This is a genomic window from Paenibacillus radicis (ex Gao et al. 2016) (assembly GCF_014641555.1).
Lineage (GTDB): Bacteria > Bacillota > Bacilli > Paenibacillales > Paenibacillaceae > Pristimantibacillus > Pristimantibacillus radicis.
On record NZ_BMHY01000005.1, the window covers coordinates 365,523 to 423,193 of the forward strand.

Annotated in this window: 38 protein-coding genes (1 of these 38 only partly in view); 29 read left to right on the top strand and 9 right to left on the bottom strand. The window is 49.0% G+C overall.

The window, feature by feature from the left end; translation table 11 throughout:
- Positions 1-295 precede the first annotated feature (295 nt).
- Complete coding sequence (locus tag IEX98_RS15705) at positions 296-739, bottom strand: MarR family winged helix-turn-helix transcriptional regulator (RefSeq protein ID WP_188890144.1); 444 nt, start codon at positions 737-739, stop codon at positions 296-298.
- 220 nt (positions 740-959) lie between these two features.
- Between IEX98_RS15705 and IEX98_RS15710 the strand changes: the two genes are divergently transcribed.
- Complete coding sequence (locus IEX98_RS15710) at positions 960-1,439, top strand: glutathione peroxidase (protein ID WP_188890145.1); 480 nt, start codon at positions 960-962, stop codon at positions 1,437-1,439.
- Between the two features lie 103 nt (positions 1,440-1,542).
- On the opposite strand, the gene IEX98_RS15715 is transcribed toward IEX98_RS15710, so the two are convergent.
- The gene (locus tag IEX98_RS15715; protein ID WP_188890146.1) at positions 1,543-2,250 is read right to left on the bottom strand and encodes an NAD(P)-dependent oxidoreductase; all 708 of its coding nucleotides are present in this window, start codon (positions 2,248-2,250) and stop codon (positions 1,543-1,545) included.
- Between the two features lie 164 nt (positions 2,251-2,414).
- Here IEX98_RS15715 and IEX98_RS15720 point away from each other — a divergent pair, with 164 nt between their 5' ends.
- From IEX98_RS15720 to IEX98_RS15765, 10 genes are all read left to right on the top strand, one after another.
- On the top strand, positions 2,415-3,620 hold the full coding sequence (locus IEX98_RS15720) for an ROK family protein (RefSeq protein WP_188890147.1): 1,206 nt from the start codon (positions 2,415-2,417) through the stop codon (positions 3,618-3,620).
- 160 nt (positions 3,621-3,780) lie between these two features.
- Positions 3,781-4,989 (top strand): polysaccharide deacetylase family protein, encoded by a 1,209-nt coding sequence (locus IEX98_RS15725; protein ID WP_188890148.1) that lies wholly within the window; start codon positions 3,781-3,783, stop codon positions 4,987-4,989.
- Between the two features lie 210 nt (positions 4,990-5,199).
- Positions 5,200-6,540, top strand: coding sequence for an extracellular solute-binding protein (locus IEX98_RS15730; RefSeq protein ID WP_188890149.1), 1,341 nt, complete (start codon positions 5,200-5,202; stop codon positions 6,538-6,540).
- A gap of 106 nt (positions 6,541-6,646) precedes the next feature.
- Positions 6,647-7,540 carry a carbohydrate ABC transporter permease gene (locus IEX98_RS15735; protein WP_188890150.1) on the top strand — a complete coding sequence of 298 codons (894 nt, stop codon included), beginning with the start codon at positions 6,647-6,649 and terminating at the stop codon, positions 7,538-7,540.
- Between the two features lie 62 nt (positions 7,541-7,602).
- On the top strand, positions 7,603-8,442 hold the full coding sequence (locus IEX98_RS15740; protein ID WP_374705355.1) for a carbohydrate ABC transporter permease: 840 nt from the start codon (positions 7,603-7,605) through the stop codon (positions 8,440-8,442).
- A 149-nt stretch (positions 8,443-8,591) separates the two neighbouring features.
- Positions 8,592-10,469 carry a cache domain-containing sensor histidine kinase gene (locus IEX98_RS15745; protein WP_188890152.1) on the top strand — a complete coding sequence of 626 codons (1,878 nt, stop codon included), beginning with the start codon at positions 8,592-8,594 and terminating at the stop codon, positions 10,467-10,469.
- A 37-nt stretch (positions 10,470-10,506) separates the two neighbouring features.
- On the top strand, positions 10,507-11,694 hold the full coding sequence (locus tag IEX98_RS15750; RefSeq protein WP_188890153.1) for a response regulator transcription factor: 1,188 nt from the start codon (positions 10,507-10,509) through the stop codon (positions 11,692-11,694).
- Positions 11,695-11,776: 82 nt separating this feature from the next.
- Positions 11,777-13,210 carry an MATE family efflux transporter gene (locus IEX98_RS15755; RefSeq protein WP_374705356.1) on the top strand — a complete coding sequence of 478 codons (1,434 nt, stop codon included), beginning with the start codon at positions 11,777-11,779 and terminating at the stop codon, positions 13,208-13,210.
- Positions 13,211-13,309: 99 nt separating this feature from the next.
- Entirely contained in the window at positions 13,310-14,083 is a 774-nt protein-coding gene (locus tag IEX98_RS15760; protein ID WP_188890283.1) for a threonine/serine exporter family protein, read from the top strand.
- Positions 14,084-14,104: 21 nt separating this feature from the next.
- Positions 14,105-14,539: a threonine/serine exporter family protein gene (locus IEX98_RS15765; protein WP_188890154.1), complete on the top strand. Its 435-nt coding sequence runs from the start codon at positions 14,105-14,107 to the stop codon at positions 14,537-14,539.
- An 87-nt stretch (positions 14,540-14,626) separates the two neighbouring features.
- Here IEX98_RS15765 and IEX98_RS15770 read toward each other — a convergent pair whose 3' ends face one another.
- Complete coding sequence (locus IEX98_RS15770; RefSeq protein ID WP_188890284.1) at positions 14,627-15,448, bottom strand: lipoate--protein ligase family protein; 822 nt, start codon at positions 15,446-15,448, stop codon at positions 14,627-14,629.
- A gap of 283 nt (positions 15,449-15,731) precedes the next feature.
- Here IEX98_RS15770 and IEX98_RS15775 point away from each other — a divergent pair, with 283 nt between their 5' ends.
- From IEX98_RS15775 to IEX98_RS15805, 7 genes are all read left to right on the top strand, one after another.
- Positions 15,732-16,178, top strand: coding sequence for an NUDIX hydrolase (locus IEX98_RS15775; protein WP_188890155.1), 447 nt, complete (start codon positions 15,732-15,734; stop codon positions 16,176-16,178).
- A gap of 13 nt (positions 16,179-16,191) precedes the next feature.
- Positions 16,192-16,740, top strand: coding sequence for a histidine phosphatase family protein (locus IEX98_RS15780; RefSeq protein WP_188890156.1), 549 nt, complete (start codon positions 16,192-16,194; stop codon positions 16,738-16,740).
- Between the two features lie 19 nt (positions 16,741-16,759).
- The gene (locus tag IEX98_RS15785) at positions 16,760-17,326 is read left to right on the top strand and encodes a hypothetical protein (RefSeq protein ID WP_188890157.1); all 567 of its coding nucleotides are present in this window, start codon (positions 16,760-16,762) and stop codon (positions 17,324-17,326) included.
- A 188-nt stretch (positions 17,327-17,514) separates the two neighbouring features.
- Positions 17,515-20,637, top strand: coding sequence for a hybrid sensor histidine kinase/response regulator (locus IEX98_RS15790; protein WP_188890158.1), 3,123 nt, complete (start codon positions 17,515-17,517; stop codon positions 20,635-20,637).
- On the top strand, positions 20,634-21,773 hold the full coding sequence (locus tag IEX98_RS15795; RefSeq protein ID WP_188890159.1) for a response regulator: 1,140 nt from the start codon (positions 20,634-20,636) through the stop codon (positions 21,771-21,773). The genes IEX98_RS15790 and IEX98_RS15795 overlap by 4 nt, the downstream gene beginning before the upstream one ends.
- Before the next feature lie 155 nt (positions 21,774-21,928).
- Positions 21,929-27,658, top strand: a complete 5,730-nt coding sequence (locus IEX98_RS15800; protein ID WP_188890160.1) for an Ig-like domain-containing protein — start codon at positions 21,929-21,931, stop codon at positions 27,656-27,658.
- 295 nt (positions 27,659-27,953) lie between these two features.
- Positions 27,954-31,943 carry an S-layer homology domain-containing protein gene (locus tag IEX98_RS15805; RefSeq protein ID WP_188890161.1) on the top strand — a complete coding sequence of 1,330 codons (3,990 nt, stop codon included), beginning with the start codon at positions 27,954-27,956 and terminating at the stop codon, positions 31,941-31,943.
- A gap of 178 nt (positions 31,944-32,121) precedes the next feature.
- Here IEX98_RS15805 and IEX98_RS15810 read toward each other — a convergent pair whose 3' ends face one another.
- Entirely contained in the window at positions 32,122-33,012 is an 891-nt protein-coding gene (locus IEX98_RS15810; protein WP_188890285.1) for an alpha/beta fold hydrolase, read from the bottom strand.
- A gap of 83 nt (positions 33,013-33,095) precedes the next feature.
- A complete protein-coding gene (locus IEX98_RS15815) occupies positions 33,096-33,698 on the bottom strand; it encodes a DUF2239 family protein (RefSeq protein ID WP_188890162.1) in 603 nt (200 codons plus the stop codon).
- 289 nt (positions 33,699-33,987) lie between these two features.
- Here IEX98_RS15815 and IEX98_RS15820 point away from each other — a divergent pair, with 289 nt between their 5' ends.
- The 3 genes from IEX98_RS15820 (at position 33,988) to IEX98_RS15830 (ending at position 43,620) form a co-directional block, all read left to right on the top strand.
- Positions 33,988-35,952, top strand: a complete 1,965-nt coding sequence (locus IEX98_RS15820) for a heavy metal translocating P-type ATPase (RefSeq protein WP_188890163.1) — start codon at positions 33,988-33,990, stop codon at positions 35,950-35,952.
- A 593-nt stretch (positions 35,953-36,545) separates the two neighbouring features.
- Positions 36,546-42,065: an S-layer homology domain-containing protein gene (locus IEX98_RS15825; protein ID WP_188890164.1), complete on the top strand. Its 5,520-nt coding sequence runs from the start codon at positions 36,546-36,548 to the stop codon at positions 42,063-42,065.
- A gap of 292 nt (positions 42,066-42,357) precedes the next feature.
- Positions 42,358-43,620 (top strand): hypothetical protein, encoded by a 1,263-nt coding sequence (locus IEX98_RS15830; protein ID WP_188890165.1) that lies wholly within the window; start codon positions 42,358-42,360, stop codon positions 43,618-43,620.
- Between the two features lie 199 nt (positions 43,621-43,819).
- On the opposite strand, the gene IEX98_RS15835 is transcribed toward IEX98_RS15830, so the two are convergent.
- Complete coding sequence (locus tag IEX98_RS15835) at positions 43,820-44,155, bottom strand: site-specific integrase (protein ID WP_188890166.1); 336 nt, start codon at positions 44,153-44,155, stop codon at positions 43,820-43,822.
- Positions 44,156-44,626: 471 nt separating this feature from the next.
- Complete coding sequence (locus tag IEX98_RS15840; protein ID WP_188890167.1) at positions 44,627-45,907, bottom strand: hypothetical protein; 1,281 nt, start codon at positions 45,905-45,907, stop codon at positions 44,627-44,629.
- 536 nt (positions 45,908-46,443) lie between these two features.
- Between IEX98_RS15840 and IEX98_RS15845 the strand changes: the two genes are divergently transcribed.
- On the top strand, positions 46,444-47,070 hold the full coding sequence (locus IEX98_RS15845; protein ID WP_188890168.1) for a type 1 glutamine amidotransferase family protein: 627 nt from the start codon (positions 46,444-46,446) through the stop codon (positions 47,068-47,070).
- Positions 47,071-47,223: 153 nt separating this feature from the next.
- Positions 47,224-49,074: a flagellin gene (locus tag IEX98_RS15850; protein ID WP_229692210.1), complete on the top strand. Its 1,851-nt coding sequence runs from the start codon at positions 47,224-47,226 to the stop codon at positions 49,072-49,074.
- Between the two features lie 58 nt (positions 49,075-49,132).
- On the opposite strand, the gene IEX98_RS15855 is transcribed toward IEX98_RS15850, so the two are convergent.
- A complete protein-coding gene (locus IEX98_RS15855) occupies positions 49,133-49,687 on the bottom strand; it encodes a histidine phosphatase family protein (protein WP_188890169.1) in 555 nt (184 codons plus the stop codon).
- Between the two features lie 249 nt (positions 49,688-49,936).
- Between IEX98_RS15855 and IEX98_RS15860 the strand changes: the two genes are divergently transcribed.
- The 3 genes from IEX98_RS15860 (at position 49,937) to IEX98_RS15870 (ending at position 53,310) form a co-directional block, all read left to right on the top strand.
- Positions 49,937-50,629, top strand: coding sequence for a response regulator transcription factor (locus IEX98_RS15860; protein ID WP_374705354.1), 693 nt, complete (start codon positions 49,937-49,939; stop codon positions 50,627-50,629).
- A gap of 363 nt (positions 50,630-50,992) precedes the next feature.
- A complete protein-coding gene (locus IEX98_RS15865; protein ID WP_229692225.1) occupies positions 50,993-52,018 on the top strand; it encodes a HAMP domain-containing sensor histidine kinase in 1,026 nt (341 codons plus the stop codon).
- A gap of 107 nt (positions 52,019-52,125) precedes the next feature.
- Entirely contained in the window at positions 52,126-53,310 is a 1,185-nt protein-coding gene (locus IEX98_RS15870) for a polysaccharide deacetylase family protein (protein ID WP_188890171.1), read from the top strand.
- Positions 53,311-53,408: 98 nt separating this feature from the next.
- Here the strand turns inward: IEX98_RS15870 and IEX98_RS15875 are convergent, their stop codons facing one another.
- A complete protein-coding gene (locus IEX98_RS15875) occupies positions 53,409-54,458 on the bottom strand; it encodes a 2,3-butanediol dehydrogenase (RefSeq protein WP_188890172.1) in 1,050 nt (349 codons plus the stop codon).
- A 193-nt stretch (positions 54,459-54,651) separates the two neighbouring features.
- Here IEX98_RS15875 and IEX98_RS15880 point away from each other — a divergent pair, with 193 nt between their 5' ends.
- The 3 genes from IEX98_RS15880 to IEX98_RS15890 all read left to right on the top strand — a co-directional run.
- On the top strand, positions 54,652-55,722 hold the full coding sequence (locus tag IEX98_RS15880; RefSeq protein ID WP_188890173.1) for a LacI family DNA-binding transcriptional regulator: 1,071 nt from the start codon (positions 54,652-54,654) through the stop codon (positions 55,720-55,722).
- A 101-nt stretch (positions 55,723-55,823) separates the two neighbouring features.
- A complete protein-coding gene (locus tag IEX98_RS15885) occupies positions 55,824-56,390 on the top strand; it encodes a CatB-related O-acetyltransferase (RefSeq protein WP_229692211.1) in 567 nt (188 codons plus the stop codon).
- A 426-nt stretch (positions 56,391-56,816) separates the two neighbouring features.
- On the top strand, positions 56,817-57,671 hold the 5' portion of the coding sequence (locus IEX98_RS15890; RefSeq protein ID WP_188890174.1) for a LacI family DNA-binding transcriptional regulator. It continues 195 nt past the right edge of the window; 855 of the gene's 1,050 nt are visible here — the first part of the coding sequence; the start codon lies at positions 56,817-56,819; its stop codon lies off the right edge, out of view.

Genomic DNA, 57,671 nt, shown 5'->3' on the forward strand with positions numbered 1-57,671 from the left:
GCTCGAAAATGCGATATGGCGACGGAAAAGGAGCTAGGCTAGAGTCGTTAAGACCCTCGGAGGGTCTTAACGCGAGCCGGAAGTTGGTTTTATAGAGGGATAAGACCCTGAGAGGGTCTTTTGTAGCTCGCAAATGCGATATGGCGGCGGAAAAGGAGCTAGGCTGTTGCTGTTAAAACCCTCTGAAGGTCTTATGTAGACCGCAAGTGGAGTACCAAGCAGCTCGCTGCGAGCCCCGGATAATAAAAACCCCACCTGACGAATTGTCAGGCGGGGGTTTCCTCAAGCAAAGGGTTTAAACCGTTGGCTCCAGCTTGCTGAGCAAGTCTTGAATCTGATCGCGAATGGAATTGACCTCTTCAATCGGGATGTTCATCTGCTGTGACAGCTGGGCTGGCACGCACATCGCTTTCTCCTTCAGTTGGGCGCCATGCTCCGTTACGCGGATGACGAGATTGCGCTCGTCTGCTTTATCCCGATCCCGTGTAATAAGCTGCATGGCTTCGAGCTTTTTCAGCAGCGGCGTCAATGTGCCCGAATCCAGCAGCAGGCGTGCGCCCAAGTCTTTGACCGTTACGCCGTCTTTTTCCCAAAGCGCCAACATCGTAATGTACTGCGTATACGTGAGATCGAGCTCGGAGAGGATCGGCCGGTAAAGCTTTGTTATTTCACGCGAACAGGCGTAGAAAGCGAAACAAAGCTGGTTTTCCAGTTTTAAAAGTTCGTCTTTATCGTTCATCTTGTCCCCTCCTTGCGGCGATCATTTTTTTAAATTGTATGCAATTTATTATCATATTGTAGCACCACTAAGCCAAAAGTGTCAAAACCGCAAAGTCCGTTTAAGAAGAAGAGATGCATGGTCAAAAGAAAATTGACATCATTCAATAAATTTTATACAATCTAATTGTAACAAATTTAATTAATCCAATTAAATAATGATATTCAGGAGGCGATTGAATATGTCTATCTATAATATTGAGGTCGATGCTGTCAACGGCGAGAAAAAGACGCTTGAGCCTTATAAAGGCCAAGTGCTGCTAATTGTGAATACCGCAACGAAATGCGGTCTTGCTCCGCAATTTAAAGGGCTGCAAAAGCTGCATGATACGTACCATGATAAAGGCTTTTCCGTTCTCGGTTTCCCAAGCGGCCAATTTTTGAATCAAGAGCTGGAAGGCAATGAGGAAATCGCCGAGGCTTGTGAGCTTAACTTTGGCGTATCGTTTCCGCTCTATGGAAAAGTTGATGTAAACGGCAAGACAGCGCATCCGCTATTCGATCATCTGAGCAGCAATGCACGGGGCGTGCTTGGCTCCAAGGCGATTAAATGGAACTTTACGAAATTTCTCGTTGACCGCGATGGCCGTGTACTGAAACGGTTTGCTCCGAACGATGCACCGGAAAAAATTGAAAGCGAAATTGCCGCGCTGCTCGGTTAATTGCCAGTAGTATGCAGCCGCCCCTCGCGATGCACTGTATGAGGGGGAGCTACGCGCGCGAAAAGGGCTGCCAGCAAAGTAAATGTTCTTGTTTAATTCTTGTTTAATAAGCGATTCCGACGCGAGAGCGGACGAATTCGGCGCTGCCCAATTGCCGGTAGGCGAAATCAGCGGTATCAGCAACGGAGATTTGTTTGCCGTCTATCGGCAAATAATCTTTTTCCGTCCGGTAAATACCGGTGTATTCGCCGTCCGGCAGGTAGGTCGGGCAGACGAGCGTCCAGTCCAGATCGGACTGCTCTATGGCCTGCAGCATTACATGATGCTCCTCTGCTGCCCGAGTCAGCGTCCGGCGCGATTCGCTCGATTGATAGCGCAGTAAACCCGGCTCCGCCCGGCTTTCCAGCACACCTGCCGTGCCGATAGCGATCAGCCGCGAGACGTTATGAGCTTGCATCGCCTCAATCAGCAGCGGCATCGCAACAGATAAAGTGGTTCCTCCGTCGGTCCCGATCGCGCTTACGACAGCATCGGCATCTTTTACGGCCTCGTTCAGTGCCGCCTCATCCAGTACGCTTCCTTGGATAATCGTTACTCTATCCAGACCGTTACCTTTGATGAACGCCGCATGATGCAGTGCATTTTCTTTGTCGAAGGCTCCATGATCTTCTTCAGCTGTTAACCGTTCCAAGGGACTACTCAGCTTTTCTGGCGAGCGTACCAGCAATGTCACCTCATGTCCATCCTTCAAAGCATATTCCATCAAGCGCCCGCCCACGCGGCCGGTAGCTCCTAAAATTGTAATTCTCATCGTATAATCCCCTTTTTGCTTCACATTCCATTCCCATTCAATTCATCCAACTCACTACAATGCCCTTTCCTTAATTATTATACCGTTGATCGATTCATTGTTAGTAGCGTCCCGCTCGGTTATAATAAATGGGAATTTATTTCCGTTATCGGATGAGGAATATTATGACGAATAAAATGACGACCAAAAAACAGGTTTATGACTATATCGCCAGAAACGGCATCGTCTCGAAAGCCGAGCTGATGACGCAATTCAAGCTGAAAATCAACAGCATGACGCGTCTGCTCGAGGAGCTGATTGCTGAGAACTGGCTGCAGGAGAAAGGGCTCGGTTACTCGACGGGAGGCAGGCCTCCCATTTTATATGAGACGAATGCTCATCGCGGCTATTTATTAGGGCTCGAAATTTCACGGATTTACTCTTCCATGGGATTATATGATTTACATATGAACCGGTTGTCGCTCGTCCGTTGGACGATGGATGAGACGATGACGCCGGAGAGGTTCATCGACCGGGTGCAGGAGACGGTTCAATCGTTCTTGAAGCAGCATGAGCTGTCTTCAGAACAGATTATCGGCATCGGAGTCGGTGCTGTTGGCCCGCTTGACCGGGAACGCGGACTGATCGTCGACCCGGTGCTGTTCCCGGCAAGCGGCTGGCGTGATCTGCCGATATGCAGCCTGCTCGAGGAGCGGCTTGGTTTTCCGGCGCTGCTGGACAACGGGGCCAATACCGCCTTAATTGGCGAGCATTGGGCGTTGCGGAGCGAAAGATACGAGCATATGCTGTATGTGCATGCTGGAGCGGGCTTGCGGTCGGCCATGATGTCCGGCGGAGAGCTCGTGTACGGGGCAACGGATACGGAAGGTGCCGTAGGTCAAATGATTATTCAGGCCGGCGGTCCACGGCTCCACGATACCGGCAATTACGGTGCGCTGGAAGCATTTGTATCGCTGCAGGCACTGGAAAGCAAAGTGAGAGCTTTGTCCTCTGTTGCCGGAACAGCGAACCTTTCACTGCAACAAGGCGATACAACGGCGCTCGCCGCCCAAGAGCCCATTACGTTCGAGACGATGATTCGTGCACTGGCGAAAGGTGATGCTGACGTGCTCGACATTTTCAACGAGGCGGCAGCTTATTTAGGCATTGGCCTGGCGAACTTAATAAATGTGCTTCATCCGGAGAAGGTTATTATTGGCGGGGCGCTGCTCAACGCGCATGAAACGATGTTCGATACGGCGATTCGCGTGGCCGAGCAGAATACGTATTATTATCCCAAATATAAACCGTTGTTTTCCAAAGGGATATTGAAAGAGGATGCGGTTGCAGCGGGTGCTGCCGTCATGGTTTTGAAAAAACTGCAATTGTAAAATTAAAGGTGAATTAATTTTTTTTAATAAAAAAAGCAACCTTTAGCTGCTGGCCGCCGTTCATAGGTTAGGGAATCTGTTAGTCGTTTGATGCAGAGCATAACAATTCCTCTTTAGCTTGAATGTTACAATTATCATTTTTTAAGGGGAATTTGTATTGATGAAAAAAAAGCAAAACTTCAGTCTGGCAGCTCCGCAAAGATGGATGACACTCATCCTTGTCATTGGCCTAGTTGCAATCCTATCCGCATGCTCAGAGTCGGCTTTAAGCCCGAACAATAAAGTAACGTTTACGGTGAACGGCGAGAAAGTGAAGCAGCCTCCTGCTCTGACAGTGGATCAAGGCGAGCCGATGGTGCCGGCAGCTTTTCTGGAGAGTACGTTTAATGTGAAGCTGGAATGGGCGCTCAAGCAAGACAACGGCAATAACGGCGTTTTTTACTCTAATCAGGTTGCAGTTCTGATGTATCATGATATTTCCAAGGACCCGCAGAAAGACAAGTCCGCGATTTCGGATACACAATTCGAAGAACAAATGGAGCTGCTCAAAACGAACGGCTTCCATGTTATAAGCATCAAGCAGTACGCTGATTTTATTTTGCGTGAAGGCACGGTGCCGGACAATGCGGTGCTGCTGACGTTTGACGACGGTTATGAATCGTTCTATACCGATGCTTATCCGATCTTGAAGCGTTACGAATATCCAGCCGTTAATTTTGTCATCGTATCCTCTGTTGGCGACAATAAGAACGGGGCTCCTAAGATGACCTGGGATCAAATGCGCGAAATGCAAAAGTCGGGAATGGACTTCTATAATCATACGTATAACCTGCACCGCTATGGAGCGATGCGTGAGGACGGCTTGAAGAAGCCGGTGATGACGCGCAAGCAATATTTTAAAGATGAGAAACGCATGGAGACCGACGCGGAGTACACGGCGAGAATTACGAATGACCTGACGGAAGCGGAGCGGATTCTGAAGCAAGAGCTGAACAATCCGATGAGCGTGGTGGCATTCCCTTACGGCGCTTATAATGATGAAGTGCTTGCTATTATGAAGAAGCTGGGTATTGAGCTTAGCTTTACGGTCAAAGAAGGCATTAACGGCAAAGGCCAGACGAACGGCTTCCGGGTCAACGGCTCCAAATACGGCGAATCGTCCAAACAGCTCATTGAGAAGCTGAAAGGATTGACGGTAGAGGATGGAGAGGTTCAGGTGTTCCTGAACGGGAAAGAGGCGGAATTTACTTCGCTCAAACCGATGAAACGGAAAGAAGGCGTCATGATTCCGTTGCGCGACTTCTGCAAGATGAATAAGATGAAGCTCGACTGGAACAGCAAGAAAAATCGCATAGCAATTGATACCTAAATCCATACTAACAGGCATAGCGGCCAGACCGCTGTGCCTGTTTTTTGTCGTTCTCAGGGACTAGGGACAGCGCGCGGCATACTCCCAAGGTGGGTAAACTTCAGATGCCGATCTAAAGAAAACACACCTTTTATCCTAAGTTCCCGCATTGTAAGGGGTTCCAGTTCAAGGCATAATGAACACATCCACAAATAAGGGGGATATAAAACAATGAAGAAGAACATGAAGGGCATTTTGAAGCTTGTTATGGCGGGTACGCTGGCTCTGAGCCTTGCAGCTTGCGGCAACAACGGCGGCAATGCAGGTACAAACAGCGGCACAGATAAAGCCAACGAAGGCAATACAGGCGGCAAAAAAGAAAATATAACGATTACGTTCCAAAACATCTACCCGGATCCAACTGATCCGAAGAACATCATCATGAAGAAAATCGTTAAAGCTTATGAAGACGAGCATCCAAACGTGAAAATCGAGCTTGACTCGCTGAACACGGACCAACAAAAAGTGAAGCTGAAAACACAAGCGGCATCCCGCGAGGTTCCTGATATTACGGTTGTTAACCCGGCCGCTCAAATGAAACCTTTCGTTGACGCGAAGCTGTTTGCTCCACTGAACGATATGCTGGACCAAAACGGTCTGAAAGACACTTTCCAAGAAGGCATTCTTGACTTCTACTCGTTCGACAACAACATCTACGCTTTGCCAGATGGCAACAACATCGGCCTGGTGTACTACAATAAAGAACTGTTCGAGCAAGCTGGCGTGAAAGTGCCAACGACGTTCGAAGAAATGGTTGACGTTGTTAAAGCGTTGAAAGCAAAAGGCATCCAGCCAATGGCAATCGGCGAGAAAGATTCCTGGACAGGTTCGTTCTTGTTCATGAACGTTCTGCTTCGCACAAACGGTCCTGGCTTCCTGCAAGAAGTGCTTGACGGCAAGAAAACGTTCGAAGATCCTGCTTTCAAAGAAGCAGCAGACGCTTTCCAAAACCTGATTCAAGCAGGCGCTTTCCAAGAAGGCGCAACTTCCTTCGATTACAACGCAGGCGAGAACCTGTTCAAAACAGGTAAAGCGGCTATGTACTACATGGGCAGCTGGGCAACAGGCGGTATTGAAACTTCGTCCATCAACGGCAAAGCCGGCGTGTTCAAGTTCCCTACTGTAAACGGCAAAGGCGACCCTAACGAATTCATGCTTGCTCCAGGCAGCGCGTTCGCGATCTCCGCTGACAGCAAACATCTGCCAGAAACAAAAGATTTCTTGAACTACTTCATGATCAACTTCCCTAAAGAGACTTTCTCCGCTAAAGGCGCTGTAGGTCTTGCACAAAAAGTAGAAGGCGACTTCAAAGCTGCCGGCTACTCCGACATGGCAATGGAAGTTCTGGATATGTTCAAAGACGTTAAAGGCGGCGACATTGCGTTCGATAACACAATGAACCCTGCTACAGCACAAGCTCACTTGACTTCGATCCAAAACCTGTTCGTTAAGAAAAACGATGCAGCTAACGTTGCGAAAGAGCACCAAACAGCGTACGAAAGCAACAAATAAGAACCATTACAAAGAGAAATGAAGCGCGGCGCGAAGGGTGCCTTGCGAAAGCAAGAAATCCCTTCGCTCCTTACGCTTACATGAGTCATTCAAGGAGGAGCGCGAGATGAACGTACTAAGAGTATCGAAGTGGACGATAGCGCTGTTCGTATTGCCGTGTCTACTGCTCTATGTCTGTTTCGTATTCGTCCCTATTCTCGTATCCCTGTACAGCGGCTTGCTGGATTGGAACGGAATCGGCGAGTCGAAATTTATCGGGTTAGAAAATTTCAAGCAAATGCTGTTCCATGACGCGGTGTTCTGGCCGGCTGTCAAACGGACTTTAATGTTCGCGGTTGTATCGATGTGTATTCAAATTCCTTTGGCTTTGTTTCTGGCCATCCTGCTTAACCGTTTCGTTAAAAAACCGAACTTTCTCGTATCGAGTTATTTCTTGCCGGCAATTCTGTCGGTTGTCGTAATCGGCCAACTGTGGAAAACAATCTACAACCCGGCATCGATGGGCGGCATGCTTAATCAGGTTCTGGAGTCGATTGGACTGCAATCCTGGACACATTCTTGGCTGACTGATCCAAGCGTGGCCATGTACAGCTTGTACTTTGTAGCCGTGTGGCAGTTCCTGGGCTACCATACATTGATTCAGTTTACAGGCATTCAAAACATACCTTCAGACATTTATGAAGCTGCAAAAATTGACGGGGCTGAAGGGCTTAAAGCCGATTGGCACATTACCCTACCGGTGAATATTCCGATCATTAAAATTTCGATCGTTCTTGCATTTATAGGTTCGCTACAATCATTTGATCTCATTATGGTTATGACAGGCGGCGGTCCGGCTCATGCGACCGACGTAATCTCGACGGTCATGTACAACATGTCGTTCCTGTCGATGAAATATGGCTATGGCAGCTCGATTGCAGCCTTCCTGGTTGTACTCTGTCTCGTTGCTACATTCTTCATCAACTTGCTCTTTAACCGCTTAGAACGGAAATATACGTAATGGAGGAGGGAACTGCCATGAATCAGGCTGCGCAAGCGGGTGCGATCAAACCATCTGCAAAGATGAAGCCACGGAGCAAATTCAGCATCGGCAAAGCACTAGTCTTTATCTTGTTCGGCGTGCTGCTCGTTACTCAGCTGTATCCGCTCCTCTGGCTGTTAATTTATTCGACGAAAACGAATGAAGAAATATTGTCCGGCAGCTTTTTCTCCTTGCCGAAGTCACCGCAATGGGCGAACTTCCAGACGGCAGTGGAGTCCGGTAATTACTTCAAGTATTTGGGCAATAGTGTATTCGTAACACTTGTCACGATGGTCTGCGTATTGCTGCTGGCCTCGCTAGTCTCATTCGCAATCAGCCGTTTCAGATGGAAATACGGCCAAGTCGTACTGCTGCTGTTCCTGATCGGGATGATGATCCCGATGCAAGCGACGCTGCTGCCGCTCATGCTTATTTTCAAAAACATGCACATTCTCAATACGCACGCTTCAATTATTTTGCCGTATATCGCCTTCCAGACGCCAGTTGCGGTATTTATACTCAGCAGCTTTATGAAGTCGATTCCGAATGAAATTGAAGAATCTGCAATTGTGGATGGAGCCGGCGTGTTCCGGATCTTCTGGAATATCATTCTTCCGGTATCCGTACCGCCGATGATGACGGTTATGATTCTTACCTTCATCAACATCTGGAACGAGTACATTTTGGCTGCGACCTTCATTTCGTCGGAAAAACTCAAGACGCTTCCTTTCGGGGTCAACAGTTTTGTCAGTCAATATTCGGTCAACTATGGAGCGATCGGGGCATTCCTCGTACTTGGCGCATTGCCGGTCGTGATCATTTACTTCCTGCTTGCCGATAAGATTACTAAAGGCATGGTAGCGGGTGCGGTGAAGGGTTAATCCCCTTCGCCTTTTTTCCGTTTGAGTCCTGACTTGTTATTCGAGCTTTGCCGTTTCCGCGGCAAAGCCGTTTATGTTTTCAATCGTAAATGGAAGTCGCAGTATGTTACAATCAGGGCAAATAGACATGGAGGGGCGAGCATCGATTTATGGCAAGAATTTTCAAGCGGCACTCAATTCACGGCAGGCTTTTTATTCTCTTTCTGACCTCCATGTTGGCCTTGCTCATTCTGGTCAGCGTACTGTATTACCAGAAAACAACGGAAATCATCCATTCCAAGATCAGCGATCTGGCTGTGAAGAACATCTCGCAGACGGTTGGATTATTTGACCTGATGCTTGAAGGCTATGACAGCGTTACCAAATCGCTCAACAGCAACTACGAACTTCTAAGGCTGCTGCAAGAACGCGATAAGGAAGAGGATGCAGCCATTAGTGTAATTAACGAGCGAACGATAACGAATATATTGGGCGCCGTCTATTATTCTCGGGACGATATTATTGGCATTCATGTTATTTCTAACAAAGGCAAAGTCTATAATTACGAACGGCGCTTCGCAGGAATCGTCGATATCAACTACAGCTCGACAAGCTGGTACAAGAAGCTGGTGGAGTCGAATGGTAAAATGCAATGGTTTGGCTTATCGGAAGGTTCACTGATCAACAGCATGCTCCAACAGGACCCGGTATTTGTCTTTGGACGCCAGCTCTACGATTTAACCAACTATAAGCCGATTGGTGTTGTACTCATCGAGACCAACCCAAAACCAATTCTGGCGGCGCTGTCGAACGTGACAATCAGCCCCAATAGCCGGGTATACATCGTCGATCGCGACAACCGAATTATTGCATCGACCGAGCCTGCGGTAGAATCGCCGGAGGATCGCAAGGATCCGCCTTCCTTCGCCGGACTTCCGCGTCCGAAACGAAATGACATCGTCGTCGACAATCAGACCGACCAGCTGATCGTTGCCGCCAACGCAGCAATGGCGGAATGGACCGTGTACAGCCTGACGCCGAAAGAAGATATTAGCGCGGAGCTGGCGCAGACGAGACTCTATTTGCTGTTTGTTATTCTAGCCGTTATTATTATCGCGACGTTCTTGGCTTCGCTGATTTCCCGCAATATTGCATCACCTCTTAAATTGCTTATCCGTGAGATGAAGCAAGTAGAGCTTGGTAATTTCCGCGGTGCGGTCAACGTCAAATCATTCGAGGAAATTAACAGCCTCGTCTCTTCCTTCAATAGAATGGTGCTGCGGATGGACGAGCTTATTGAACGGATTACGCTATCTTCGATTAGTGAGAAGAACGCGGAGCTGCAGGCGCTGCAATCACAGGTGAATCCGCATTTTCTATACAATACGCTTGATATGATTTACTGGATGCTGGATGAACGGGAGAATGACAGGCTGGGGCGCGTTATTTTATCCTTGTCGCATATGTTCCGTTACAGCAGTGATTGGGAAGAAGCGTCCAAGACGACGCTTGGCCAGGAGCTGGATCAGATGCGCCATTACATGACGATTATCGAGAACCGGCTGGAAGGGCGCATCGCGACGGAGATTAACATCGATACTAGCTGGCTGGATGCACCGATGCCGAAGATGACGCTGCAGCCGATCATCGAGAATGCCGTTAAAAGCGGATTAGAACCGCTCGATCGTCTTGGCGTGCTGCGCGTCTACGCCGAATCTGATGAGAAAACGCAGGAATTCCGGATCGTGATTGAAGACAACGGGGTTGGCATGAGTGAAGAGACGTTGACGGCAATTCGCAAATCGATGTATGAGCCGGTATTCATCAAGAATGGTGCAGTTGCGGCGCCGCGTTTGGCTCAGGCTCAGAAGAGCGAAGCCAGAACGCGCCGCGGCATCGGCCTTCCTAATGTGCATCACCGCCTGGCACTTATGTTCGGGGACAACTATGGGCTGCGTATCGACAGTGAGCAGGATGTAGGCACGACGGTTGTCATCGTCATGCCGATGCCGCTTCCAAGTCAGCATTCTGATTCGCCGCAGCATTAATGACAACTGTCAGCATCTGAAGAAAGGAGCTTAATCCATGAATATTCTAATCGTCGACGATGAGAAAGTGATCCGGGAAGGCATTAAGCGTACGCTCAGCAATCGCTTCCCTCAATATAATGTACTGCTGGCTGCAAGCCCCGAGGAGGCTGTAATCCAGCTTCGGAAGGAGAGGGTCGACATCGTCTTGACGGACATTCTAATGCCGGGAATGTCCGGGCTCGAAATGATGAATTTGACGGCGGCCAGCTACCCTAACATGAAATGGGTCGTTATTTCCGCTCATTCTGAATTTTCGTATGCGCAGGAAGCAGTAAGGCTGGGCGCCAAGGATTACTTGCTGAAGCCAATCGGCAAGGATGTGCTGGTGGAGATGATCGAGAAGCTGGTTGCGGAGATCGGCAAGGAGCAAGAATTGACGGAGGAAGCGGAGCTGCTGCGGGTCAATCGCAAATATTTGCGCGAGGCCGTATTTCAGCGCTGGGCGTCGGGGCTCGATATCGGCCGGATCGACGTGAAGCCGTTTATGGACAGTCATCCGCAATTTCATCTTATCATGGTGAAAATGGAAAGTGAGAAAGTCGTTCATCTTGAGCATTTTATCATCGAGAACGTGCTCGGCGAACTGATCGGCAAGCATGGCAGCGGCTTCGTGACCATTCAAGATAGTAAAAGCCTGCTAGGGCTCATTACGTTAGGGGGCGACTCCAGCCTGACTTCGTTGCTGGATGAGCTTCGCACCCACTTGATCAAATATTTGCGCATTCCGTTCCAGATCATGCACTCGGAGTTGATTCAAGACATTCATGCCGTACCGGCCGAAGTGCAGCGGATGCGTCAGGCTTCTTCGACGCAGGTCTACGAGCATTACGCCAGCGGCGGCGACCAAGCGGTCGAGGTGGCGCTGCAATACATTCGCACCCATTACCATGCCGATCTTTCGCTGGAGAAAGTTGCCGCTATCGTCTATTTGAATCCGGTTTACTTCAGCCAGCTGTTCAAGCAGAAGACAGGCTGCGGTTTCAAGGAATATGTGATTGGCCTCCGGATGGAACAAGCCAAGAAACTGCTGATGAATCCCAAGCTCAAACTGGCGGATGTGGCCGAGCGGATTGGCTATCAGGACATCCGGCATTTCTCGCAGCTGTTTCGTAAAAAGTATGGAGAAACGCCATCCGAATTCCGGCAAAAAGAAGAGCATTCCGTACCTCAAGAGCCGGTGTGAATCGCCTTAATAAGAAGTTAATGTTAACTTTCATATTGTTAATGCAATTGCCGCAGAACTATGCTAAGATACGGTTTGTTTTATAAGAGATAGAGAGACCGATATTAGTGGAGAAGGTGGCATCTTGGCAAGCGCAACACTGGAGGAAAAGGAAGCCAAGTCCTTTAACTTGTTCTATTTGACTTGGCCGATTTTTTTGGAAATCTTTTTATTTATGATGATGGGGATCGCCGATACGCTTATGTTGAGTGCGATTTCGGACAACGCCGTCTCAGGCGTTGGCGCAGCAAATCAGTACTTGCATATCGCGATTCTAATTTTGGAGGTCATCGGCAACGGGGCATCCATTGTTGTAGCGCAGTACATCGGATCACGCAAGCTGCTGGAAGCAGCCCGCATCTCAGCGTTAGCGATTACGATGAATCTGATCGTCGGCTTGCTGATTAGCGGCGCGTTTCTATTGTTCTGCAATCAGATTTTGCAGATTCTTAATTTGCAGGGCGAAATTTTAGAGCATGCGAAGAGCTATCTTTCCTTCGTAGGCGGATTTATTTTTCTGCAGGCGCTTGTGAATTCCCTTGCCGCGATTGTTCGGGTGCACGGGTTTACGAAAGAAGCGATGCTCGTTTCATTAGGCATGAACGTCGTTCATATTATCGGCAACTACGCATTGATCTTCGGCAACTTCGGTTTTTCGGAGATGGGTGTACACGGGGCTGCGATCTCGACCGTCATTAGCCGGCTGATAGCGGTGCTTGTGTTCCTATGGCTGTTGTACCGGATTATGGAGATCAAAATTCAGTTCCGTTATTATTTTTCATTATCCAAGGCGTTTGTTGGCAAAATATTAAAGATCGGTATTCCTTCGGCAACCGAGCAGGTGATGTACCAAAGCTGCCAGATGGTGTTCCTCTTCTATGCGACCTTTCTGGGTGAAGAGTCGATGGCAGCCCGTCAATATGCATCTAACATCTCGATGTTCATCTACTTATTCGCTTTTGCAGTCGGTGTAGGCACCTCGATCATCGTCGGCCGATATGTCGGCGGCAACCGGAAGGACGAGGCTTATGGCCGCGTATGGCAAAGCGTACGTTCAGCTAGTATCGCTACAGCTGTGATGGTTGCGCTCGTCATGATCTTCCGCCAGCCTTTGATGACCATATTTACCGATGATCTCAACATTATTGAACTTGGGGCGCATGTGCTGCTCTTCAGTATCGTCCTGGAGACGGGACGTACAATCAATATCGTGTTGATCAACTCGCTGCGAGCTGCGGGCGATGCCCGTTTCCCGTTGTGGATCGGCATGGTAACGATGGTTGGTATTAGCGTTCCGTTAGGTTATCTATTTGTCTTTAAGCTGGACATGAGTCTTCCCGGCATATGGCTGGCGATTGCCACCGATGAGTGGCTCCGGGCTATTCTAATGTCGCTGCGCTGGCGCAGCCGCAAATGGGAGAAGCATGCGCTGGTAAAGCATGAGCATGGCGACCAGGCAGTAGTGTCGGCGCACTAAGAGCAACGGGCAAAGGAGCGACCAGTGATGGAGCGTATGGTCAGCGAGGAAGGCAATGCCGCCATTGTTAGGGCAGGAGGGCATAAAGATGCAGTCGATATGGCTTCTTCAGGCGCTAGAGCCGCTGCCTACTCGGATCATGACATATTGCGGATTTGCTTGCTTGCGGGCAAAATTATGCTGCAAAACGGCGGCGAGACCTCCCGTGTAGAGGATACGATGATGCGGATTGCAGCCGCCTATGGCTTTGACAATTCGCATAGCTACGTAACGCCGACCGGTATTTTGTTCGCGATCGACGGGGCCGCTCCTGCTACCCGTCTTATTCGCATATCAGAGCGCTCCACCAATTTGCAGAAGGTAACGATCGTCAACGATATATCCCGGCGCATCTGCGGAGACGGAATGACGGCGGCTGAAGCTTTGCGCCAGCTGCAAGACACGGATAAGCAGCCGTTTGCATACCCCGAGTGGCTGCGTATCGCTACGGCGGCGGTGGCGAGCGGCTGCTTCGTCATTATGTTCCAAGGGGGCTGGAGCGATTTCATGCCAGCGGTTCTGGCAGGCGGCATTGGCTTCCTGCTGGTTGTACTGCTTCATCGCTTTGTACCGGTTAAGTTTTTCGCCGAGTTTCTAGCTGCAGCCGCAATTGGCGGCACAGCCGTCTTGCTCACACAAAACGGCCTAGGCGACGACCTGAACATCATCATAATCGGTTCCGTCATGCCCCTTGTACCGGGATTGCATATTACGAATGCCGTTCGGGACTTGATGGCCGGGCATCTCGTGTCAGGTTTGTCCAAAGGGGCAGAGGCGTTCTTAACGGCATTCGCAATCGGTTCTGGCATTGCGGTTGTGCTTTCCCTGTTGTAGGGGCAGAGAGGAGGTTGGACGATGATGTGGGTGGAACAGCTGATCACGAGCTTTATCGCTTCGGCAGCATTTGGCCTCATCTTCAACGTACCGAAGCGGATGCTATTGCAATGCGGCAGCGTTGGCATGGCCGGCTGGTTCATGTATATGTGCTGCGTGCAGTTAGGTGTCGATGTCGTGCCTTCGACGCTGATCGCCGTCGTCGTCGTGACCGTCATCAGTCAGCTGTTCGCAAGAATGTACAAGACGCCCATCATCGTCTTCAACGTGTCGGGCATCATTCCGCTCGTTCCCGGCGGCATCGCTTACGATGCGATGCGCAACGTCGTAGAGAATAACTACAACGCCGCGTTGGAGCTGGGTTTTCGGGCCTTTATGCTCTCAGGCACCATTGCAATCGGCCTTGTTCTCTCAGAGGTCGTCAATCAACTGCTGCGCAAGTCGGCGCGGCGGTGATGAACGGATCAGATAAAAGAAATCCCCCTTCGCTTGAAGCGAGGGGGGATTTCTTTATACAGAAGGAAGTTTTTCCGAGTTGTTATATCAGTTGCCGCCCGGCCCAATTGCATAACGGCCGCGCAGCGTGCCGATCATGTCGCGGATGCGCTCTTCCGTCGGCATGTTGAGAGAGGCCGCCGCTTCTTGCATGCCCGTAACGGTCTGGCCGCTCCGAATGACGCGCTTCAGCGCTTCGGCGAACACCTCCGCGGCATTCGGGCCAAGACCGGCCAGCTCTTCGAGGCTGGCCGTACTTTCTTCCGTAACGCGGGGATAATCCGCGTTACGGTCTCCTCCGGCCGCCCGCTCATAGAAGGAGCGGACGAGCGAGGCCCGTTCGCGGCCTGATCCGGCCGCAACGACGAAGGCCTGCACGATGTAGGCATGCGCCTGCCTGCGCTGCGCAATGCCGCAGAACTTCAGGCCGCCGATGCTGAGATCATAATCGCCGGGGCAGTAGGCGCCGGCGATCTCTCCTTTGTCCACTTGGCGGCCTGTGGACCTCAGCGCATGCCGGATCAAGCCGTACATGCGCTCGAAGTCGCCATGGAAGCGGAAGTCTAAGGTATCCGACTTCGGCAAAATCAGCGACACATTGACGACGCCATAGTCGAGCGGCACTGCAGCTCCGCCTGAATGGCGCACCGCGGTCGACCAGCCCTGCGCCTCCAGCCATTGCTGCGCTTCATAGGCCGCAGGCAGTCTGCTGTCGCGCAGCCCCATAATGAAGGCGCGCGGATGACGCCATATATGGCAGATGGCCGGGCCGCCCTGTCCGGCGCTGCGGCAAAGCAGCTCGTCCAAGGCGAATGGATACAACGGATCATTGTCCGCAGACCCCTCATCCATCCGATCTAATAGCAGCATTTGGTCCAATCCCAATGCTTGTGCGTCATTTGCTTCATCTCCTAACACCGTACAACCTTCCCCTCCGTACAAAATATCTTTCTTTATGATAGCATGTTGCAGGCTAGACTAGCGACAGTCCCTTAAGGTACATGATTAGAAAGGCTTAGAAGAACCTATCCAATCTATAATTCAGATACCTCTTGTTATAGAGAGAGTTGCAACTTGATCCTATTTTTATTACCAATAATAGGTATTATATGCTACTATATTCTTTTTGAAAATTATGGGGAGGCGAGCATTGATGAGCAATCTTTTACAGGTTAGAGTGACCGGGGTGCTAATTGAAGATGGAGAAATTTTATTAGTTAAACAGAGGGTAACATCTGACCGCAAATGGTCCCTACCGGGCGGAAGAGTTGAACAAGGCGAGACACTAGAGGATGCAGTTGTAAGAGAAATTGAAGAAGAAACAGGACTTACTACTAACGTGTCCAAGTTATTATATCTATGTGATATACCCGATGTATCGCCCTCTCTAATCCATATAACTTTTCTGCTTCAAAAAATAGGAGGGGAAATACGGCTGCCATCGAATGAATTTGATAGTAACCCTATAAATGATGTGGTGATGGTTCCCATTCACGATCTCACAGCTTATGGATTCTCCGAAAAATTCATGACCATTGTCCAAAATGGCTTTCCTGAGTCCGGAAGCTACAAAGGATTAAAAAGCAATATCGGCTTGTAAGGAGGAGCGACGGATGAAAAACATTTACGTGGTGAGACATTGCAAGGCGGAAGGGCAAGCACCTGATGCTCGTCTGACCGACGATGGCGCACAGCAAGCGGAACAGCTTGCTCAATTTTTCTCAGATAAAAATATCGATTCTATCATTTCTAGTCCATTTGAGAGGGCTTGCCGTACTATAACGCCGCTAGCCGAGAAATTGGGTCTGGAGATTAGTACGGATGAAAGATTAGCCGAGAGAGTATTATCGGGGAAAAACCATGCGGATTGGCGTGACATGCTTCGTAAGACATACGATGACTTAGATTTATGTTATGAGGGTGGGGAATCCAGTAATACGGCTATGAGCCGTGCAAGCAATGTCGTCTTGGAAGCTCTGGATCGTGCGAGCCAAAATATTGTACTCGTATCACACGGAAACCTGATCTCACTCCTGCTAAAATATTATGACGACCGTTATGGTTACAAAGAGTGGGAGTCCTTATCCAATCCAGATGTCTTTCATCTTTCTTTCTTAGAAGATAAACCCAACATTCGTCGAGTATGGGGAATTTGTGAGTAGGTCCGGAGGTGAGTTGCTGTTGGAGGCAAGGTTTGAGATAAAGTACGAAATTTTCGAAGACGATGTAGCCGAAATAGAGACCATAGACGTAAACACCTTTGATATCGATTTTCAAGAGATTTATGGCATATTTACATTAGTAATAGATGGACAGGACTTAATTCCTTATCCACCTTTGGACGTGCCATTATCGGCAAAAAGAAGTTTCTCAGAGCTAATACTTACCCACTTTGGATTGCTAATCGACGTGTACCATTGTTTGAAATCACACGATTATGCAGCATTGAAATACATTGAGGACTCATCGACTTGGTTAGAAATTAAAGTGGAAGGCGAACAATACCGTTTGAGTGAATTGAACTATGATCTATCTCCGAGAGGTTCTTTTATTCATACGAACCAGGAACAATTTAAGGAAGCGAAGAAGGAATCCATAATAGATGTCTGTATATCTAAGTACGAATTCGAAAATGAGTTGAAAAGAAAGTTAAAGAGGTTTATTCGTGATATAGAGAAAATAAATATGTCCCTCTTAGAATCGCGTTGCTTTTCAAAGGTGTTAAAGTTTTATCAGGATCATAATTAAGTATTTAGCCCCCAAAACCGTGAAGTAAATTTGATGCTGCGCGGTTTTTCGTGTTTTTTTGATAAAATTTTATATTATTCTTCTATCGCCTCCCGTTATAATCAGTTTATATTCTTCCTTTTTTATACTTATATACAACCAACGATAAATGATCGGGCGAGGATACGAACATGGAGCAGGGACCGGGTATGATGAAAAAACAATGGACGGTACTGATAGGCATGATTGCTGTCTTCACCGTCGTTACTTCACTATTCATCTATGAATGGCTTAATCCTACCTTTCAGTACCCGGAAGCGCGCGGGGGAGTGCTGGACGCCAGGCAATGGGACTTTGCACAGCAAGGGATTGTACCGCTGCGGGGAGAGTGGGAATTTTATGAGAACAAGCTGCTGACTCCGCAAGACTTTAACACCAACGGTGAGGCGCTTGAAGCGGAGCGCCGAATGATATATGTTCCTGGAGGCTGGAAGAGTATCGCTTCCTCCGGCAGCGGATATGGTGCAGGGACGTACCGTCTGCGTATAGAGGTTAGTGAGCCGGATTTCTATAGTCTTAGAGGCAAAAAAATGCGTTTGTCCAGCCACATTTACATCAACGGATTGGACCTTGGCAGTACGGGGAAACCGGCATTGTCGGCCGATGGGTTTATACCAAGCAATATCCCTACCTTCGATACAATCAAAGCGGAAACCGGTACGATTGACATCATCATCCAAATCGCCAGCTACCGCTATCTGGAAGGCGGTTTGGTGCAGGCACCGGAATTCGGCTTAACAGCAGATGTATTGGCCCGGCGCGACAATGCCCGTCTGGCGGATATGATTGTCATCACCACGATGCTAGTATTCGGGATTTATTTCGCAGGCATGTTAAAGCAATGGAGGAAAGAGCCCTATCTCGCCTTTTTCAGCTTGTTCTGTTTGTCATTAGGGCTGTTTTTCAGCATTGATAACGAAATTATTATGGCAACTCTTTTCCCGTCGATATCCTTCCTATTTTTGCAGAAAATGCTCTTTGTGCTGCCTTATGTGTCTATTATATCGTTTGCCCTCTATGTCTATCTGTATCTGGATCATAAAAAAAATCGGGAATATAAATGGGTGAGCCGGATCTCTTATGTGTCTCTGGCTTTGTTGGCAGCGACCCCGAATGAATATTTGGTAGATATTCTTTGGCTGGGGATCGTTCTGCATCTCTTCGTTTTTGCTTTCATTACCCGATGGATTTTCCGCTCCCGGAATGGCGGAGTTCAAGTTTACTATATTTTGTTAGGTCTGTTTTTCCTCATCATTAGTTGGGTTTATGCTCAGGCACGCTATCAGCTAGCGCTGGACAACCCGTATTATATGATCGTAACGCCGCTGCTTCTTGTTCTGTCTCAATCCTTCCTTATGTCCGATCGGGTTCGTGAGGCGTACTTGCGGAACGAGCGATTGGCTGAGCAATTGATTGCATACGATCGCCAAAAAGATGAATTTCTCATTCATACGTCCCATGAGTTCAAGACGCCGCTGCACGGCATTATCAATCTGGCTCAGGTGGTCATCGACCAGAACGGGAGTGAGATGGCTCAGCGGCATCGTGATAATCTGGACTTCATCATTGCGCAGGCAACCCGCCTGTCGACACTGGTCAACGATATTATCGACTTTCAGAGCCTACAGCAAGGAAGTTTGAAGTTCCATAATAGGCTCTTTGATGTAAGCGGCACGATACAGGGGACACTCGAAGCGCTGAAGTTCTTGCGCAGGAACGATCAAGTGCAGTTGATCAATCAAGTACCTTCGGGAACCTTCTATTTATTCACCGATGAAAACCGGCTGAAGCAAATTCTCGTGAATTTAGTCGGTAATGCATTGAAATATACGGAGCGGGGAAGCGTGGGAGTAGCCGCGGAATCGCGAGATGGCTGGTTTCGCCTGAGCTTTGTGGATACCGGCGCGGGGATGAGCGCGGAGCGTCAACAGGTGCTTTTTCAGGCCGATCTGTATAGAGGGGAAGAAGGGCTGGAGGTTTCGGCCTTTCAATCTTCCGGTCTGGGGCTGAAAATATCGAAGGCGCTTGCGGTGCAAATGGGCGGCGATCTGGAGTTAGTATGGTCGGAGCCGGGAAGGGGCTCCGAATTCGAGCTGCGGCTGCCAGAGGCGACGGCAACACAGAGGGAAATAGGAGCTACCCGTACCCAAGCCGCTGCTGGTCTGGCCCCCCAACTGCTGCCGGGGGCAAGTTCTCCGACGATGGAGGAGGCGCCGGTTCAATTAACGGAGCAATCCGGCAAGGTGAAAATTTTGCTGGTGGATGACGATGCTTCCAACATCAAGGTGCTGCAGGAGTTGTTTGCACCCAGCCGCTATCACATTCTTGTAGCGTACAATGGAACGGATGCGCTTAAGCTTGTTCAGCAGCACCGTGATGATCTGTCGCTTGTGCTGCTCGATGTGATGATGCCCGAGATCTCAGGCTATGAAGTTTGCAGACGCATCAGGGAAGAAAATCCGCTCTACAAGCTGCCTGTGTTGCTGCTAACGGTACGCAACTCGCCGGCTGATATAGCCATGGGCTTTGAAGCGGGGGCCAATGATTTTCTAGTGAAACCGTTCAGCGGCAAGGAACTGCTAGCCCGGGTGCAGACACTGCTGCAGGCGAAAGAAGCAGTCGAGCAGGCCATTCGCATGGAGACGCTGTTCTTGCAATCACAGATCAAGCCGCATTTTGTCTATAACGTCTTAAGCGGCATTATCTCGCTATGCTATAGTGACGGTGCGCGTGCAGGCAAGCTGCTGGGTGAATTCAGCAATTATTTACGGCTCAGCTTTGATCTTGACCCTCGTCATGCTAAGGTCAGTCTAAAACGTGAGTTGTCTCTCACCAAATCCTATATTGAGCTGGAGAAGGCTCGTTTTGGCTCACGTCTAAATGTGGAATGGGATGTGGATGTTCAGGCGGAACCGTTGATTCCGGCTTTGATCCTACAGCCACTGGTCGAAAATGCGATTCGTCACGGCGTGATGAAGAGACTTTCAGGAGGTACGGTAATCATTCGGGCAAAGCTGGGGCCGAAAGGGTTGCAGATTGCCGTTCAGGATGACGGGGTTGGCATGACCGCCGAGCAGCAGGAACGGATTTTTAAATCGGACCGGTTGGATGGAAGTATTGGCATGATTAACGTGCATAAGCGGCTGATGAATGAGTTTGGGCAAGGCTTGCAGGTCGAGAGCGTTCAGGAGAAAGGCACAACCGTCGCATTCGTGATTCCTTCCCGCGAAGGAGCGGCTGGACCCCATGGAGAGGCGGGAGATGCAGGATGATGAGAGCCGTTGTTGTAGACGATGAATGGCTGGTTGTGGAGCAAATCGATAGAATGCTGGTCAATGCCGGTGTGAAGGTACTGGGCTGCTCGGTGAATCCTCATGAGGCGCTGGGAATGGCGAAGGCGCTGCAGCCCGATGTACTGTTTCTGGATATCGAAATGCCGGAGCTAAGCGGACTGGAGATTGCAAAACGGGTGTATGCAGACAAACTCGACATGGAGGTTGTATTCATTACGGCCTACAATCAATATGCGATTGATGCATTCCGGGTCAATGCGCTCGACTATTTGCTGAAGCCGGTAATGGAAGAGGATTTGATGCGCTCGCTGGAACGTGTCACACAAAGACGCCAGCATCGCAAAGCCGCTGTCGGCAATAGCGGCAGCGGGCAACGGGCGGTTACTGCAGAGCTATTCGGCAAGTTCGCACTACGGTTGAATGAGGTTCTGGAGCCCGTTCGCTGGGTAACTTCAAAGTGCGCGGAACTGTTTGCTTACATGCTGCTGCAGCCTTTGGAGAAGGAGGTCAGCAAGTGGGAGCTGGTCGAAGCGCTTTGGCCGGCGCAGAATACGGAGAAGGCAGGCATCAACCTTAGAAGCACGGTTAGCAGAATCAACAAGACGTTCCGGGATTGCCGCTTGGAGATGACGCTAACTTCCGTTAAGAATGGCTATAGACTGGTGTTGTCGGATGATGCACCGGCTGTGGACGCGATGGAATTGGAGAGCTTCGTGCTGAGTGCCGTTGAGCCTGACGGTGCAAATCTGGCCCGTGTCGAGCAGCTCGTACAGCGCTGCAGCCAGCCGTTCCTGCCAGAGTTCGACAGCGCCTGGTGCGAGCCTTACCGCAAGCAGTACCGTCAGTATTTTCTGCATTTGGGAAAAAAGCTGCTCCTGTATTACGAGAATTCCGAGGCGGAGCCGTTTAAGATGCTGCGTCTCGCCGATCTGCTGGCTGAACATGATCCTTACGATGAATTGCTGAGGGAATCGGCGATGAAGCTGAACTATCGAATAGGCGGTTCCCAACGTGTGACTGCCTACTACGAAGCATATGCGGAGTTGATCCGTACCGAGCTGGGAGCTTCCCCTAGTGATACACTCGCTGCGTTGCTTCACAGCTTAACGGATTAATCTTTATTGCAAGAAGGAACCTGCCATCCGAAGCGGGTTCCTTTTTGTTTTGCAACAATTTTGCAACATCACTGCAGTTATAATCTCACAGTAGTGTACATCAGCATGAAAGTGAGTGAGAACCGATCATGATCAAACGGTGGATATCAATAGTTATGGTTTTACTTTTATTTGCAACCCTTATTCCTCAGTATGCTTCTGCAGCTCCTCTTGATGAGTGGAATATCCGCAATCCGGTACCTGCAGGTGACTATTTACATGATGTTGCCTACGGAAAAGCAACGTATGTGACAGTGGGGGGAAATGGAGCGGTAGCAACCTCTAGTAACGGGTTGGACTGGACCGGCCGAGCGAGTGGCGCTGTCATGGATCTTACTGGTGTCGCTTTCGGAAATAATACGTTTGTGGCAGTAGGGGGCAGCGGGACGATTATTTCCTCCAGCGACGGTGTGAGCTGGACGAGCCGAGCGAGTACCTCTTCAGCGGCTCTAAGCAGTATTACCTTTGGGAATAACTTGTTCGTGGCGGTAGGTACAGGTGGAACGGTCCTGACCTCCAGCGACGGGGTGAGCTGGACGAAGCAAACTAGTAATACTACGGAAAGTTTAAATAATGTTACTTATGGAGGCAGCAACACGTATGTGGTGACAGGGAATGCAGGGTTTATTATGACCGCCACCAATGTAACAACCTGGACGAAAAGAACGAGTGGTACCACGGATAATCTAAATAGCATCACTTTTGGTAACGGCATGTTTGTAGTGGCGGGCGGATCTGGGACGATTGTGACATCTACTCCTAATGGAACCACCTGGACGAAAAGAACGAGTGGTGTTACGAACGGCTTATATGATATTGCCTATGGAAACAGTACATTCGTGGCAACAGATATTTTTAGCGGAAAAGTCTTAACCTCTAACAATGGAACGACCTGGGCCTCTCAAAATAGCGGTCTTAGCAGCATAAATGGTATTCGCTTCGTCAATAACACGTTTTTGGCGTTAAGTGAAAGCGGGAAAATTTTTACCACTTCAAATGGAACGGCCTGGACGATTGTGGCGAATCCGATGACGAATACGCTAAATGGCGTCACTTACGGAAACAGATTGTATGTGGCGGTAGGTGACATGGGAACGATTATGACCTCCGGCAGCGGAACGGGATGGACTAGCCGAATAAGCGGTGTTACGAATTCGCTAAAAGGAGCCGTCTACGGAAGCGGCAAGTACGTAGTAGTGGGGGCTAATGGAGTTATCTTAACCTCCAGTGATGGAACGAACTGGACGGGCCAAACAAGCGGCACAACAACTACGCTAAATAGTGTTACTTACGGAAACGGTTTGTATGTGGCAGTTGGCGACACGGGAGTGATTCTGACCTCCAATGACGCAGCGAACTGGGCGCGCCAAACAAGCGGCATTACGAGTAATCTGCTTTTTGTTACCTACGGAAACGGCATGTATATGGCTGTAGGGGACTTTGGAGTGATTCTGACCTCTGTAGACGGAGTGGACTGGATCAAGCAAACGAGCGGCATTACGAACACGTTATACAGTGTTATCTACGGAAACGGCAAGTATATTGCAGTGGGAACCAGTGGAAGGATATTGGTCTCCACTGATGCAGTGAGCTGGACGAGCCGAACGAGCGGCAATTCGAATAGTCTAAGAGGCGTCGTTTACGGAAATGGTGTATATGCGGCGTCGGGTAACCTTGGGCTTATGTTCACCTCCACTGATGGATTAAACTGGGTGAGCCGTACGACCGGAACAGGGAAAGGTCTATTTAGCATCACCTACGGAAGAGGCGCATTTATGGCGGCAGGTGGTGCAGGAACGATACTGCAGACCACACCAGAGCCATTTACGACTTACACCGTGACCTATAATGCTAACGGATCAACATCGGGCAGTGTACCGGTCGACAATGTGGCATATGAGCAGGGAGATCCGGTGGCCTTGCTTAACAATACGGGAAATCTGGTTAAAACAAACTTTACGTTCGAGGGCTGGAATACGAAGGCAGACGGAACCGGAACGCGATACGCCCCAGGCTCTTACATGGAGATGGGAACCACGAATGTGACGCTGTATGCGGAGTGGGCGGCTGTAGCACCTGCAATCAACAGCGTGGATGTTAACCCAAGCAGTGCAAGCGTGGTACAGGGCGGAAGCAAGCAACTCACGGCGGCGGTAGATGCAGTTGGCGGGGCAGCGACAACAGTAACATGGACGAGCAGTGATGCTAAAGTGTCGGTGGACAATACCGGTAATGTAACGGTTGAGGCAGATGCCGAACTAGGCGATTATACGATCACGGCTACATCAACAGTGGACGGCAGTAAAAAAGGAACGGCCACAATAACGGTAACGGCAGCACCTGCCGTTAGCAGTGTGGACGTCAGTCCTGGCAGCGCAAGTGTGGTTCAAGGAGGAAGCAAGCAGCTCACTGCAACGGTAGTTGCGGTTGGCGGAGCAGCGACGACGGTGACGTGGACGAGCAGCGACGCTAAAGTGTCCGTGGACAGCATCGGTAATGTGACAGTAGCAGCAGATGCCGAACTAGGGGATTATACAATTACGGCAACATCTACCGTGAACAGCAGTAAAAAAGGAACGGCGACAATCACGGTTACTGCAGCTCCTGCAATCACTAGCGTGAGTGTCAGTCCTGACAGCGTGATCGTGGTTCAAGGAGGAAGCAAGCAGCTCACAGCAACAGTAGTTGCGGTTGGCGGCGCAGCGACGACAGTAACGTGGACAAGCAGTGACAGCGCCAATGTGGTGGTGGACAATACCGGGAATGTAACGGTAGTGGCTGGCGCTGAACTGGGCGACTACACGATTACGGCAACATCAACAGTGAACGGCAGCAAAAAAGGAACAGCAACGATCACGGTGACGGCAGCTCCTGCAATCACCAGCGTGGACGTGAGCCCGAACAGTGCAAACGTAATGCAAGGAGAAAGCAAGCAGTTGACGGCAACAGTAGTTGCGGTCGGCGGAGCAGCGACAACGGTTACTTGGACGAGCAGCGACGCTAAAGTATCGGTAGATACTACCGGCAACGTGACGGTAGCAGCGGATGCCGAGCCAGGTGATTATACAATTACGGCAACATCTACTGTAAACAGCAGTAAAAAAGGAACGGCGACGATCACGGTGACAGCAGCACCTGCAATCACCAGTGTGGCTGTCAGTCCAAACAGTGCGAGCGTGATGCAAGGAGAAAGCAAGCAGCTCACGGCAACGGTAGTTGCGGTTGGCGGAGCAGCGACAACGGTTACGTGGACGAGCAGCGATGCTAAAGTAGCGGTAGACAATACCGGCAACGTGACGGTAGCGGCTGATGCTGAGCCAGGTGATTACACAATTACGGCAACGTCAACGGTGAACAGCAGCAAAAAAGGAACGGCAACGATCACAGTAACGGCAGCACCTGCCATTCACAGCGTGAGCGTGAGCCCAAGCAGCTCAAGTGTAGTGCAAGGAGGGAGCAGGCAGCTGACGGCAACGGTAGTTGCAGTTGGCGGAGCTGCGACGACGGTGACGTGGACCAGCAGCGACAACGCCAATGTGGCGGTGGACAGCACAGGCAACGTGCAGGCAGCAGCGGATGCTGAGCCAGGTAATTATACGATCACGGCAACATCGACCGTGAACAGCAGCAAAAAAGGAACGGCAACAATCACGGTAACGGCAGCGCCGACTTACACGATTGCTGCTCTCACGAATCAAACGTTAACAGCACTTATTGAGGAATACGCACCGGGTACTCAAGAAGTCAGAACCATTCCCGTCATGAATACGGGCTCCGGCAGTTTGACCAATTTGTCGGTATCGGTGAGCGGCGCAAATGCTAATGATTTTGTGATCACACAGCCGGATTCTGCCTTAGAAAGTGGTGAATCAACAAGCTTTACGGTTGGGGCGAAGGACGGCTTGCCTGTAGGCACATACACCGTAACGGTCACGGTATCGGCGGATCGCATGACTCCTGTAACATTTACGGTCACGCAAGCTGTAAGTTTGCCAGATACGCCTGTTAATCCGCAGAGTTTGACAGCTGCCGGAGGCGATCGTCAGGCTACTCTCAATTGGAGTACGGTAGAGGGAGCGGCGTATTATAACATTTATATGTCGACGGCCTCAGGCCAATTTACTGAAGAAGAAATTGCGACAGTTACTTCTTCCACTTACAACGTTCATAACCTCATAAACGGTACAACCTATTATTTTGTAGTGAAGGCCGGTAATGCAGGCGGCTTGGGAGCAATGTCCAATGAGGCAAGCGCAACACCAGCAACCGTCTCGACAGCACCGACGAATGTGACGGCAGTTGCGGGCGATGGACAAGTCACCATTACGTTTACAGCTCCAACAGACAACGGCGGCAGTCCGATTACGAGATATGAGGTGACGGTGTCTCCAGGAAATATAGTTGTGTCTGGAACATCAAGTCCGATTGTCATTACGGGTTTAAACAATGGTACCAGCTACACCTTTACGTTAAAAGCGATTAATGCAGCCGGATCAAGTACATCATCTGCACAATCCAATGCTGTTGTACCGGTATCAAGCGGGGGTAGCGGTACGCCTTCGCCGGGTATACCTACGACACCAGATAAGCCTAACAATGGTGTAGAAGTAATTATTAACGGTAAAGCAGAAAATGCGGGAACGGCTGCTGCCAGCACGCGAAACGGCCAGAACGTTCTGACGATATCCGTCGATCAGAAGAAACTGGAGGATAAACTCGCAGCAGAAGGTAAAGGTGCTGTAGTTGTAATTCCAGTTAGTACGAAGTCGGATGTCGTAATTGGCGAGCTCAACGGTCAGATGGTTAAAAGCATGGAGAACAAGCAAGCTGTTGTAGTGATTAAGACGGACAATGCGACATACACGATTCCTGCTGAGCAAATCCAAATCGGTGCAATAGCGGATAAGCTGGGCCAATCAATTGCCCTTCAAGACATTAAAGTGCAAATTGAAATCGCCGCACCGACGGCGGATACGTTGAAGGTTGTTGAGAATGCGGCAGCGAATGGTACATTCACGCTTGTGGTTCCGCCGGTCGAATTTACGATCAGAGCTACGTACGGAGATACAAGTGTTGAAGTATCGAAGTTCAACGCCTATATGGAAAGAACCATTGCCATCCCGGGCGGAGTTGACCCGAAGAAAATTACGACAGGTGTCGTAGTGGAGCCGGATGGAACGGTACGCCATGTGCCGACTAAGATCGTTTCAATTGATGGCAAGTATTATGCTCAGATTAACAGCTTAACCAACAGCACGTACTCTGTGGTATGGCATCCAATCGAATTCGCCGATGTCGCGAAGCATTGGTCGAAAGCTGCGGTAAATGACATGGGATCGCGAATGGTTATTGGTGGTACAGGCAACGGTCTGTTCAGCCCTGACCGCGATATCACCCGAGCCGAGTTTGCAGCTATTCTTGTGCGCGGATTGGGATTGAAGCTGGATGGACACGCAACGGCGTTCTCTGACGTGAAAACGTCGGACTGGTTCAGCAGCGCAGTCAACACAGCTTATGAGTATCAATTGATTAAAGGGTTCGAGGACGGAACGTTCCGTCCTAACGATAAGATTACTCGAGAAGAAGCGATGACGATTCTCTCCAGAGCAATGACGATTACGGGACTAAACGGCAAGCTGTCTGAACAATCGGCAGATGCTACACTTCGTCCGTTTGGAGATGCATCCAAAGTATCCGGCTGGGCATACAACAGCGTGGCAGACAACGTACAGGCTGGCCTTGTATCTGGACGAAGCGCTAACGAGCTTGCGCCGAAGGCATTCATTACCCGAGCTGAGGTAGCGACCATTATTCAAAGACTTTTGCAATCATCAGATCTGATCTAAGCAGAAATATCCCGAGCAATAGCAGTATAGTATATCATCCCTTCCTGACAACATCTTTCGTTGCCCGGAAGGGATTTTTATTTTTAAAGCTAGAATCAGTGTTTGACTTTCTCAGAATCGAAGTTGAACGATATGGATACAAGAGGATAATCCATAAAGAAATATATTACTCTTCAAAAACCGCAAAGCCTTACTGCTGCGCGTTTTTTCATGTTTTTCGCTAAATTCTTTTATTATTCTTTTATCGTGTCCCGCTATAATTTAATTGATAAGCGAGTAAACGGGAGGCTGTACTATGATTACGAAAAGGTGGAACAAAGCGACAGCGATGCTCATTGTATTCAGCATGATCGCTGGCATTATTTTTGGGACCGGCATACCTTCAACGGTACATGCGGAAGAAGATACGGAGAACTTCTCAGGCGGAGAAGGCACATTGGAGAATCCTTATAAAATATCAAGTGCCAGAGAACTGCGCAATGTGACGATACCGGGTCCAGGCGCTTATTTCCAGCAGACAGGAAATATTGACTTGTCGGGAAGCTGGACACCGCTGGCGAGTTTCAGCGGCAGCTATGACGGAAACGGGTTTAATATTTACAACATGACAATCAACTCGGGGGATCAATTCCTTGGTTTGTTTTCGACTTTAGCTGGCGGAGCTGAACTGAAAAACATCAGCCTGATCGATTTCAATACGACTTCAACAGGCATGAATGCATATGTTGGCGGTCTAGCCGGGATTGTGAATGCAAATGCAAAGGTGACGGATAGCTACAGCAAAGGTTCAGTTCAGGCGGCATCGACTAACTATGCTGGCGGATTGGTTGGCCTGAACGAAGGGATCATCGAAGGCAGTTCGAGTCAAGCGGCGATCACTGGGGGCGGTAATGATGTGATTGCTGGCGGTTTAGCAGGGACGAATGCTGGATCTATAAAGAATAGCCATACGAGCGGCTCATTGGTAACTAATTATTTTCGCTCTTATGCTGGTGGTCTCACCGGAACGAATACAGGAACGATATCGGGCAGCAGGAGCAGCAGTACGGTAACGGGCGGGGATGCTTTTTCCGGTGGTGGTATGAGTGCCTCCAATCTAGCCAGCGGCGTTATCAATGACAGCTATAGCACGGGGAAGGTGGTTGGGACCACTAACGGCGTTGTAGGAGGTTTGACGGGCAGGAATTTTGGCGATATCAGCAGAAGCTTCAGTACAAGCGATGTGGAAATCGGTCCAGGAGGAATTGCTGGCGGTCTAGTCGGCTACAAATTTGGCGGGTTGATTAGCGACAGTTATAGCACAGGCAATGTGCTGGGTAACGGAGCTGTCTTCACTGGCGGCCTGGTCGGCATCAGTCAGGGCGGGGATGTCACGAACAGCTATAGCACGGCGAGCGCAAGCGGCGGGACAGATGCCAACGGCGGTCTAATCGGGTATAAGCCTGTAGGCAGTGTCTCAAACAGCTATTTTTATAGTACGGGGGGAGTTGTGTCACAAGGGGGCACTCCTAAAGATGCTGCTGCTTTGATGCAGCAATCGACCTTCGCCACGTGGGATTTCAACAGTGTATGGAGAATTGCCGAAGGATATGCGTATCCTTCACTTCAATGGCAGCCTTATACAGCGAACGAAGCAACTCATTATGATTACGAGAGCTTAACTTGGGACTCTATCAAAGGTTCGAATAGTGCGGCAAACCAAGTCACGGAGAACCTTGTTTTGCCAACAACCGGGGCGGCAGCAGGCTCAGCCATTACATGGAGCGTGTCGCAGAGCGGTTTGATTAATCCCGCTACGGGTAAGGTGACAAGGGCGGCGGATGACGATCATCAGGTCACACTGACTGCAACGATAAGTTTTTCTGGTGGTCAGACTCGGATTAAAAATTTTGTAGTAACCGTAATTGAAGCGCCAAACAACAAGCCAAACCGCAAAGCGTCGGTTGATGCAACGGCAAGTGCTAAAGTTACAATCCGTACCGCTTATTCGCTGGATTTGGCGACAATCTTTGAAGATGTCGATGGAGATCCATTAAGCTACAGTGTATCGGTTAACGGTGCCGCAGCTGTAGCTGCAAATAGAGCATATACCTATACGCCAACGACTGCAGGTGTGGTTACACTAGTCTTTACTGCAGATGATGGGGAAGATGAGTCTGACGATACGTATACCGTTCAACTTACAGTCAACCTAGCACCCGCTCGGGGATCAAACACAGAGGCAGCGACGGAAGCGGTTGTGATGGTGAATACACCCTATACACTTGATCTTTCTGCGATTTTTGAAGATGAGGATGGCGATGGATTAACCTATGAGGTATCCATTAATGGTGCGGCAGCGATAGCTGCAGCCGTAAATTATACGTATACGCCAACAACAGCTGGAATCGTGACGTTAGTTTTTGCGGCTAATGATGGAATGAGCGTTTCTTCCGATACTTACACAGTAGAACTGAAGGCCAATACGGCTCCGCTACGGCGGACAGGCGTAGATGCAACAGCAGCGGCCGTTGTAAGAGTGAACACACCGTATACGGTGGATTTGGCTGCTATTTTCGAGGATGCAGACAGCGATGAATTGACTTACAAGGTATCTATCAATGGTGCAACGGCGGTACCCGCAAATGAGAATTATACGTATACGCCAATAGCGGCTGGGAGTGAGACCCTAGTTTTTAGCACCAATGACGGATTCGTTGATTCAGCGGATACGTATACGGTCACTGTGACTGTGAATGCGAATTCCGCACCGGTCCGCCGGGCAGATGCGGGCGCAGCAGCAGAAGCAGCTTTGAACGTAAATGCTACGTATTCGCTTAATCTGCGGGATATCTTTGAGGATGCGGATCATGATGCACTCACTTATAAAGTAGCGGTAAACGGAGGTTCAGCGATAGCGGCAGCAGAAAGCTACTCCTACTCGCCAACTGCAGCTGGAATCGTAACGCTGGTCTTCACCGCTAATGACGGATTTGCGGATTCCACAGATCGTTATACGGTTACGTTAACCGTGTCTCAGCCAAACAACGGCAACGGCAACGGTAATGGCAATGGCAATGGTAATGGCGGGAATGGCGGAAGCGGAACGGGAGCGGGAACCGGCAGCCCAACCATCGACTACAAGGTTACGGTGTCAGGTGACGCAGGAACGACGCTGCCGATAAAGGTCGATCAAGCGGCAGGTCATGCAACAGTAGCGATTGGAGCGCTGGCGGATAGTATTTTCACAGGTAAAAAGAAGACCGTATTGACGGTGCCGAATATTCCCGGCGTAAGTATCTATACCATTGAAGTAGCCGCGCAATCTGTTTCCAGTAAGCAGCTGGAGGGTGAGCTGAGCTTTGCCACTCATGCAGGCAGTATCGCCATTCCATCCAACATGCTGCAAGGCATCGCGGGAACCGAGGGAAAGGTTGCAGCCATTTCGGTACGTATGGGTGATAAAAGCGGATTATCCGCTTCAGCGGCGGCGGCCATAGGCGACCGGCCATTGCTGGAGCTGACGCTGACGCTCGATGGAACAACGATAAACTGGAACAACCAGGCTGCACCGGTGAAAGTCTCGATCCCATACAAGCCGACTGCCGAGGAGTTGAATAACCCGGAGCATATTGTCGTTTGGTATATCGACGGCCTAGGCAACGTTATTTCCATCCCTAGCGGCCGATACGACGCGCAGAGCGGAACGGTCACCTTTGTGACAACACACTTTAGCTCCTATGCTGTGGCTTATGTGCAAAAGTTTTTCGGGGATTTGGACAGCGTCAAATGGGCTAAGCATTCAATAGAGGTCATGGCCTCCAAAGGGATCATTAACGGCACATCGGCAGCAGCCTTCTCACCGGAAGCTCGTATCACAAGAGCAGATTTCCTTGTCCTGCTTGTGAAAACTTTGGGACTGACGTCAACGTTTGACGGCAACTTCTCCGATGTTGACTCGAATGCCTATTACTATGAAGCGTTGGGAATTGCGAAGCAGCTGGGGCTGGCGACGGGAAGCGGCAAAAATGAATTCCATCCGAAGGAGAACATTTCACGGCAGGATATGATGGTATTAACGGCTCGTGCCTTGGAGAAGTTCAAGGGACTGCAGCCTGTTCAATCTTCCGCCGGACTGGAGGTCTACAACGACCGGAACAACATCGCTCCATATGCGGAGCTGAGTCTGGCAGGCTTGGCGGAGGCGGGTCTGGTCAATGGCTCGGGAGATAAGCTTAATCCAAGAGGACTGACTACACGGGCAGAAGCTGCCGTGTTCTTGTACCGGATTTATAATCAATACTGAGCGGCTATCAAATAAATAGAAGGCAGACCTGTCCGATGCTTGGGCAGGTCTGCTTTGATTTAATATGAAGCTTCTGTGTGGAAAAATTCTTATAAAAAAGCGCCGGCTCATGATGTTATCATGAGACCGGCGCTTTTTCGATCGTTCTAGACCTGCTCGTCCCATTTGACACTGCGTGTCAATTGCGGCGAGCCGTCCGCTCTATGCCATCAGCGGTTATTTCGTACAGTTGGTGCGGCAGGTCATGTCCCATGCCTTCAATCAACATGAACTCGGCACCCGGGATAGCAGAAGCTGTGTCCTCGCCGCACGCCGGAACGAACAGGGGATCATCGGACCCATGAATGACAAGTGCTGGCACTTTAATGGTCGCCAGCCGCGGACGGCGGTCACCGGAGACAGCGATCGCAGCAATTTGTCGTCCGACACTGCCAGGATCGTAGGCTCGCTGAACTTCTTCTAGAATAAGTGCGCGATAAGCATCCTCTTCAAAAGGATAGCCGGTACCGGCGATGCGTTTGGCAAAAGAGATGCTGTGCGCCAAAAATCCAGCCTCATCCTCGAAGGGATTCGGTGCCGGTGTAGTCATCAGCGCCATGACTTCCTGGGAAGCTTGAGGAAGAGCTGGATTACCCGAGCTGGACATAATGGAGGTGAGGGACAACACCCGTTCAGGGTACCCGCTGGCTGCAACCTGGGCAATCATTCCGCCCATCGACCTGCCAACGAAATGTGCCCGGTCAATTGAAAGGGCGTCAAGCAGTCCGATAGCGTCTTTTGCCATGTCATCAAGAGTGTAAGGAATGTCCGGACGCTTTCCTGACATGAGAGCAGCTGCCAGTGCTTCAAAATCCAGCGCCGGATAATGGCTGAAATGCGTCGAGCAGCCTACGTCTCGATTGTCAAAGCGAATGACGCGAAAGCCGCGCGCTGCTAACAGCTCACAAAACGGAACTGTCCAGCGAATCATCTGGGTGCCAAGACCGGCTATCAGAATAATAGCCTCATCATTTTCGTTGCCAAAGCTGTCATAGGCCAATTCAACACCGTTAACTTTTAGAATGCTCATCATTATGTTCTCCTCTAAATTCATCAATTTGATTTACCTATCGCAATTCCTTGTTAATTCTTTATGCCCGCATATGCTTTCATTCATAAGTTCTCTTCAGGAAATGCATGGGCAGCTAATTTTTTGACATGGTTTCTGATATCAGGTGCCCAGTCATCGATAAAGTGATAAAAACGATCCAAATCACCAGCATACAGTGCCCGCAGAGCTTCTTCGTATTGATGGAAGTCCCCGGCGACAGCTGTCATAAAGGTATAGGCTGCTTCTTGAGACGCCCGAATTGTGCTTTGTTGTTCTCCAGCATGACGAGCCTCATCAATGAGTTTTCTTAAGGTGACCGATGCCCCTCCAGGCTGACTCTTGAGCCATTCCCAGTGCCGAGGCAATAACGTTACCTCACCGGACACAACGCCCAGCTTGGGTCGGCCGACCCGTCGCGCAGGCTGGTGATTCTCTTCCGTACCGGCGGAGTCGCCAAGCTGATCCTCTAGCCGTTGGAGCACATCATCTGTATTCCCGCGGAGATCAACATCGATTGGCTTCCCTGTGGAATCATCAAATATAAGTAGTTGTGTGAGGTCTCTATCATTCAGAGCATCCTTCACTGTGATCACAACGTGCTGTAAAGAACCATTAGCGACGACTTTTACACCCGAAAATGCCGTGCAGTATAGGGTATTCCCCAAATGCTGACCACCTCTCTGATTACTTCGCTAATTATACCCGGATAAAATTAAATAATCAATATTACCCGGGTAAAATATAATTTTACCATTCATTATTAAAATTTAGGCTTTATTTTTACTAATACTCAGATTATAATTATTATCGTAAAGTTGTCTAAAGGAAAAATAATTGAATGAAGGAAAAACGAGAATCATTCTCGTTTCACATGCTGCTCCTTAACAGGAGCAGCATGTGCTGTTTTAAGGGATCTAATAATGGTATTCATTTTCATGAGGAGGATTGGAAATTATGAACCCAGCTTTTCATACAGCAGAAGGCTGCACCACACAACAGGATATTAAACGTTCCACAACAAAAGACAAAGAAAGAAGACAATGGTTAGACCGCTACGGAGAAGGTCTAGCCGCTTTAGCAAGCGGAGTGTTTATTGCGGTTGCTTGGCAGCTAGGGACTGTATCTCATCAATGGTCGGTCATTTTCTACTTGATCGCTTTCGCTGTGGGCGGATTCGTAAAGGCTAAAGAAGGTCTGCACACTTTGATCGCGGAGCGTGATCTGGATGTTAATTTGCTGATGCTTGTAGCAGCTATTGGTGCAGCCAGCATCGGCTATTGGACAGAAGGCGCGCTGCTTATTTTTATTTTCTCGCTTAGCGGAGCTTTAGAGACCTATACGATGGATCGGAGCAGCCGTGATATATCTTCATTGATGGATTTGAAGCCGGAGACCGGCGTTCTGTTCAAAGACGGCGCAGAGACGATTGTACCCATTGAAGCTTTGACGGTTGGCGATATCGTATTGGTCAAACCCGGGGAACGGATACCAGCTGATGGCGTTGTACGTGAAGGATCATCCTCCGTTAACCAGTCTTCCATTACAGGCGAATCCATTCCGGTAGACAAAGGTGCAGGCGATGAAGTGTTTGCTGGAACACTAAATGATCAAGGCGCGTTGTTCATCGAAGTAACGCAATTAAGTGAATCCACACTGTTTTCCAAAATTATTCGTCTTGTGCAGGAAGCGCAAAGCGAGAAGCCTGGATCGCAGCTGTTTATGGAGCGATTTGAGCGCATCTATGCAAGATCCATCATTTTGATCTCCGCTCTGTTGATCGTTGTGCCGCCTCTATTCTTCCATTCGTCATGGGAGCAAACCTTTTATAAAGCGATGGTGTTCCTGGTTGTCGCATCTCCATGTGCGCTGGTCGCCTCTATTATGCCTGCCATGCTGTCGGCCATATCCAACAGTGCAAGAAAGGGGCTTCTTTTTAAAGGGGGAGCGCATCTTGAAAATCTCGCATCGGTCAAAGCGATCGCATTTGATAAGACGGGTACGCTGACCATAGGAAAGCCTATTGTCACGGATATCCTTTCATTTCAAGGGTATGATGAATCGGAAGTGCTGCAAATTGCCGCATCTCTGGAAAGCCTGTCCGGGCATCCGTTAGCGAAAGCTATCGTACTGGAAGCCCAGGCAAAAGGGGCAGCGATTGAGCGCCCGTCTGATTTTCGTACCCTTACGGGATGGGGGATACAAGCGCAGTGGAAGGGAGAGCTGTGGAAAATAGGCAAGCCTGCTTTTCTGGATGAGCAGTTTCGAACGGAGCCGTTATCAGAAGCAATTGACAGATTGGAACGTAAGGGGAAGACCGTAACCGTGCTGCATAATTCGCAGGGGGCTGCCGGTGTAATCGCCTTAGGCGATGCTATCCGTCCCGAGGCCAGGTATGCGGTCGCCATGCTTAAAAAGTCAGGCGTTCAAGTTGCGATGTTAACCGGCGATCAGACACAGACCGCACATGCCATTGCGAAAGAATTGGGGATTGAATTGGTGTATGCCAATTTATTGCCCGAAGAGAAGGTTAGCCGGATCAAGGAACTGAAGCAAAGCTTTGGTACAATTGCTATGGTTGGTGATGGCGTTAATGATGCTCCTGCTCTCGCAACCGCTACGGTAGGGATTGCCATGGGGGTGGCGGGAAGCGATGCCGCGCTTGAAACAGCCGATCTCGTGTTAATGAATGATGATATAGGAAGAATTGCTCAAGCCATTGAGCTTGGAAAACGAACAAAAGCGATCATCAAGCAAAATATTATTTTTGCTATGATCGTTATTATCCTTTTAATAGGGGCCAATTTTATTCAGGGCATAGCTCTTCCATTAGGGGTGGTTGGACACGAAGGCAGTACCATTCTGGTTATCCTTAACGGATTGAGATTATTGCATCAGCGTGACAGTGTGACAGCAGTTTAATGGAGTATCCATAGTTCTATTTGTTAAGCAAGCATCCAACAGCCCTATCCAGATATCAAGGCAGGGCGATTGGATGCTTTTTTTTGTGTTCAGATATTGATTATTCGCAGAAATCAGTTACAATGATGACAATGATTATCGTTGTTAAAACTGATTGACGGAGAGGTTTTTGAAGATGAATGTTTTGTTTCCACTAACGACATTAATTCTGATTGGTCTTGGAGCATTCTGTCTGTTTATCTCCATGGACAATAATAGAAGAAGCATTCTAAAAAGAACAAATCACATTGACAATCATAAGTGAGTTCTTGTGGTTACCAGATACTCGGCATAAACGACAGACCTGTCCCATACTTGGGCAGGTCTTTTTATTTTTCTATCTTTTAAAGATACGGCTATTATACTTTTTGTATTTTTTTGTAGAAATAAAGCTGCGGTTTACGGCTATTTTACCGCTATTTAACCGCAGGGATTTAAAATTTTAATCAAATGATTTTCAGTAACGGCGGTTTGAACCCAATGATACGATCCTTCTTGGCAAAGATACGTATCCGGCAGGCAAGTCTGAAAAATCTTGAATAGAAGGAAGTGCTATGTTGAAAAAATCCGTAAAGCGGTTCATCGTTGTTGTATTAGCGGGCTTATGTTTATTCCAGTCATCGGGACTGGCTCTTGCGAAGGTTCCTTCGGACATCGCAAATAGCTGGGCGAAGGAGACGATCCTTTCATGGATTGAGAGAGGACTGGTCAACGGGTATGAGGATGGCAGCTTTAAGCCGAATAAGACGATCACCCGGGCAGAGATCGTCGCTCTCATTAATCGCGCCTTCGAAATTAAAGGCGGTTTGGCGTCAAAGTTCACGGATGTCCGAACGAATGACTGGTTTTATCAAGACGTCGCAGCAGCGGCGGCAGCAGGTTATCTGTCGGGATACCAAGACGGAACCTTTAAGCCGAAAGCGGCAGTTAGCCGCCAAGAGCTGGCGGTCATTACGGCGAAGTTGTTAAAGCTTAAGGCTTCGGACTCTTATCTTAACTTCAAGGATACGAAGAACAGCCCGGAATGGAGCAAAGGTGCAATCGGTGCGGTTATCGACGCGAAGGTGATGGGCGGTTTTCCAGACGGGACGTTCCAGCCGCTGAAGTCCGCAACCCGCGCGGAAGTGATCGTTATTTTGGACAAAGCGCTCAAGCTGAAAGAGAAAGACGTTCCTGTTTCGGCTTATGATAAGCCGGGGACCTATGGTCCGGCAGAGGGGATACAAGTGATCGACGGGAATGTGGTCATTGGGGTCGCGGGAGTTACGCTGCGCAATCTCACAATCAAGGGGGATTTGCTGCTGGGAGCCGGGATCGGCGAAGGGGACGTTTTCCTTCAAGGCGTGACCGTAGCCGGCACGACGAACATAGAGGGCGGGGGCGCGAACAGCGTCCATTTTGAGAATTCGGTATTGGCGAACGTAATCGTAGATAAGAAGAACGGAGGCATTCGCATCGTTGTAGAGGATGGTGCGACGACGATCCGGGAGATCGAGCTGCGATCCGCCGCGAAGGTGGAATATAAGGGTGCCAAGGGCAGCGGTATTAAGACGGTTACACTCTCGAAACTGCTGCCTGCTGGCAGTGAAGTTGTTCTGACAGGAGCATTCGAGACAATCGATATTTTATCGCAAAGCATTCGCATTTCGATTCCGGAAGGTTCGGTCAAACAATTGAATGTTGCGCCAACGGCTGCCAATACGAATTTAACGCTTGGCAAGGACGCAAGCATCGTTGATTTGGTGCTGGACGCGCTCACGAAAGTCGTGGGGCAAGGCAAAATCGCCAATGCAGCAATTAATGCGGATGGAACATCATTGGAAAATAAGCCAGCAGCTTTGAAAATCAAAGACGGGATCGTGGCGACCGTAGGAGGAGAACTGATTGGCTCCGCCCCGACGTCAGGCCCGGCCGGTCCTGCTGGGCCTACTGGTCCAACTGGACCGGTCACGACGCCGCCAACTGCGGAAGAAGTCGCGGCAACGACTGCCGTCGTGTCGGCGGAGGCCTCTGCTAATGGACTGGCTGGCGACGGAACCGACACGCAAGCAGCCATCGATGCAGCTCAATCGAAGCAAGCTGCGGCATCGGTGTTGGTGACAGCTTTGCCTGGTGGCTCGGTGAAGACAGCATTGGCAGCCAGACTGGCGTCCGTACAGGCTAAAATCGACGATGCGCAATCCGATCTGGATGCTGTTATCACGGCTGCGGCTTCAGTGACGGCAGCCGAGACGGCAGCTGGCGGACTTGCAGGCGACGGCACTGACGAGCAAGAGGCTATCGATGCGGCGCAAGCGAAGCAGAGTGCGGCATCGGTGCTGGTGACGGCGTTGCCAAGCAGCACGGCGAAGACGGAGTTGGTGGCGAGATTGACCGCCGTACAAGCTGTCATCAACGATGCGCAGTCCGATCTGACTGCCGTTACTGCGGCAACGGCTTCGGCAGCAGCTGCTGAGACGGCGGCTAACGGTTTGCTGGGAGACGGAAGCGATACACAAGGTGCTGTCGATGCGGCGCAAGTGAAGCAGAGTGCGGCATCAGGCTTGGTGGCGGCTTTGCCTGGCAGCACAGCGAAGATGGCGTTGGAAGCGAGACTGGCTGCGGTACAAGATGTCATCGATGATGCACAGGAAGCCGTGGATGCGGTACATACGGCAGCTGAATCAGTTGCCGCCGCTGAGACTGCGGCAGACGAACTGATTGGAGACGGAACGGATACGCAAACCGCGATTGATGAGGTGCAGACGAAACAGGATACGGCAACGGGATTGGTCTCCGCCTTGCCGGACAGCACGGTGAAGACGGCACTGGAAACGAGACTGGCAGCGGTGCAATCGGCCATTGATAGTGCCCAGAATGCCGGGGATGCTGTTATCGCGGCTTCGGCTTCGGTGACGGCTGCCGAGACGACAGCAGGCGGACTTGCAGATGACGGCACCGACGAGCAAGAGGCCATCGATGCGGCTCAATCCGAGCAAGCTGCGGCATCAGGCTTAGTGACAGCTTTGCCAAGCAGCGCGGTGAAGACGGCATTAGCCGCTAGAATAGCCGCGGTGCAGGCGACGATTAACGATGCGCAGTCCAAGCTGGATGCCGTCGCTGCGGCAACAGCTTCGGTAGCGGCTGCTGAGACGGCGGCTAACAGTTTGCTGGGAGACGGAAGCGATACACAAGGCACTGTCGATGCAGCGCAAACGAAGCAGAGTACGGCTGCAGGTTTGGTGACGGCACTGCCAAGCAGCACGGCGCAGACGGCATTAGCCGTTAGAATAGCTGCGGTACAAGACATCATCGACGATGCGCAGGATGTCGTGAATATGGTAGCTGCGGCAACGGCATCGGTGGCCGCCGCGGAGACGGCGGCAGGCGGATTGGCGGGCAACGGATCGGATACGCAAAGCGGGATTGACGCGGTGCAGACGAAGCAGAGTGCGGCATCAACCTTGGTAACAGCACTGCTGGATAGTACGGCGAAAACGGCATTAGCCATTAGAATAGCCGCGGTACAAGCGACGATTAACGATGCGCAGTCTAATTTGAATGCTGTCGCTGCGGCAGCAACGTCAGTAACAGCAGCAGAGGCGGCTGCTGGCGGATTAGCAGGTGACGGAACCGACGTGGAGAGCGTGATCGATACGGCGCAAACGAAGCAGAGTGCGGCATCGGACTTGGTAGATGAATTGCCTGACAGTACGGCGAAGGCGGCACTGGCTGCTAGATTAGCGGCCGTGCAGGCTGCAATCCATGATGCGCAGTCGAACTTGGAGGATGTAATCGAAGCGACGGCATCGGCAGCAGCCGCTGAGACAGCGGCTAATGGACTTGCCGGTGATGGAACTGACGGGCAAGACGCGATCGATACGGTGCAGACGAAGCAGAGTACGGCATCGGACTTGGTGACGGCATTGCCAAGCAGCACAGCAAAGACGGCATTGCAAGCTAGGCTGGCGACTGTTCAAACGAAGATCAATAGTGCGAAGACCGGCCTGAATGCCGTTATCGCAGCGGCGGCATCGGTTGTCATTGCCGAAGGGGAATCTGCGAATCTGATCGGCAATGGCACGGACGCACAGGACACCGTTGATACGGTGCAGGCGAAAAACGATGCGGCAGCTCTTTTGGTAACAGCGTTGCCGAGCAGCACGGCAAAGACGGCATTGGCCGCGAGATTGTCAGCGGTGCAAGCAAAGATCAATGATGCGCAGAGTAGTCTGGATGCGGTCATTGCTGCGACGGCATCGGTGGTCGCGGCCGAGACGGCAGCAAGCGGCTTGCTGGGCGACGGCAGTGATACACAAGGCGCCGTCGATGCGGCGCAAGCGAAGCATAACACCGCATCGGGCTTGACGACGGCATTGCCGAACAGTACGGCGAAGACGGCGTTGCAAGCTAGATTGACCGCGATCCAAACGAAGATCGACGATGCTCAGGCTGCAGTGGATCTCGTAACTGCGGCGACCGCATCGGTCGTGACTGCCGAGACGGCAGCGAACGGACTTGCTGGCAATGGAACTGACACGCAAAGCGCGATTGATGCGGCGCAGACGAAGAAGGGCAGTGCATCGGGCTTAGCGGCTAATCTGCCGGGCAGTACAGCGAAGACGGCATTGGTTGCCAGATTAGCAGCCGTACAAGTAACGATTGACAGCGCGCAGGCGAAGCTGAACGAAGTTATCGCGGCGACAGCATCGGTCGTGGCTGCCGAGACGACGGCCAACGGACTCGCCGGCGATGGAACGGATACACAAGGCGCGATTGATGCGGCGCAGACGAAGCGGAGTGCGGCATCGGCCCTGGTGGAAGCCTTGCCGAGCAGCACCGCGAAGACAGCGTTGGCTGACAGAATCGCCGCTGTGCAAGTGAAGATAACTGGCGCGCAGAGTAATCTGGATGCGGTCATTGCAGCAACGGCATCAATTGTTACAGCTGAGACGGCAGCGAACGGCCTGCTGGGCGACGGCAGTGATACGCAGGATGCAGTCGATGCGGTCCAAATAAAGAAGAGTGCAGCATCGGTCTTGGTGACGGCCCTGCCGGGCAGCACGGCGAAGACGGCGTTGCAAGCTAGGCTGGCGACCGTTCAAACGACGATCGATAATGCCCAAGATGCGGTGAATCTCGTAGCCGCAGCGACAGCATCGGTCGTGACCGCGGAGACGACAGCGAACGGACTCGCAAACGATGGAACAGATACGCAAGGGGCCATCGATACGGCGCAAGCGAAGAAGAGTTCGGCATCGGGCTTGGTGACGGCATTGCCGAGCAGTACAGCGAAGACGGCATTGGCCGCAAGATTAGCCGTTGTGCAAGCCGCGATCGACGGTGCACAGACCAACCTGAACGCCGTCATTGCGGCGACGGCATCAGTCGTCACGGTCGAGGCGGCAGCGGCGGCAATGATAGGGGACGGCACGGACGCACAAGGAACCATCGACTCAGTGATATCGGATCAGGAGACGGCAACGAGCTTGGTGACGGCGCTGCTGGGCAGCACGGCAAAAACAGCGCTAGTCAATAGATTGGCAGCATCGCAAGTACTAATCGACAATGCGCAAGGCGCGCTGGATATCGTCGTTGCGCTGCAGGAAGCGCTGGATACAGCGAGCCCGCTGGTGGAAGTCAGATACACGGCTTCCAGTTGGAGTGCGTTGCAAACGGCACTGGCTTTGCCGCAAACGACGCTGGGCGAGAAGGCGACGAAAGTCGTTGCCCTTAACGACGCACTGAATCATTTGGTAGTCAGAATCGTAACGAGCATCGACGTCAACATTGTCTCAGGAAGCAGCCTATATATACTTCCGGGATACACGGGACCGGGGTCGCATATCACGATGCAGGCAGTTGTAAAAGACCAATTCGGTGTAGAAATGAAGACAGAAGGAATTACTTGGAGCCATGACAGCATCGGCGCCAATGATAGGCTGACGGATGCCAACTTCGGCAATAGATATAACTTTTACGACTTTAATGTCTACAATGACCTGACCCCTCGGGTTGTTACGATTACGGTGACTTCCGTATCGACACCAAACGTGAAAGGAACTTGTGTCATTACGATGATCCGCGGCAGATAGAACGTAGCAGATTTTACATGAACGCAACGAACCCCCTCAACAATTGAGGGGGTTCGTTGCGATTTAGGCATCGGCCGCTTCGATTGGTAACCGTGTGAAGCCCCGGCGCAAGATCCGTTTTCAATTCACATATAAACTTTTAAAATGCCACATTCCGTCTAATTGCAACATCCATATATACTTAAATTATTGCCTTTCGATCAGCAGCTTTTAGGCGGGGGTTCACCCCTTTCACGTTTCCCTGCACAACACTATTTGTTTATAAATCTATGAAGAAATGGAGATGTATCCGATGGATTTCTTTTTTGACGGATTTATATCGAGAGAGGTTTTGAACAACTTTCTGTCACGTGCCGTGACGCATTGCGGCATTGGCGAGGATAACAGTCTAGCTTCTTCAACCTTTGAGGACGATATTCGGATGTTAAAGAATGAAGGCGCGAAGTTTATCGGACGGGCTTCCTATGTGTGGGACAGCACGGATGATGAGCGGCATTTCCGGATTGCGAAGGAACGTGCAGAGCGCGCGCATGAGGTGGATCCGGACTTTATTTTACAGGCCTGTGTATTCGAATGCATTCAGAAAAGCTTCGTAAACTCAGTCCAAATACCAGCATGGGTGTTTGAAGCTTTTGGACTTGATGTGGAAGACCGCTATTTCTCCTATGAGAATATGGTTTTTGAAAATGGCAGGTATATCAACCAGTGGGGGAAGGACTCTTCGGTAGAGGATATCAACCGTTTGGAATCCCGGTTATGGATTTACTACCGGGCATGTTCTTATATCCGTGCAGGGTTTGAAGGCATTCATTTCGGACAGGTGCATTTGATCGGTGCGGAGGATGAAGGCTTCCATTACTTCAAAGAGGTAATCGGTATGATCCGGGATTATGCCAAGCAGCATGCCCGCCGCCATTACGTCTTATGTGATGCGCATACGCACGGAATCAGCGTGGACGGTGTCAGCCTATTTGACTATAACTGCTTTCCAATCCGTTTAAAGGAAGTCATCGATAAGCCAATGGAATGTATCTGTGAAGAGGGATATTTGGACAGCCTGTTCGCACGCAGTGCAGCAGGAGTATCCCCAAGCGGCTGGGCGGCGGATTCGATGCCGTTTATCGTAGAGTTTGACAATTTCGGCCGGGACCGTGCTCGCGGAGTGCCGAATCATGAAAGCCATTTTGCCTGGGGCTATGATGAAATTACATGGTTTGCCCTTCTCAGGGATGATGCTCGTGCCGAATTTCTGCGCTATATCGATCAATGGGTGAATGAGCGCTATCCGGAGGGATGGGTTCAGATGCCATCACGCCGCATCATGACAGAAAGCCTCAAGAGAACTTATGCATCCCAAACACTGACTGCAGACAGAGTAGCAGAGCTTGCTCCGGTAGAATATATAACGGCCTATGCAAAATACGAGGATTCCTACGATATCTACCGTTGGTATTACAGTGCGAACCGTCCTTCTGATGGCTGTCCTTATGGATTTGGCGATGAGGATGTCATTAAGGAATTGTTTGCCTCAAGGGGCTGTACAGAGAAAACATAAGCAGCGTCGAGTACACCATATTGATGGGGTGGCGAGCATAGCTCGTGAGGGTTCAAATCCCTCCGACCGCATCCTGATTCAAATGCGATAACCTTTGATACGTCAGGTTTTTGTGTGCTTTAGGAGATATTCAATTTTAATCGACTCCATCATGTTTCGGTTTCTGGTCACGGATTGGTCACAGAACTTTAATGCTCATTTACCATGCGATGACTAGGTATTCGCATCGTTGTTCATTAACTGTAGATGCATGGAACAATGTTTTTGCTAATGAGTTAGAGGCAACGTCTTGCATATTCGGAAGAAGATGCGAGTATGTGTCCAATGTCATTGTAATGGATGAATGACCTAGACGCTCTGAGACGATTTTAGGATGCACGTTTTGCTGAAGAAGTAGCGAGGCATGAGTATGGCGTAAGTCGTGAAAAGTAATATGTGGTACTTCAGCTTCTTTCTTATATTTTGCGTATGCAGGCTTTCCTTTCTCCTTGCATACAACAAGTCCGTTATCTTCATAAATATCTCGATATTGCATTTTTTCTTCCTGCCTTCTCTATTAAGATATAATTATAGAGCTGGCGATAAAAACGTCACCTTTGATTTTGGCATATCCGCAACAGATATAAGATGCAATGTAAAGGCTGGGAAACGCCAGCTTAAATACAACATCGAACAGATTAAGACAGGAGCTCGGACGGACATTCGTCGACGATTCGATTTCGGTGGTCTTTATGAACGTGTCTTCTTTTATAAGGGAGTGACCGAGAAAGATGAATACGTCAGGTTGGTCCGAAAGTTCAACATTAATGTAGTAGGTTATTTCGGAAACACCGCAGGTTATGATGGCTTCAAAGGGCAGGATATTGCTGTTATGGGTACTCCACACGTAACGAATATGAATACTTGCTAACATTAGCGTGCTTGGGGTATATAGCGGGGCTTATGGATCAGACATTTGTTCTAATTATGTATATAATTAGAACAAATGTCCCTTTACGAATTTTAATTAGAGCATAATATTACAGCCATATAAGAAACGCATTAGTTCTATATCATGAAAGTTCTGCCATTCGGGCGGAATATCTGCTATCCCTTCTCTATGTACAATATATAAGTAAACTTTAGCCTCATCTGAAAGATCATAAAATGCTGTTTTATTAAAGTATATATTTATTGAATTAATCAGTAGTTCCTTTATGAAATTCCATAAATACCATAGTTGTAACTTTTCGTTTTCACATGAATCATACATCTTTTTTAATTTATCAATACTAATAATTCTTTTGCTTTCTTTATAATAAGAAACAATAATATATGGCTTTTTACTATTTATTACATTGACAAAACATAGTATATCTTCATACTCAATAACTTCTGAAAGAGAAAGGTTAATCCTCTCAATAGGCAATTCAAAGATAATGGTTTCTAACTTAGATTCTGCTTCCTGTGTTTTTAATCGTTTAAGTTCATTTAACATTTTCAACATTAAGGGATAGAGCCTAAATAATGTTTCAACTGAATGATGATAGTTTCTAAAATATTCAGATTGGGAGCCATCAGGACTACATATAGCGTACTTGTTGTTACGAATAAGTTCCGCCATATAGAAAATGTTCATAATTTTATAATAAATGTCAAATGTAATAGCCTTTAATGAATACTCGATATTTTGAATACTTGTTCCCGAATAATCAGTATTTCCATCCTTTTCAATATCAGCAAATAGTTCTTCATCATGCTTTTTGCAAAAAGAGACTGTAACACTCGCATTTTCAATAGGGATTTCTGAGTAAAACATTGAAATATCTTTATTTAGTGCGTCCTCGTTAGGTACTTTATGATCATTAAATCCAATTACTTTGTCACCAAAACTTAAGTTTCTCAGAACGTTATTCTCAGTCAAAGTATGAGAATGTCGCATGTGGTTACCATGATCACAATCACCAAACACTTCATGAGCAGAACAATAAGCAATATTTTTTTTATTTACAGATGCTTTTTCTACTTTACTGCTTATCAATTTACTGTCTTTTTGCAAATAGAATTGATCAAGCTCTTCCTCTATTACTCCAGGGTTCTCTTTTCTAAATTTAATAGCTTCTTTATGTTTTGTTTTACAACAGTCTTTGTACTGTTTCCCCATTAAGCAAACACACACTTCCTCATCTATAGGTAAGTATGATTTTGCTGAAAACTTAGGATAATTATCTCTATTAAAAAAATCTTCATATGTGTTAAAAATATGCTTATATTTCCTAAAAATACCTTCATCTTTTTGAAAGTCCAACTTAATTGCCCCCAAACATCTTATTATGTAAAATTATAAAATCGTAATATTAGTTTGAAAATAGTATCATTTCGAGGATCAAGCAATTTCAACGTCAGGACTTCCTATCTTATACATAAATTATATCATGATTCCAAGCTTCATATTAGGTAACGAATACATATATTCATTGCGAAAGATTTCACTCTGAAATGGTCACAACCGTGGTCACAAACTGGTCACGTACTGGAAGGAATCTTATGAAATAAAAGTCCATAGAAAATGAAAGTAACCGAAAACCTTGATACATAAGGGTTTCCGGCTATTCAAGGAATTAAGCGGTCGTGGTGGAACGGCAGACACACCAACTTGATGGAATGGAGAGGCGAGTCTAATTAGGCTTCGCTCCTTTTTCTATCAACGCAAGCAATTGAATATTACCCGGTGTAACAACTTCACTGACAGCAGCTGTCAGTGAAGTTGTTTTATTATGAACTTAACCGCTCATTACGATGAATGGTTGCTGTTATTAATGAACTTTATGAGGAGCGTTCGAGATGAATAATACGGTATATCTTTACGTGTTTGATACGATGTCTGATTGGGAAGCAGGTTACTTAACTGCTGAATTGAATTCGGGAAGATACTTCAGGCAGGGGCTGGCGCCCGCAAAAATAGTCACGGTAGGAATAGAAAAGATTCCAGTTACGACAATGGGCGGATTGAAAATAATTCCAGATGTTAAGGTGGAGGAGTGCAGCATTAAAGATATCGATGCATTGATTTTGCCTGGTGGAAATACATGGACAGAAGCTATTCATGAGCCTATATTAAAAATTGCCGGGATGTGCATAGAGCAAGGAATAGTAGTTGGAGCCATTTGTGGTGCTACCTTGGGGCTTGCTGGAGCAGGATTGTTAGATTCACGTCCGCATACAAGCAATGATTTGGCCTATCTTAAACTGATTTGCCATTCTTATAAGGGTGAAGAGTATTACAAAGCGGAATGTTCTGTAACGGACGGGAAATTGATCACTGCATCAGGAGTAGCGCCATTAGAATTTTCTGTTCATGTGTTAAAAGCGTTAGATGTATTTACTCCAGAATCATTAGACGCTTGGTATGGGCTAAATAAAACGCATGAGTCGAAGTATTTCTATGAGTTAATGAACTCCATCCAATGAGCTATAACCGGATAGTGACCTAAAAGAACATAAAGATGACGCCAGGATATCCTGAGCGTCTATTTTATTCCATAATAAGCATCAAAAAAATCATAAATGTCATATATTATTGTCGGTTTTTAGGAGAATATGTTATGGTAGTAGTGGGTAATCATGACAATCATTAATTTCTTTTACAAGGAGCCGATTATGAGAATCACCCATAACATATCCGCATTAAATGCTGACAATATATTGAAGAAAAATAATGAAAAATTGTCCAAATCATCGGAAAAGCTGGCTTCGGGCTTGCGTATCAATAGAGCTGCTGACGATGCAGCGGGTCTATCGATTTCGGAGTCAATGAGAGGGCAGATTCGAGGGCTGCAACAGGCAGAACGTAACGTACAGGATGGCATATCGGTCGTTCAGACCGCCGATGGCGGTATGCAGGAAATTTCGAACATTATTGCCCGGCAGAAGGAGCTGCTCGTTCAGGGGATGAACGGCACTTATTCCGATCAGGACAAGCAGATGATCGAACTAGAAATACGCCAGCTTAATGAGGCAATTGATAGTATTGCAGAGTCGAACACGTTTAACACAATCAATCTTCTCGCCCGCAGCGATTATCAGATCTATGCGGACCGTTCGAGTACCGATACGACAATGAACATCAGCGATCCGCCGACCGATATTTACATTTCGAAAAGCCCAATTTACGCACCCGCAGGGACGCCAGGGACACCGCGTCAAAAAACTAGGGACGTAGATACGACCACGACGACCCAGACCTACTCCAGCACAAGTCAAACGACGCCTAAAGTATTTCCGGATGGAAGAGAAGGCTATAACGATTATAAGGTCGATACTCAAACGACTACCAAAACGGATACGAATACGAAGGTTTATGAAACGACGGCCCCTACAACGAACCCCGTTTATACGGACCCGGCTTATTGGTATACCGTAGGAAGAAATGATACCTATTTTGGCTCAGCGCATCATTCGCAATTGTATGGGAATATGGTTGAGAATATTGAAGTTGACGGAGTTTCAAGAGCGTTGGAATATGGGAGCAGAACAAATCCCGGAACGGTTCCGGCAGTTGATCATTTTGTTTTTCCCAATACAGACATATCCGTAACCAGATACCGGACGATAAATGCAGACAATTCGATCGAAATTAGATATGAAATGAAAAATAACGGGACAACGGATTCAACCGTTAATATGAGCAACAGCTTGAATCCGCCTAAAAACGCAGTGATGTTTGACGATACAGGAAATCCTCTCCCGCCAGGCAATCATGTCATCTCACCGGTGTCCGGTAACGTCTTCCATATGGAAGGTGAAGAAGCGAATGCGAGTGTTGAATTTGATGATGGACTCGGACTTGCAGCGCCAACAGGGCTCACCATTAATAATACGGTGCCAGGGGAGCCGCAAATTAATTTCAATTGGGAGTACAATTTGGCACAAGGCCAGAGTATGACCATTGGATTTAAGTACGGTCCACTATCGCTATCGCCCAATATTGATGTCCTGGAGCATACAACGGAAACGGAGGTAACCAAGCATATTGAATCCGAGGTTGTGACAGACATTACCGATATAGACTATGCCCCTCCGCAACTTGTCATTCAGGCGGGAACGAAAGCGCACGAAACCATCGAAATCCCTTTATTCAATGTCAAAGCTAGCGGTCTAGGGATATCGAATATCGGATTACTGCCGCCATCAATCCCTGCGCAATCACTTGCTCAGACAGAAGGTGCTCTAGCTAAAATAAGCAATGTCCGGGCGATCCATGGCTCCTTGCATAATCGAATGGAGCATACGATGAACAATGCAGCAAATTATTATGAAAATTTAGCAGCTGCAGAGTCGAGAATTCGGGATACGGATATAGCTAAAGAAATGGTTAATAACACGTTGTCCAACATTGTATCTCAATCCGCGCAAGCCATGCTGGCTCAAGCGAACAACAATCCGCAAGCAATTCTGCAATTGATGAAAAGCTAAGACTGACCTGAACCTGCCTGAATGGGCAGGTTTTTTAGTATGGACGCATGGCGGTTGATTATCCCCAAATACACTCCACTTCAATAAGCTTTAGCCGGTCGAAGCTTAACTTATAAATATCTGGCATGTCCAGCTGTCTCCAGAATTCGAAATCGAATCTGTTGTCCAAGGCATTCATAATTAAAACCATAATATTGCCATGCGTCCCGATTGCTATATTCTCACCTTCGTATCGTTCCAGTACTTTATGGAGCGCTCGAACTCCTCTCTTCTGGGCAATAAGGTTGGATTCTCCTCCTTCCCAGGAAAAAGAAGGATCTGCCCACACCTTTTCTATGGCATGGTTAAAGTCATCGACAGGTTTAGCAGATAATAATCGTTCTTTAAATTCCTCTTCTATGACGATATTAAGACCATGTATTGCAGCTAACCCTTGAACCGTTTGAATGGCTCTTTTATAGGGGCTTGAAAGAACGACAGCAATCTTTTCGTTTTTCAGTATGTCCGTAACTTTAAGGGCATCCTCTATTCCTCGCTCAGATAAGGATCTATTCAATTCGTCAATAGAATAAGCAGAATGAGCATGCCGAACAAAATAAAGAGTAGTAACCAACGAAGTCACCGACCAATCGATATAGGATGTAACCATATTTTAATTTATTTATAAAAGTATTGTATCGCTAGTCGAAAATAAACATTTTTATCACAAGTAGAGTTTTGTATAATAAATCATAGAGGGACTGGTAACATGCCCCCTGTTGCTGCGCAAATACATAACAAGCCATTGCGACCAGCTGGCTTGTTTTTTTATGCATACGGTGTTCGAAATTGTCTACGCAAATAGAAAGAGGTGCGGTTGCAGATGGAAACGATCCTGTTGGTAGATGATGAGCAGGAAATTATAAAGCTGATGGAGCTCTATTTAACGAATGAAGGCTATCGGCTGCTTAAAGCGTCTGATGGCTTGGAAGCGTTGGAGCAGCTGCGTCATAATCATATCGATCTGATTATTCTGGACGTCATGATGCCGCGGATGGATGGCCTGGAGGCTTGCATGAAAATTCGCGAGGAGCATCATATTCCGATTATTATGTTGTCGGCCAAAAGCCAGGATATCGATAAAATCGCCGGGCTTAGCATTGGGGCAGACGATTATGTGGCCAAGCCGTTCAGCCCGTTGGTGCTGGTGGCGAGGGTGAAATCGCAGCTGCGACGCTATAAAAGATTCAAGGGAGCCGAGGCTAAAAATGCCGATGAAATCATCATCGACGATCTCGTCATTAATACGGCTATGCATACGGTATTCGTCGACCAGCAGGAGGTTAAGCTGACACCGCGTGAATTCGCGATTTTGCATCTGTTGGCTATTAACCGAGGCATCGTACTTAGTATGGATAGAATTTACGAAGCCGTATGGAATGAGCCGTTCATGGAGTCGAAAAATACGGTTATGGTCCATATTCGCAAGCTGCGGGAGAAGATTGAGAAAAACGCACAAACCCCGAAATTCATCAAGACGGTATGGGGCATCGGTTACAAAATGGAATCGCTATAGAACGAAAGGGCGGCGATTAACGTGGACGTACAGCGGAAAAGAATTCTGCTGCTTATTGGGGCTGTTGCGGCCTTTATAATCGTGCTGGTGGGGCGGGCCGTCTTATCCGTACTTATTCAGATCGAGCCCTATGATTACCCGCTCATTTGGATGGTGGAGCATATCGGTTCAGGGCCGATTATGCTTGTAACTGGTTTGCTGCTCTTTGCCATCTTTTATTTCGGGATGCGTGACCGGATGCGTAACAGCAAGCAGAGAACCTCCAAGGCTGAACGGGAGCTGGAACAGCTAGAGGCAAGAGGGAGCGGGACAGGACTATTTCGGACGCTGCGGTGGAGGTTTTTGCTCATTTTCATCGTCAGCATGGTTATAACCGGATGCCTGCTCGTCATCGGGCATGCTTTTATTTCTTATCTGATTTTTAAAGATCCGCATAACCCGGGTTTAAAATGGATCATTAACAACGTCGGCTCGCCCATATTAATGACGATTAGCGGAATTCTGCTGTTTTTTATCGTGTTTTATTTGACGACAAGCTCGATGATCGGTTACTTGAAGCAGATTACGACAGGCTTGCAGGAGATTGCCAAAGGACAGTTGGATCATTCCATTCCGGTGAAAACGACGGATGAGCTTGGACTGCTGGCCCATAATATCAACCGGATGAGCCGGCAGCTCAGCCTCTCAATCGAAGAGGAGCGTAACGCCGAGAAGGCGAAAAACGATCTGATTACCGGCGTATCCCACGACTTGCGCACCCCGCTCACTTCTATACTGGGTTTCCTGGAAGCCATCGAAGACGACCGCTATAAGGATGAGGTCGAGCTGCGTTACTACGTCAATATTGCCCATGAAAAATCACGCGGACTGAAGCGTCTGATCGATGATCTGTTTGAATATACCAAATACAATAATCAAGATGAGCTGGATATTAGGGAGCTGGACCTGATTGGCTTCCTTCGCCAGTTGGCTGAGGAATTTGTGCCCAGTCTGACCAAAGCGGACATGGTTTGCCGAATTGATGCGCCGGACGGAGCGATGTTAATTGCTGCGGATGGAGAAAGTCTCGTACGTGCTTTCGAGAATCTTATAGCCAACGCTATTAATTACGGCTCGCAGGGCAAATATCTCGATATCCGCGTTTCAATGGAAGACCAGCAGGCGATCGTCGCTTTCGCCAATTACGGGGAACCGATTCCGAAACAGGAATTGCCGCGCCTATTTGAGCGCTTTTACCGGGTGGAGCAGTCACGCTCCAAGCATACGGGCGGAAGCGGTCTTGGACTGGCGATCGTGAAAAGCATCGTCGAACGGCATCAAGGCTCTATTTCGGTTCGAAGCAGCAAGAAGGAGACGGTGTTCGAAATTCGGCTGCCGCTCCAACCTTAAACCCGTTTAAGCGAACGTTAAGGATTTGATAAGCTTTTCCGCCGGAAGGCGTTAAGAAGCGCCCTCTATACTTATCCCTATCGATAAGAAATAGAGGGGGCTTTATTTTGTTTAAAATTCGTCATGTCTTATTACTGCTAGTGCTGTTAGTTGGTCTTCTGAGCGCATGCCAGCAGACATCCAATCCGTCAACGGAGGTAGGCTTTGTCGTCAATGGCGTGAAGCTGGCGGAGCCGCCGGCTGTAACGATGAAAGACGGACAAATGCTGGTGTCTTCAGCGTTTATTGAACAGCATTTTCAGAAAAAGATTGAAGCAGTGGCCGCCTCTGCAGAAACGGGCAGCAGTTCGGTCTACTATTCCAACAAAGTTGCCGTATTGATGTACCATGATATCGGAACAAAGCCGGCATCCGGGACGAAGCAGCTTTCGAGCGAACGGTTTGAAAGCCAAATGTCGCTGCTGAAGGAGAATGGCTTCCATGTGATCGACATCGGGCAATATACGGAGTTCATAAGAAACGGAGGATCGGTTCCGGATAATGCTGTGCTGCTGACGTTTGACGACGGCTATGAAAGCTTCTACAACGTGGCCTATCCGGTGCTAAAGAAATACGAATATCCGGCTGTGAATTTCGTAATCGTATCGGCTATTGATAAGCGAACGGGTTTGGCTAAGCTGACCTGGGATCAGATGAGGGAGATGCAGAAGTCGGGCATGTCGTTTTACAGTCATACGTATGATTTGCATCATTACGGGGAAGCCGATGCGGACGGAGGGACGAAACCGCTAATGACCGTTCGTCTTTATAATAAGGAAACGGGGAAGACGGAGACTGATGCCGTTTATGTAAAGCGAATTGTCAATGATCTGGCTTTAGCGGAGAAGCGTTTGAAGGAGGAGCTGGGAAATGAACGGGGCATTTTAGCATTTCCATATGGTGCATTCAACGAAGAAGTGCTGAGAGAGCTGGAACCGCTCGGGGTTGAGCTTTCATTCACGGTGAAGGAAGGGTTGAATGCTGCCGGGCAGGTCAATGGCTTCCGTATGAATGGAGCGAAGGATGGCGAGACGGCAGAGCAGTTGATCGATAAACTGAAGCGCGGGGGGAAGTCTGCCATCGAAGGGGACGCGGTTGGCATCCGCATAGATGGTGAAGAAGCCGTGTTTACAGGCATGCTGTCAGTGAAAGAGGAAGAGGGACTGATGATTCCGCTGCGGGAATTTTGCAATAGCTATCAGATTGAAGTCCATTGGGACAATAAGAAAAAGCAGGTATCGCTGAGATCGTAGTATGGTGCAAAAGCAGCGTCACGGCTCCAGTCTAATACGAAAAAAAGGCGGGCGCCCCTGAGGGAAGCTCGCCTTCTGTTTTTACCTTATAGCAGCGCTTATTCCGCTTTTACAAGTATCTTCACATGATTTTTCTCTTTCAGCAGAGCTTCAAAGCCCTCTCCCACCACATCGTCCAGCTTGATCCGTTTGGTGACCAATTTTTCAGCCGAGAAGTAGCCCTGCGCCATCAAGCTGATAACGGCTGGAAATACGTTTCGGTAGCCGATGATCCCTTTGATCGTCCGTTCCATCATGACTACGTTGTTAGGCTTAATAGATGCTTCCTTCTCGAAAATGCTGACGATCATCAGCTCGCCGCCGATTTTCGTCGAATTAAGCGCTTGTGTGAGGACAGGCGGTACGCCTGTGACCTCGTAGGCGACGTCGGCTCCGCCGTTCGTCCGTTTATGAATTTCATCCACCACATCATATTGTTGCGGGTCAATGACGATGGCGCCAAGCTCAGCCGCCTTTTGCTTACGTTCAGGGGACAGCTCGACGGCATAGATTTCGGCTGCGCCGGAAGCTTTCAAAGCTTCAATAACGAGCAGGCCGATTGGGCCAGCGCCGAATACGACTGCTTTATCGCCGACTTTAAGCTTGCTTTGACGAACAGCGTGGAGCGCAACAGCGGAAGGCTCGACAAGAGCGCCTTGCTCATAAGAAATGCTGTCCGGAATTTTGTGGACCATGTATTCTTCAGCAGCTACATATTCGGAGAAACCGCCGCCGCCTCCAGCAAGACCGAGGAAGCCCATTGTGGAACAAAGGTTGTAGTACCCGGCTTTGCAGGCATCGCATTTGCCGCAAGCATAAATAGGCTCTACAACGACGCGATCGCCAACACTTACTTTCGTTACGCCCTCGCCAATTTCGACGACTTGTCCGGAAAATTCATGCCCCATTACGATAGGGGCTTTTTCACCAGTGATGGGATGAGGGGCGTTCTCTGGAATGAAAATTGGGCCAGCTGTATATTCATGCAAGTCGCTGCCGCAAATGCCGCACCATTCGACTTTAATCTTTACTTTGCCAGGTTGAGCGGCGGGTTCTTCAATGTGATCAAGACGCAAATCCTTCTGGCCATGCCATCTTAATGCTTTCATCTCGTTCATCTCCCTGCAATATAGGAATGCAAATACGACACTTGTATTTTCGGAAATATACAAGTCATTTAGGAAACGTTTCCGTAAAATACTATGTCACTAAATCGACAATTTGTCAACGGCGATGAGACATCGATAAAGCCATATTCAACATCAAAACCAGCTATGGTATACTGAAAAACAGTTCATGTAAATGATCGTGGAAACGATTTCGATCAGTTGGGAAGTGCTGGATTTGGACAAAATTAAAGTGACAATCGAAGATGTAGCTGCGCGAGCCGGTGTAGGGATTGCAACGGTATCTAGAGCGATTAACAATATGGGCGGCATTAGCGCCAAGACGAAGGCAAAGGTGCTGGAAGCTGTCGAGGAGCTGGGATTTATTCCGAACTCCAACGCGCAAAATTTAAAGCTTCGTCAGACGAAGCAGATCGCGCTCGCTGTACCAGATGTTCGCAATGCCTTTATCCCGGAAATTGCTTATTCCGTCGAACAGGTTGCGAAGCATTACGGTTATCGCGTCATTCAGATTAATACATTGGGAAATGTAAGATCGGAACTGGAGCTGCTGCGCGATGTGAAGAAGCTTCATGCAGACGGACTTATTATTTTACCGCTCGCTTATCCAGAGACACTCAAAGACTTGATCAATAAAGCGAGGCTTCCGATCTCCATCATTAATTACGGAAAGAAGCTAAAAACCGAGATTAAAGCCGATATTGTCAGTCTTTCCACGCAAGAGGGACAGCTCGTTATGGAGCACTTGCAGCGTATAGGCAGAACGAGAATCGGTTACGCGGGCGCGCCAAAGGAAATTATTGAGGAGCGGTACTTTGCCTATGAAGATGCGCTGGATCACGTCGACCGGTCTTTGGTCTATTTCGGTGACGACTTTTCAATCCAGACAGGGGCCAGAGCGGCGGATTATTTCGTAGGTTTGACCCATATGCCCGACGCCATCTATGCCGGTAATGATATGGTTGCCGTGGGGCTGCTCAATCGCTTGAAGGAGTTAGGTATTCGCGTTCCAGAGGATATCGCCATCGTTGGCATCGACAATAATCTATTGTGTACCATCACGACGCCACAGATCAGTTCGGTCTCTATTATGGGCGCAGAAGTAGCCAAAGTGGCAACGGAGCTTCTGCTGCAGCGAATTCAAGAGCAGAAAACCGGCTTTTACGAGCGGGTTCAGTTTGAGCCTAGACTGATTGTTCGTGAATCCAGCCTGGCGCGTACCCGCAGCACCCAGCAAATCGAGTAAAGGGTAAGGGAAGCGGCCTAGTCCCATTCGATCCTTCTCTGAATATTCTACAAAGAAGAAGTAGAGTGTAAGAGAAGGAATACCGATAGGGAAGTGATGCAATGGGAATGGAGTCGCTGCTGGCGATTCATCCGCCAAGGTTTTTGAATGGGAATACGTATATTGGCCCTTACACATACGGTACGCCGGTCGTATTGGCCTATAGCTCAACCAATACAGTCGTCATCGGCAAGTTTTGCTCAATCGGCGGAACGACAATTATGCTGGGAGGAAACCATCGTTATGATTGGGGGACGACCTATCCGTTCAGTGCATTTATGCCTGAGCACGGTCATACTCCCGGCGTTACCTGGTCCAAAGGCAATGTCTTGATCGGTCACGATGTATGGATCGGCATCTGCTCTACCATCATGTCCGGCGTAACGGTGGGACATGGCGCGTGCATCGGCACAGGCTCGGTCGTCACCAAGGACATTCCTCCTTATGCTATTGCAGCTGGCAATCCGGCCCGCGTCGTCAAGTATCGTTTCCCGCAAAATATTATCGATGGCCTCCTTCGCATCCAATGGTGGGACTGGGAGCCGCATCAGATCGAACCGGCCATTCCGCTGCTGATGTCGAATGATTTTTTCGGATTGTTCCGCTATGCGAAATCGATAGGAAAATAAGCTGTCCAGCCGCCGGTATTCCTTACAGGCGGCTCTTTGTTATGCAGGAGAGGCTCCATATTGTTGCTAAAAACCGTTTCGGAAACGTTTGCAAAAAAGACATTTACAATATTTTCTTGTTGTTGTAGTATTTGAGTAGATATTTTCGCAAACGTTTCCGAAAAGGGGAGGAAGCAATCATGGCGCGCTGGCAGCGTTAGGCCCGCTGTTGCAGATGCCAGGCGATGTAGGCCGCCAGATCCCGTTCGAGCAGCAGGAGTCCGCAGACGCAGTAGTAAAGCCGAATCGGAGCAGGCAAAGATTGCAGATAATGCAAGCGCTTACATAAATACTAATGCAATCTTTCTCTCGCCTATTGCAGGCAGCATGCTGCTCCTACTGGCCGGCCGCCGCCGGATTTCTTCCCGTTGAACAAGGAGGGCTGCTATGAGACCAACAATCAAGAACATCGCGTTAGAGCTGCAACTGGCAGTCAGCACCGTATCCCGGGCGCTGAACGGCAGCTACGGTGTACACCCGAAGACCATTGAACGTGTTCAGCAGAAAGCCCGGGAGCTCGGCTATGTGCCGGATCTCGGCGCCCAGCAGCTTGCTGGCAAACGAAGCAATTTCATCGGCGTATTCTCGCCGGAGTTCGATTTCGAGGCGACGCCGGAATTTGCGGAGCTGTTCCCTCCTATGCACAAGGCGCTCCGGTTGCTTGGCAAGGATGTGCTTGTCTTTTCAGTACCGTTCTTTGACTACGAGCCCGGCAAGCTGGAGCAATGGGTTGCCTTGCGCAATCTCTCCGGCATCATTGTGCTGCCCGGCTTTGGCAGGGATCATCCAATGCTGCTAGAGGCGCTTGTGCTGGAAATGCCTTGTGTTAATTTTAGCGGCGCATGCGGTCCCCGCTGCTCGACATTTACAGGCGGCGATCATCTCGGCGGAAAGCAGGCAGGCGCTTATTTGGGAGAACTGGGGCATTTGCGAGTTGGCATTCTAAGCGGTCCGGAATCGCTTCGTATATGCAGGGACCGGTACTTGGGTTTTCGAGAGGGCTATGAGCAGAGCACCGGCTATTCGCCGCCAGATATGCCAATGGCTTTCGGTGATTTCAGCGGAGCAAGCGGGGGGAGCGGTGCGCTGGAGCTGTGGCGTGAGAATCCCGACATTACGGCGATTTTCTGCATGAATGACTTGATGGCGATGGGCGCTGTTGCGGCGCTGAGCGAAGCGGGAGTCCGCATCCCCGAGGAACTATCCGTCATCGGCTATGACGGTGCTTTCTTTACCGCCTAT

Coding starts and splice junctions, on each gene's coding strand:
- IEX98_RS15705 (WP_188890144.1), bottom strand. CDS start 739: ATGAACGATAAAGACGAACTTTTAAAACTGGAAAACCAGCTTTGTTTC.
- IEX98_RS15710 (WP_188890145.1), top strand. CDS start 960: ATGTCTATCTATAATATTGAGGTCGATGCTGTCAACGGCGAGAAAAAG.
- IEX98_RS15715 (WP_188890146.1), bottom strand. CDS start 2,250: ATGAGAATTACAATTTTAGGAGCTACCGGCCGCGTGGGCGGGCGCTTG.
- IEX98_RS15720 (WP_188890147.1), top strand. CDS start 2,415: ATGACGAATAAAATGACGACCAAAAAACAGGTTTATGACTATATCGCC.
- IEX98_RS15725 (WP_188890148.1), top strand. CDS start 3,781: ATGAAAAAAAAGCAAAACTTCAGTCTGGCAGCTCCGCAAAGATGGATG.
- IEX98_RS15730 (WP_188890149.1), top strand. CDS start 5,200: ATGAAGAAGAACATGAAGGGCATTTTGAAGCTTGTTATGGCGGGTACG.
- IEX98_RS15735 (WP_188890150.1), top strand. CDS start 6,647: ATGAACGTACTAAGAGTATCGAAGTGGACGATAGCGCTGTTCGTATTG.
- IEX98_RS15740 (WP_374705355.1), top strand. CDS start 7,603: ATGAAGCCACGGAGCAAATTCAGCATCGGCAAAGCACTAGTCTTTATC.
- IEX98_RS15745 (WP_188890152.1), top strand. CDS start 8,592: ATGGCAAGAATTTTCAAGCGGCACTCAATTCACGGCAGGCTTTTTATT.
- IEX98_RS15750 (WP_188890153.1), top strand. CDS start 10,507: ATGAATATTCTAATCGTCGACGATGAGAAAGTGATCCGGGAAGGCATT.
- IEX98_RS15760 (WP_188890283.1), top strand. CDS start 13,310: ATGGCTTCTTCAGGCGCTAGAGCCGCTGCCTACTCGGATCATGACATA.
- IEX98_RS15765 (WP_188890154.1), top strand. CDS start 14,105: ATGATGTGGGTGGAACAGCTGATCACGAGCTTTATCGCTTCGGCAGCA.
- IEX98_RS15770 (WP_188890284.1), bottom strand. CDS start 15,448: ATGCTGCTATTAGATCGGATGGATGAGGGGTCTGCGGACAATGATCCG.
- IEX98_RS15775 (WP_188890155.1), top strand. CDS start 15,732: ATGAGCAATCTTTTACAGGTTAGAGTGACCGGGGTGCTAATTGAAGAT.
- IEX98_RS15780 (WP_188890156.1), top strand. CDS start 16,192: ATGAAAAACATTTACGTGGTGAGACATTGCAAGGCGGAAGGGCAAGCA.
- IEX98_RS15790 (WP_188890158.1), top strand. CDS start 17,515: ATGATGAAAAAACAATGGACGGTACTGATAGGCATGATTGCTGTCTTC.
- IEX98_RS15795 (WP_188890159.1), top strand. CDS start 20,634: ATGATGAGAGCCGTTGTTGTAGACGATGAATGGCTGGTTGTGGAGCAA.
- IEX98_RS15800 (WP_188890160.1), top strand. CDS start 21,929: ATGGTTTTACTTTTATTTGCAACCCTTATTCCTCAGTATGCTTCTGCA.
- IEX98_RS15805 (WP_188890161.1), top strand. CDS start 27,954: ATGATTACGAAAAGGTGGAACAAAGCGACAGCGATGCTCATTGTATTC.
- IEX98_RS15810 (WP_188890285.1), bottom strand. CDS start 33,012: ATGAGCATTCTAAAAGTTAACGGTGTTGAATTGGCCTATGACAGCTTT.
- IEX98_RS15820 (WP_188890163.1), top strand. CDS start 33,988: ATGAACCCAGCTTTTCATACAGCAGAAGGCTGCACCACACAACAGGAT.
- IEX98_RS15825 (WP_188890164.1), top strand. CDS start 36,546: ATGTTGAAAAAATCCGTAAAGCGGTTCATCGTTGTTGTATTAGCGGGC.
- IEX98_RS15830 (WP_188890165.1), top strand. CDS start 42,358: ATGGATTTCTTTTTTGACGGATTTATATCGAGAGAGGTTTTGAACAAC.
- IEX98_RS15835 (WP_188890166.1), bottom strand. CDS start 44,155: ATGCAATATCGAGATATTTATGAAGATAACGGACTTGTTGTATGCAAG.
- IEX98_RS15845 (WP_188890168.1), top strand. CDS start 46,444: ATGAATAATACGGTATATCTTTACGTGTTTGATACGATGTCTGATTGG.
- IEX98_RS15850 (WP_229692210.1), top strand. CDS start 47,224: ATGACAATCATTAATTTCTTTTACAAGGAGCCGATTATGAGAATCACC.
- IEX98_RS15860 (WP_374705354.1), top strand. CDS start 49,937: ATGGAAACGATCCTGTTGGTAGATGATGAGCAGGAAATTATAAAGCTG.
- IEX98_RS15865 (WP_229692225.1), top strand. CDS start 50,993: ATGGTTATAACCGGATGCCTGCTCGTCATCGGGCATGCTTTTATTTCT.
- IEX98_RS15875 (WP_188890172.1), bottom strand. CDS start 54,458: ATGAAAGCATTAAGATGGCATGGCCAGAAGGATTTGCGTCTTGATCAC.
- IEX98_RS15880 (WP_188890173.1), top strand. CDS start 54,652: ATGATCGTGGAAACGATTTCGATCAGTTGGGAAGTGCTGGATTTGGAC.
- IEX98_RS15885 (WP_229692211.1), top strand. CDS start 55,824: ATGGGAATGGAGTCGCTGCTGGCGATTCATCCGCCAAGGTTTTTGAAT.